This window comes from Burkholderia sp. BE17 (genome assembly GCF_009362305.1).
Lineage (GTDB): Bacteria > Pseudomonadota > Gammaproteobacteria > Burkholderiales > Burkholderiaceae > Burkholderia > Burkholderia pyrrocinia_C.
Map to the genome: position 1 here is coordinate 1 of NZ_WHNU01000025.1, position 57,671 is coordinate 57,671.

The following is a 57,671-nucleotide window of genomic DNA, read 5'->3' on the forward strand; positions in this document are numbered from 1 at the left end:
CCCCTGGACCATGCGCCCCCGCCCCCACCCTCCGGCCCGGTTCCCTACCCTGCCGATTTCGCGCTCGCGCTGTTGCGCGACATGCTGCGCGTGCGCCGCCTCGAAGAGAAATGTGCCGAGTTGTACGGCGTGGGAAAAATACGGGGCTTCCTTCACTTGTATATCGGCGAGGAAGCCACCGGCATCGGCGCACTGCATGCGCTGACGCCCGACGACAACATCGTCGCGACCTATCGGGAACACGCGCATGCACTCGTGCGCGGCATGGAGATGGGTGTGCTGATGAGCGAAATGTATGGCAAGCGCGACGGCTGCGCGCGCGGTCGAGGCGGCTCGATGCACCTGTTCGACCGGAACACGCGGCTGTTCGGCGGGAACGCGATTGTAGGCGGCGGCTTGCCGCTGGCAGTCGGGCTCGCGCTTGCCGAGAAGATGCAGGCCAGCCGGCGCGTCACGGCCTGTTTCTTCGGCGACGGAGCCGTTGCCGAAGGCGCATTTCACGAATCGATGAATCTCGCGGCCCTCTGGAAGCTGCCGGTGCTGTTCTGCTGCGAGAACAATCTGTACGCGATGGGCACGGCCATCGAGCGCAGCGAATCGCAGACCGACCTGTGCAGGAAGGCCGCCGCGTACGACATGCGGGCGAGTTCGGCGGACGGCATGGACGTCGTGGCCGTGTACGAGGCAGCGAAGGCCGCGGTCGAATACGTGAGGCGCGGCGCGGGGCCGATGCTCCTGGAACTTCGCACCTATCGTTTTCGCGCACATTCGATGTATGACGCCGAACTCTACCGGGACAAGGCCGAAGTCGACGCATGGAAAACGCGCGGTCCGATCCACACGTTCACCGCGCGCCTCAAGGCCGAAGGCAAGCTGACGGAAGACGCATTCATCGCGCTCGATGCCGGCGTAAGCGCCGAAGTCGACCGTGCGGTCGCGTTCGCCGAAGCCGGCGCCTGGGAACCGGCCGCCGACCTCCTGAACGACGTCTATACGACGACGGGGGGCTCGCGATGAGTCGGCGGCTCACTTATCGCGACGCGCTGCGCGAGGCCCTGCACGACGCGCTGTTGAACGATTCCCGCGTCTTTCTGATGGGTGAGGACGTCGGGCGCTACGGCGGCAGCTATGCGGTGTCGGCCGGATTGCTCGACGCATTCGGGGCCGAGCGCATCCGCGACACGCCGCTGTCGGAGCTCGCATTCACCGGCGCGGGTATCGGCGCCGCGCTGGGCGGCATGCGGCCGATCGTCGAGATCATGACGGTGAACTTCAGCCTGCTTGCCCTCGACCAGATCGTCAATACCGCCGCGCTCTACCACCATATGTCCGGCGGGCAATTCTCGGTGCCGCTGGTCGTCCGCATGGCCACGGGCGCCGGCCGCCAGGTCGCCGCGCAGCATTCGCACAGTTTCGAGGGCTGGTACGCAGGCATTCCCGGCATCAAGGTGCTCGCCCCGGCCACCATCGAAGACGCCCGCCACATGCTGGCGCCGGCCCTGGCCGACCCGGACCCCGTGCTGATTTTCGAGCATGCCGGGCTCTACAACATGGAAGGCGAGCTGACGGACATCGACGGCGTCGACATTCGCACTGCGAAGGTCCGCCGCAAGGGCAACGACGTCGCGATATTCGCGTATGGCGGCTCGCTGCCGAAGGCGCTCCAGGCTGCCGATGCGCTCGCCGGCGACGGCATCTCGGCCGAAGTGACCGACCTGCGCGTGCTGAGGCCGCTCGACGACGCGACGATCATCGCATCGGCGACGAAGTGCCGGCGGGTGGTCGTCGTCGACGAATGCTGGCGCAGCGCGAGCGTCGCGGCCGAGATCATGGCGCGCATCGTCGAGCAGGCGTTCTACGAGCTCGACGCGCCGCCGGCACGCGTATGCGCCGAGGATGTCCCGATTCCGTACGCCCGCCATCTGGAAGACGCGGCATTACCCCAAGTCGACAAGATCGTCGCCACGGTGAAACAATTGTTCTCGTGATTGCTGACGCACTCCGGGAGAGAGGGCATGATCGAATTCACACTGCCTTCCATGGGAGCGGACATGGACGAGGGAACGCTCCTGGAATGGCTGGTCAAGCCTGGCGACGTGGTCAGGAAGGGCCAGGTGATCGCGATCGTCGACACGAGCAAGGCAGCCGTGGACGTCGAGAGCTGGCACGAGGGAACGGTCGATGAACTGCTCGTCGAACCGGGCGAAAAAATTCCGGTCGGCGAGCCGATGGCCACGCTGCTCGAACCCGGTGAAACGCCGCCGGCCGTGAGGCATGCGCGCCGGGCGGCGACGCCTGCCGCGGCCGCAGCAGGCGCGTCGCGCCGCAAGATTTCGCCGGCCGCGCGCAAACGGGCGCAGCAGCTCGGGATCGATCCCGGCGGTATCCCGGGTACCGGCCCGGCGGGCTCGGTGACGCTTGCGGATGTCGAGCGGACGATTGCCGCGGCGCCAGGTCCGGTCACGGCCGGCGCCCCCGGCGAACGCGTTGCCGACATGAGACGGGTGATCGCCGCCGCGATGGAGCGATCGAAGCGCGAAATTCCGCACTATTACGTGTCCGAGACGATCCCGTTGGGAAAGGCATTGGCCTGGCTCGCGGACGAGAACGCGAAGCGTTCCATTACAGATAGGCTGCTTCCCGCCGCGCTCCTGCTCAAGGCCGTCGCCGTTACGCTCGCACGGTTTCCCGAGCTCAACGGTTTCTATCGCCGGGGCGTCTTCGAACCTGCCCGCGGCGTGCACCTGGGCGTTGCGATCTCGTTGCGCCAGGGCGGTCTGGTCGCGCCCGCGCTGCTCGATGCCGACACCAAGCCTCTGACCCAACTGATGCGCGAACTGCTTGACCTGACGCAACGATGCCGTGCAGGCTCGTTACGGAGTTCGGAATTGTCGGAATCGACGATTACCGTCACGAATCTCGGCGATCGAGGCGCCACCGAGGTGTTCGGCGTCATCTATCCGCCCCAGGTCGCGCTCGTGGGTTTCGGGCGGATCGCCGAACGGCCGTGGGCCGAAGACGGCGCGCTCGGCATCATGCCGTCGACGACCGTCAGCGTATCGGCGGATCACCGTGTATCCGACGGCCATCGCGGCGCGCTGTTCCTCGTCGAACTGGGCGAGTTGCTGCAGCATCCCGGGGAGTTGAATCGATGAACGAAACGGACATCCTTTCCGTCGTATTGGAGACGCTCACATCCATCGCACCGGAAATCGACGTATCGGCGCTGCGTGCGGATCGCCCGCTGCGCAGCCAGGTCGATCTCGATTCGATGGACTGGCTCAATTTTCTGACGGGGCTCTATACACGACTCAAGGTCGAGATCCCGGAGCGCGACTACGGTCGTCTGGTCACGCTCGACGATGTCGTCCATTATCTGGTCGATGCGGGTACACGTCTGCCGCGGTCCTAGCGACCGTTGCACGGGGCTGCGAATGCCCGCTTCACGCGCGTCGGCATACGCCGTGCGCGGCAGCGCCAGCACGACGACGTCGACGTGTCCCGCATACGCGTGCAACGCTTGCGCGAGCTGGCGCCCCGCGTCAGCGCGATCGGCTCCCGATGCGCGGCGGCGGCATCGTCCGCTTTGATTTGGCTCAACGGCAGCGCTCGTTACTTGGATAACGTGAGAAAAATACCGACCGACACAACGCGGGCAGAAACCGCTGGTCCTTGTCGTGAGGAATCCGATGAAGCCGCTAAGATGCCACGCAGCCGCGCACACCTTCTATCATCTTGACGAACGTGCCATCACCCACCTCGCATGCGCGGGCCTGGCTTGTTTCGCCGCACGCTCCGACCGGCCGGATCGCTGGCAGACAGCCATCACTCAAAAGCCGGTCGTGTATTGCCTGGGCAAGTGCTACGACGGGCCCAGCGACAGCGAGCACGATATTCGACCGCACATCAGCAGTCACGCGCGTCGTACCGTGCTGCTGGACAATGTGCTCGCCGGCGGGGTCCGCGACCTGAGTGAGTATCGTGAGCGTGGCGGTGGCGCGGCGCTCTCCAGGGCCCGAATCACCCCGCCGGAGGAACTGGTGCGTCTTGTACTCGCCTCCGGATTGCGCGGGCGCGGTGGAGCCGGTTTTCCGGCAGGAATCAAATGGCGGGCGGTCTTGAATGAGCAGGCCTCGACCAAGTACGTGGTCGTCAATGCCGACGAAGGCGATCCCGGCGCATTTTCCGATCGTTTCCTGCTTGAAGATGATCCGTTTCGGGTAATCGAAGGGGCTGCAATCGCGGCGCACGCCGTTGGCGCACACCACGGTTACATCTACCTGCGCAAGGAATACCCGTTTGCCGCACACGTCATGTCGCAAGCGCTGGAGCAGGCGCGCGCCGCCGGGTGGTTGCAGCCGGCGTTCGAGCTCGAGCTGGTCGTTGGGCGAGGCGCCTACATCTGCGGCGAGGAGACCTCGCTGCTGAATGCGCTCGAAGGTCGCCGCCCGGAAGTGCGACCACGGCCACCCCAGATTACCCAGGAAGGGCTCTTTGGCGCACCCACGCTGGTACAGAATGTAGAAACACTGTCCGCAGTGCCATGGATCGTCACACAGGGCGCGGCAGCCCATGCGGATCTTGGATTCTCGCGCAGCCGTGGCACCAAACTCCTGTCGCTCAATTCCCTGTTTCGGCGTCCGGGTCTGTATGAGGTGGAATTCGGTATCCCGCTGACGGATATCGTCGACCATCTCGGCCAGGGGTTGCGCCGCGGCAAGCTCAAGGGCCTCATGATCGGCGGACCTCTCGCCGGTATCGTCCCGCCAGAGCGCTTGGCCACCAGGCTCGGCTACGAGGAAATGCAGGCCATCGACTGTGCGGTCGGGCACGGCGGCGTCATTGCATTTGCTGACGACACGCCGATCATGAAGATCATCGCAGAGGTGTTCCGGTTCGGCGCACGCGAGTCATGTGGAAAATGCACGCCCTGTCATCTCGGCGCACCGGTGTTGGCAGCCATGGCCGATGCCGCGGCGGCGGGCGCTACGATCGACGCTGCCTATTGTCAGCAACTGATCGAGGCACTCGCAGCGACAAGCTTGTGCGGCCATGGACGCGGGCTGGCGGAGTTCGCCCTTTCCGTGCAGCGACATTACCAGGCGGAGTTGCACGAATGGTCAATCTGATCATCGACGGCATTCCTCACGAAGCGACGGAAGGCACGCTGCTGATCGACGCACTGGCCGCAGCCGGCGCGTCCGTTCCGAGCTTGTGCCACGACAAGCGCCTGAAGCCTTCCGGCGCCTGCCGTCTGTGCATAGTGGAACTCGAAGGCCACACTCGGCCGGCTGCAAGCTGTTCGCTCGAGGTGAGCGATGGAATGATCGTGCGCACCCACAGCAAGGCCATCCTGGCATTACGCCGCACGAACCTCGAGCTGATCGCCGCGCACTACCCGTTGTCCGCATCCACCGCCGAGCCAAACCATCCCTTCCATCGCCTGCTTGCAGAGTATGGGGTGCTGCCGGGGGGCGTGCGGGAGGACGGGTTGTTTCAGGACGACACTCACCCCTATCTCGGCGTGTCGATGGATCGCTGCATTTATTGCGAGCGCTGCATCCGGATATGCGAGGAAGTTCAAGGTCAGTTCGTTTGGGAGGCTCGGGGTCGCGGCGAGGCTACGCGCATCGTAACGGGCAAAGGGCCGACGCTGCTCTCCGGTGGATGTGTAAGTTGCGGGGCTTGCGTGGACAGTTGTCCCAGCGGCGCCTTGTTCGACAAGCGGGTTCGTGTCGAGCCGACCGCGTGGACGCGCACCACTTGCGTGTATTGCGGCGTGGGCTGCCAGATGAACACGGGGACTGCTGAGGGTCGGGTGGTGGCAGTGCGTCCTGCCGACAGTCCGGTCAACCGGGGTCATTTGTGCGTGAAGGGACGCTACGCGTTCGAGTTCAACCACGCTACCGACCGCATTACGCGGCCGATGATTCGCCGCGGCGGCACGTGGCACACCGTGAGCTGGGACGAGGCGCTCGACTTTACCGCCGCCCGGTTGCGGGAGATTGTCGTGCGTGACGGACCCGATGCGGTCGGCGTGCTCGGCTCGGCACGTGCGACCAATGAAGAAAACTACCTCGTCCAGAAGTTCGCCCGCGTGGTGCTCGGCACCCACAACGTCGACTGCTGTGCACGCGTGTGCCACACACCCAGCGCCAAGGCACTGAAGACGATGCTTGGCATCGGTGCGGCCACCAACAGTTTCGATGACATCGATCAGGCGCATGGATTTCTGGTCTGCGGGGCGAACCCGACCGAGAATCATCCGATCGTTGGTGCGCGCATCAAGCAGGCCGTGCTCGACGGTGCATCCCTCATCGTCATCGATCCGCGCCGCACCGAGCTGGCGGCACTCGCCGACGTGCACCTGGCCGTGCGCCCGGGCCACAATGTGCCGGTGCTCAACGCAATGGCCGCGACGCTGATCGAAGAAGGGCTCATCGACCAACCATTCCTGGCCGAGCGCGTGACCGGCTTCGATGCCTTTTCCATGCACACCCTCCGCTATTTGCCGGAGACGGTGGCCGCAACCAGTGGCGTCCCCGCCATGGCAATCCGCGAGGCCGCACGGCTCTACGCTCGCGGCAGACCATCGATGTGCCTTCACGGCCTTGGCGTGACAGAGCATCTGCAGGGCACCGAGGGCGTGATGGCACTCGTCAATCTGGCGCTGCTGACCGGCAACCTCGGCCGCCCCGGCGCCGGGATCAATCCGCTGCGCGGCCAGAACAACGTACAGGGCGCGGCCCAGATGGGATGCGACCCGAGGTCGCTGACGGGCGCACAGGCAATCGACAGGGCTGGCGCGCACTTCGAGCAGGTGTGGGGCGCCAGTTTGCCGCCCGGCCGTGGCCTCGACCTGCTCGAGATGATCGACGCGGCGCGGACCGGCCGGCTCCAGGCCATTTGGGCGGTAGGCTACGACATCTATCTTTCGCTGGCCAATGCAAACGACACGGCCGCGGCACTTGCCGCACTTGATCTGGTGATCGTGCAGGACCTGTTCCTGAACCAGACGGCCGAGACATTCGGCACGGTGTTCCTGCCGGCCGCCTCGTTCTTCGAGAAGGATGGCACCTTCATGAATGCCGACCGGCGCGTACAGCGAATCCGTGCTGCCGTGCCGGCCCCCGGCGACGCGCGGCCGGACTGGTGGATCGTTCAGGCGCTGGCGGCCCGCCTGGGCAACGGGCACGGATTCGAATTCGCGGGACCGCAAGCCATCTGGGATGAAGTGCGTGCGCTATGGCCGGATGCCGCAGGGCTCACGTATCCGCGGCTGGAGCGCGAAGACCTGCATTGGCCTTGCCCCGATGAAAACCATCCGGGTACGCCGGTGCTGCACCGTGAGCACTTCGCTTGCGGGAAGACCGCGACGCTGGTCCCGATTGAATACATCCCGACGACCGAGCAGCCTGATGACACGTATCCCTTGTTGCTGACCACCGGCCGCACGCTTCACCATTTCAATGCCGGCACGATGAGCTACCGAACCATCAATGCCACGCTACGGCCCTCGGACACGCTGGACATGGCGCCCGCCGATGCGGCGCGATACGACGTGGCCGAAGGCGAGACGGTGCGGATATCGAGCCGCTACGGCACAACCATTCTGCCGGTCCACATCACCCCTGCCTTACAGGCGGGGCAGTTGTTCAGCACCTTCCATCGGCCCGATCTGTTCGTCAACCGGCTGACTTCGCCGGTGCGCGACCGTCTGGTGCACGCGCCGGAGTACAAGGTGGCCGCAGTCAGGGTGGATAAGCTGAACGGTGAAGCGCACGTGCAAACGCATTCCGTACTGCGTCCTGGTGGAGCTGAAGGATCTCCGTATCCGAAGTGACGAACCCGCTCCACCAGCACGGCAGCGCTTGCCACGCCGAGAACTTCGCAGATCCCGATTCAGGTCGAAACCGACTGCGACGCCGCGGCCTCACGGAGCGACGCATTCCGGGCGCCAACTGCTGGCGACGATCCGCGGCGGAGCGGCCGCCTACCCGCCTCTGCCGCTAGCCGACACGGCCAACGGCCGACAGCCAACCCCTGCCGATGGCGCTTTCCAGGCGCCGCTACGCGCGGAAGCGCTGCTCCTCGATCTGCTGCAGCTTGCTGACTTCTGCGACACCCCCAAGCAGTCTTGCAAGATGCTCGACGATATCGTCGAGCGTGACGATACCGGTGAGTCGACCCGCATCGTCGACGACCGGCATCCGCCGGACACCGGAACGGCGCATCTCTTCGAGCGCGACGCCGACTTCGTCGTTCTCGGATACCACGATCAGGCCGCGCGACATGATCTGGCCGGCAGTCACGTCGCCCGGATCGTCGCCGCGGGCCATCACCTCGATTACCAAATCGCGGTCCGTGACCACGCCGATCGGAATGGCCTCGCCATTGCGATACTCGATCACGACGATATCGCCGACATGCGCATGCCGCATGCGATCGGCCAGTTCAAGCGCACTGCATTCCGCCGTGCACGATTCGACCGGTTGGGTACTGATTCGTCCGATATGCATGATGAGGCTCCCGTTACACGCTCCGTGGAATGCACGCACCTGCCGTCCTGCATCGCGTGCCTACTGCGATCAGGGTAGATGCGGCGCCGCGCGCGGAATTGACGCACGTCAACGCACCGGCCGCTCCGCACGGTTGGTACATGACGAACGACAGCTTCCCGGCATCGCGATCATGCAGGCATCGCCACCCACCGGCATGCCGGCCGTGGGCGCATCGGCCGGCGTGTTCGGCACACTCATCGCCTACACGGTGCTGTTTCCGCAGCGACGCGTCGTGCTGCTGTTTCCGCCGGTGCCGATGCCGGCGTGGCTCTTCGCGGCCGGCCATGCGTTGACCGAACTGCTGTCCGGCACCGGCGGCGCTACGAGCGGCGTCGCGCATTTTGCCCATCTGGGCGGAATGCTCGGTGCACTCGTCTGCCTCGCCTGCTGGACGAAACGAGCACGCGTATCCGGCTAGATGCTGAGATAGCCCTGGAAAAGCCAAGTCGCGCCCGTGCGCCTGCCCGACGTGCCGTCGCCGGCGCCGGTCGCGCACATGCCCGAAAATCCGGGCGAGCCGTCCGGACGGAAGACCGGCGCGAAGGCATACTCGCCGTTGATCGTCACGAAGAAATCCGGATTGAACTGCGACGGCGCGAAAATCGACACCGTGCGGAAGAACGGTTCGGCATCGCCATGCCCCGCAACGCGAGCGGCAAGAGGTGCCGTGGCTTCATAGCGTGCCGGCAACGTATAGATTCGCCCGTCCCGTTCCACCTGTTCCGCCGGCGAAAAAACGAGCTCGACGCCCGGGTATGGCAGGCTGTGAGGCGGCCGGCATACCGGACCATCGGGTCCGAGCACGAGCGGCGGGTGGGCCCAGAGCGACAGCGACAGCGGGCTGGTGCGCTGCGCGAAGTATTCGGAAAGCCAGTTCATGGCCAGTTCTCCTGGAAACGATCCCTTGGCATGGAGATGCGGAGCATGTCTGCCGAATCGTCGCGGTCGCGCCGATGGCCCATCAAGCGTCGCATGCTCCGCCGTGCGGCGCTTGATAACGATCAAGCGTGCGTCTAGCGTGCCGCGCCCGGACGCGGCCCCGGGCAGCTCGCACACAGCCGCATCGCGCCGGATCGATCGGGATCTCGCCAGTAAAAGCGCACGTCGACGGCACCGCGAGCCGGGACGACCACATGCCGGACCTCCTGCACTCCGCGGTCGTGCGCCGATATCGCATATCGTCCGGGCGGCACGCGCGCAAACAGGAACGGTCCCGCCGTGTGCGCATCGAGAATCGACACCTTGCCCGACGAGATCGTGATGTCGACATCGGACAGGTATTCACCGGCCTTCGATGCCAGGGTAATCCGCAAGTTGTATCGTGGCGCGACCGCACGGAACGCTGCAATTTCATCTGCACCGACCCCGCCAGTCACGTACGCAATGCCGTTCTGCTGGATTTCAGCAGGCACGGACTGGGCAAACGCAACGTTCGGCGCGGCCGAAGACAGGATGCACGCAAGCAGCACGCAGGGAAATCGTATCGACATTGGCTTCTCCGGATGACGGGACCATCGCGGTCGTGCAGTGCGGCTCACAAGCAACGGGGGCCGCCGCGGCCGCACATCGTCAAACCGCCGTGATCTCGTAGGCCTGGTCGGTTTCGGAAACGTCGACGGCGGGCGCCGCGTCCCAGCTCCTGTCGCGGTGCCGGAACGGTTCGCGATCGAACAGCGAGCGTCGCATCGCCGACAGGCGCGCACCGGGGGCGAAATCGTCGAACAGCCGGTCGATCTCGCGCCGCAACGTTTCGATCGGATGCCGGAACGGCGCCGCCAGCGAACGCCCCGCGTGTTCCGGCGCCTGCTCCGCGGGCGGCTGCTTGTTGGCGGAATCGTTCATGTGCGTTTCCTTTGCATCAGCGGAGATTTCATTTTCGATCGCGCATTACCGACAGCGTTGATGAAGGTCAACGACGCAGCAGCATGCCGATGCGCTTCACCATGCTGGAGCCTTGATGTCCGTCAACGCGTCGCCACGCCCGCGGGCCACCATGCAAACGAAGGTGCGGCCATTTGGTTGCCGGTTAGTCCGTATCGCGTTAACGCGTGGTCGCCGGGTAGCCACCGCCTCACGTGACTGGGTACGCCTTGGCGAGCGCATCGACGAACGCGTCGAGCCGATCGGGTGCGAGCCGGTTGATGCCGGCGGCCCCTTCCCGGCCGCCGCCGTCCGGGAATGCGCGGCAGAGGCGGTCGGCGCCGCGCGGCGCGGCGATCGGCGCGCGAACGCTGACGGTATACCCGCCGCCCGATGCACACGTCAGCACCGCGTGGGCTCGCATCGGCGCGCCGCGTGCGAGGCCGTTGGCGAAGACGCCGCGCACCCGGCGTGCCCAACGGGCATCGGGAAGGATATAAACGTCGGCGCCTGGCAGCACGATGGCGGCGCGCTGCCGTTCCGCACGCGCGATATCGCGCTGCCGATTGGCGTCGAGGCGGCGCGCCAGCGGCGACATCGCGAAATCGAGCGGGTCCGCATACGGCCGAAGGGTCAGGTAGACGGCGAGAGGTGCCATGAACAGGTCGTCGGGAAAATCGCCGTAGCCGTTGTAGTTGACGGCTTCGCCGAGCGCCTGCAACCGCTGCGTGTCGGCGTCCGTGAGGCCGCAATCGGCGGCGAGCCGGCCGGCGACGTGGACGAGGTTGTCGCCGTACGCCCCGACCACCGCCCAGAGGCGTTGCCGGCCCGCCAGGTATCGGTCGACAATCACGCTCGTGCAGATGTCCGGCGCCGTATCGATGTGCGCGCGAAGGAGTGGATGATCCGGCACGTCGCCGGGCAGGTGGTGATCGAAATAATCGACCTCGACCCCGCGCGCGAGCAGCATGCCGAGCGCCTCGCGGTTCACGTCGAGCGACACGTCGAGAACGGTGACCGCATCGCCTCGCGTGGCCGGCACGCGCGCCAGCAATGCAATGTCGCGCTTCGGGCCCGTCACGAGCACCGACTCGGCCGGCATCGCGAGCCGAAGCTGTTGAAGCGCGCAGATGCCGTCCGCGTCGCCGTTGAATGCGTCAAAGCGGGTCATAGGACGTGACTCCGGATGGCCGCATGAATCGAGGAGCTTGCACCATGGAACATAGCCCGTTCAGTCTGTTTGCCTTCGCCTCCAGCCGCGCCTTCGGCGAGCGAATCGCGGCCCATCTCGGCGTGACGCTTGCCGCGCACGAGGAGCGTCCGTTCGAGGACGGCGAACACAAGACGCGTCCGCTCGCCAGCGTGCGCGGGCACGACGTCTACGTCGTTCAGTCGCTGCACGGCGAGCCGGGCAGTTCCGTCAACGACAAGCTTTGCCGGCTGCTGCTGTTCGTCGCCGCGCTGAAGGACGCGTCTGCCGCACGCGTGTGCGCGGTGACGCCCTACCTGTGCTATTCGCGCAAGGACCGCCGCTCGCAGCCGCGCGATCCGGTGTCCACGCGCTACGTCGCGACGTTGCTCGAGGCGGTGGGCGTCGATCGCATCGTCGCGATCGACGTGCATAACCTCGCGGCGTTCCAGAATGCGTTTCGCTGCCCTACCGAGCATCTCGAAGCGAACGGCATGCTGGTCGAATGGTTCGCCGGGCAAGCAGGCGACCGGCCGGTCGTGGTCGTATCGCCCGACGCTGGCGGCGTGCGGCGGGCGGAGGATTTCCGGGCGCGACTGGAAACCCGCCTCGGGCGCCCGGTCGACGCCGCATTCGCCGGCAAGCTGCGCAGCGGCGGCATCGTGACGGCCAAGCCGATCGTCGGTGAAGTCTCGGGCCGCTGCGCGGTCATCGTCGACGACCTGATCGGCGCCGGCACGACGCTCGCCCATACGGCCGAGGATTGCCGGGCGCTTGGCGCGCAAGCCGTCTACGCGGTCGCGACGCACGGCATGTTTTTCGACGGCGCTGCCGAGCGGCTCGGTAGCGGCCCACTCACCGCCATCGCGGTCACCGATACGGTGCCGCCCTGGCGTGTGCCGCCCGGTCCGCTCAGGGACAAGCTCGCGATACTCGACAGCGCGCCACTCTTCGCCGAGGCCATTTCGCGTATCCATCGCGGCGGCTCGCTCACGGACCTGCTGCGGCGCTGACGTGGCTCGCTACCCACGCGCGTTCGCAGTCGTCGAGATGCCGCCATGCCAGCGCAACATAGGCGCGTGCGCGATCGCGCCACGCCGACGTCGCCCGGAATGCAGGCTCGCGCAAGTGCCAGGCGGCGAGACGCGCGCGCGTCATCGCGCGACAGCTCTGGTAGAAGTGCACGCAGCCGCCGTCGACATCGTCGCCGCTTGCCGCGCGATAGGCATTCAGCAGCGTGTCCGCAAACCAGGAAACGCCGAGTCGCTCGCATTCGAGCGCGAGGAAGCCGATTTCGTCGGCGGAATCCTGTACTCTCAGCCTCCGGCAGAATTCAAGGCAATCGATGATCGCGACCGGATCGTCGACGCAGATATGCTCGGGCCTCAGGTCGCCGTGCCCTTCGACGATGCGTCCGTGTCGCACGCGCCGGTCGAAGCGCGCGGCGTCGCCCGCCAGCAGCGCGTGCTGCCGCGCGCAGATCGCACGCACGGCATCGACTGATTGGCCCGCGATCGGCTTGCGCAGCGCGCGTTCGTTGCTGTCGATCGTGCAGCTCAGCGCGTCGAGATACCCCGCTTCGTCGATGCGCGCGGGCGCCAGCGAGCGGTAGAACGTGCCCAGGCGGGCGGCGATGCGGCGCGCATCGTCCGGCGTGGCCATTCCGCTCGACAGCACACGATCGAGCATGCGCCCGGCCGGCAGGCGCCGCATCTTGACCAGCCAGTCGACGGTTTCGCCAAGTCCGCCCGCGTGCAGGCCGCCTCGGGCATCCATGACCAGCGGCACCGCGTCGAGGTAGACGTCGGCCGCAAGCCGGCGGTTCAGGCGCACTTCCTCGTGGCAAAAGCGCCGACGCGCGGCAAGCGAGCGGAAATCGAGCTGCGGCGCACGCGCCGGTTTCTTGAGCTTCCACGCGTGCCGATCGGTCAGGAATACCCACGACATATGCGTTTCCACCGCGGTGACTGTCGTCGTGCCGTCCGGCCACGCGCCAGGCGTGCGCAACGCGGCCACCTTTTCGTTCAGCGCGATCGTGCGATGACTCAGGGCGTGGGCGTCGCTCATGCGGCTTGCTGTCCGGCGTGCTCGTCCGGTGCCGTGCCCAGCCGGATGACGAGGGCCGCCAGCGCCGGAGAAATCGACGGCTGCGGCGTCATGACAGGCTCCAGCGCGCGCACGGGCTCCGGCAACGTCGACAACTCCCGCAGCGCATGCACACGGCTCGCGTCGAGCCCGGGTGCCGCGAGCCGCATTCCGTCGATCATGACCGGCCGCAGCAGCGGCGTTCCTTCGATGCGCTCGCCATCGAGACCGAGGCAGTCGCCGGCCATCCGGCCATCCGGGCCGTACCGCCGGAACACCTGCTTGCGGCCGGGCCGGGTCGCCTTGCCTTCGGCGCGCTTGCAGCGCGGCGCACCTGCATACTCGACGAGCTTGTACGCGCAGTCGAGATACGGTGCGTCCGCCGACGTGCTCATCCGCGTGCCGATCCCGAAGCCGTCGATCGGTGCATGCTGGCGAACGAGATCCTGCAGCCGGTATTCGTCGAGATCGCCGCTCGCGAAGATGGTCGCGTCGGTCAGCCCGCCCTGGTCGAGAATCGTCCGAACGCTGCGCGCATGGGCAGCCAGGTCGCCGCTGTCGATCCGCACGCCCTTGATGCGCAGGCGCTCGGGCGCCAGCCGGCGCGCAAGTTCGACCACCTTGTGCGCGGCGTGTGCGGTATCGTACGTGTCGATCAGCAGCAGCGCGTTGTCGGGCTGGGATCTCGCAAAGTGCTCGAATGCCAGCGATTCGTCGTCATGCGCCTGGACGAACGAATGCGCCATCGTGCCGTAAGTGGGAATGCCGTAGCGCAAGCCGGCGAGTAGCGTCGCCGTCCCGGAGAATCCCGCCAGATAGCTGGATCGCGCGGACAGCATGGCCGCTTCCGCGCCATGCGCGCGCCGCAGGCCGAAGTCGACGAGCAATCTGCCATGCGCGACGAGTGTGGCGCGCGCAGCCTTGCTGGCGACCAGCGTCGCGTAGTGGAGCAGGTTCATTACGCGGCTTTCGACGAACTGCGCCTCGCGAAACGGCGCCGTGATGCGCAGGATCGGCTCGTCGGCGAAGAACACCGTGCCTTCCGGCATCGCATCGACCATGCCGGTGAAGCGAAAGTCGGCGAGCGATGCAAGGAAGTTCGCGCGGAAGCGCCCTGTTGCGGCCAGCCGTTCGATGCCGGGCATGCCGAAGCGCACACCCTCCAGATAGTCGAGCACGGGTTCCAGCCCCGCCGCCATCAGGAAACCGCGCGACCGCGGCAGCGCACGCACGAAAAATTCGAAGCTGGCCACGTCGTTCATTCCCGCATCGAAGCCGGCCTGCATCATCGTCAGTTCGTACAAATCCGCGAGCAACTCGACGTCGTCGCCCGTGTCGGGCAAGGATCCGGCCATCATGCATCCTTTCATGTCGCCCGTGCGCGATCGTTCAGCCGTCGTTCAGCCGCCCCCGCGCGGGATGCCGGCACGCCGCCCCATTGCGAGCGACCATGCCTGCACAATCCAGCATAGATCGCCGTCCGGTGCAGGAATTGCGCGAGATCAAGGGGGCCCGGCGGCACGTACGCTGAGCCTCTCTTGACCGGGGTCGATCCGCGAAGCGATGGAAATCCCGGCCGTTCGTGCTCGCCGGTGCACTCGTGTTGCTGGTAGCCGTGAGCGCGCGGCTCTATCCGCCTATCGCGCGGTGACGGGCGACCGCCGCAGAGCGGCCGTCAGACCGTGAACGTCTGAGATTTCCTCATTTCAGCCGACGAACGATCAGCACCGAGACCGCGACGACGGCCGAGATTGCTGCAGATAGCAGCAACACGTATCCGATCAGTCGCCAGAATTCGGCGACGCGCTGCTCCAGTATCCATGCGCGATAAGACGTCACGTTGCTCGCTGCGTCGGCATACGACGCGCGATAAACGAAAAGCGGCATGCACACGTCGTGCTCGGGTATCGGTGCAGTCAGCAACGACCCTGCCCGCAGCTGCCCCACGCGCGCGCATTCCGCCGTATTCATTCCGTCAACGATTGCCGTGCTGATCGGGTGGTCGTAAATCGCGCCGATCCACGTAGCGGCACTCGACAGCAGTACGCAAAGACCGACGCCGGCAAGCCAGCGGCGCGGCATCGGAAAGCGGAATGCGCGCCGGGGCTCGCTACCCACGCTGCTTCTCCTCGAAATACGGCTGACGTGCCGCGACGAGACGCAACTCGTCGAGCAACGCCGCGGCAGCACGCAACAGATCGTCGAGCGTGACGATGCCGACCAGTTGGCCGTCGTCGCCGACGACCGGAAGCCGGCGTATGCCATGCTGCCGCATGCGCTTTGCGAGCAGCCAGACATCTTCGTCGCCGCTTGCGATCGCGACGGGTTCCGACATGATGTCCCCGACGAACAGCGCACCCGCCTCCGCGCCCGGGCTCACCACGGCGAGCACGATGTCGCGGTCGGTCACCATGCCGACCGGCAGAAGGTGCCCTTCCCGTTCACGCACCACGACCAGATCGCCAGCGTGCGCATCGCGCATCCGTTCAGCTGCCTCGACGACCGTGATCGTTGCGAAACACGTGGCGACATCGCGAGTGCAGAGCATCGCAGCATTCATGTCATCTCCTGGTTGTCCCGGGCGACGCGAATCGTCACCACGGTTCGGACATCCTTGACCGTCGATCAACGTCTGTCCCGCTCCTGACCGATCAAGCGATCGACAGTCGATCGGCGACTTCGCGCACACCTGGCGCCAGTCGGGCGGCATCGAACGCAAGCCGCCGTTCGCCCAGCGAATCCACTCGCCCGGTCAACGTCACGCAGCCCCCTGAATGGCGATGCCGACGTGTCCCGCTTGTTGCGCCGCGTGGCGAATCGGCGCCGCGTCGATCCTGACTGCGATGTCGGACTGCGTCGATCGATGGATCCCACTCGAGCTCCCGCTCGACGTCCTTCTCCGGCCCCCTGTCCGCCTTCATGATCGTTGGCGCCGGTTCGCTTCCGGTTAAGACAACGGTAGCGCAGGACCGCACGCAAGAATTGACGCAGGTCAGTGCGAAAGCCCGTGCGGGCGCACGATAGATGTCGTGACCGGCATCGTCCGACGCACGGCCGTTACGGCCCCGACGCGGCTTTGATCCGTCCGGCCCGGTTCGATGAGGCGCAGGACGATCCGGCGTCCGTGTGTCGACAGGCAGACATGCGCTTCCGCGAGCTGGCCCATATCGAAGAATCCATTCGTCTGCTTGAACAGACCGGGGCCTGCTTCCACAAAGCGACGCGCGCGATCCGCACCGGCAGGCTGCTCACCCCGCGCTCGCGTGCGGCTCGCGCACAGTGAGCCCGCCGGCAATCGACCGTGCAAAGCCCGACAGTTTCCCGGAAGCGCTGCCGTCGCGGATATCGTGCCTCGAGATCGCGCAGGTCGCGACAGGCCGGTGCAATAACTGCGCCGCCATCTGGCCGAATGCGGTCTGATCGCCTCGACCGCCCATCGTGCAGAAGAAGGCAGTCGATCGCAGTGCATGCCCGTGACGCGCGAGCCAGGTCGATACAGGTGTCGAAGCACGTCCCGCCCACACCGGCGTGCCGATCACGACGACGTCGTAAGCCGACGGTTCGCACGTGGTCGGCTGAAGGTCAGCAACGCGGTGATGCATCACGTCCGCCAGCGAACACAGGTAGCCGATCACGCCCGAGCGCCGCCGATTGTCGGTTTCCTGCAACCGTTCGCAATCTGCATCGAGTTCGGCGGCCAGTTGCCGCGCGAACGCGGCTGTCGTTTCGCTGCGCGAGTAGAAGACGACAAGGATGCGTCGAGGTACGTTCATGATTCACTCCGTGCGCCGGTCGAAAGCCCGGAAACCAGCTTAGGTGCCGGATATCGGAACGGCGCTGACGCAGGTCAACATGCCCTCGGCCGGCCGGTCGACAGTATCCCTGTGCGAGTACCATCGATATCCCGGACATTTGCCATGTGGTATGACCTGATCGAACTGCAACGGCAATGGCTGCGTGCATGGCATGCAGGAGCATGGCATGCAGGAGCATGGCATGCGTATGGCCTGTGGCCTGACGCGGCGTCGGGGTGTTATGCCGATCTGATGGAACCCTTGCTCGACCCGGATGCCGCCGCACCGCCATTCGCGATCGGTACGATCGAGCTGGCTGGCCGGCGCATCGACGTCGACGACACGGTTGTTGCGCATACCCCGTTCTGCTCGCTGCGTCGCTTCTCCCGCCCGAGTGCCCAGCGGGCGATCCTGCTCTGCGCGCCGCTTGCCGGACACGCGGCCGTGATGATGCGCGAGACGGTCGAAACGCTGCTGGCCGACGGCGACGTGTTCATCACCGACTGGATCAATGCGCGCGATGTCCCGCTCGCCGCGGGTCGATTCGGCCTCGACGAATACGTGTCGATGCTCGACGGCTTCATCGATGCGCTTTCGGCTGACGCCCGGCAGGCACATGTCGTCGCCGTCTGCCAGGCGACCTTTCCTTCGCTCGGCGCAATCGCGTTGCGCGGGCAACGCGGGGCTGTATTACCGGCGAGCGTGACGCTGATCGGCGGCCCGCTCGATGCACGAATCAATCCAAGTGCGCTCGGGATCGCGGCCTGCTCGCATTCGCTCGCCTGGTGTCGCGACACGCTGATCGACGTGGTGCCTTCCGGGTTCGCGGGGCGTGGACGCCATGTGTTCCCGGCCTATTTGCAGCGTGCGGAAATCGCGATCGCGTATCCGCAACGGTATCTCGCGCTGCTCGAACGTTATCGGCAAGCCGCATCGAGCGGCGATGCGGACTCGCTCGCAACCGTGCGCCGTGCGTTGCATGAATATCTTGCGCTCGTCGACATGCCGGCCGAGTATTTCCTCGATACCGTCGACATCGTCTTCCAGCGCGCCTGCCTGGCGAGCCGGACATGGGACGTCCGGGGCGTGCGGGTCGAACCCGCTGCGCTTCACGACGTCGTCCTGACGACTGTCGAGGGGATGCGCGATGCCGTCACCGGCGCCGGGCAAACCCACGCCGCACTGGATATGTGCAGCGGCCTCGCACCGGGCGCGCGGCAACGCATCGACGTCGAGGACTGCGACCACTACGGACTGTTTACCGGTGAACACTGGAGCGCCGACGTGCATCCGGCATTGCAGGCGGCATTCGCCCGCGCCGAACACGGCCGACGACGCTCGCGCGCGGCTTGAGACGGCGGTGTCCCCGGGGTTCAGCATGTCCGTACTGCGCGGCGCGAACCGTGCCTCCGGCAAGTCAGGCCGGAACAATCGCGCTCATTGCGGTTGCGGACGCTCGGTGCGCGCGGCCTGTTCCGCAGCCGCCACGCGGCGCTTGACCGCGAGGAAGCTGTCAGGGCTGACCGAAATCGAATCGATTCCGCACGCGACGAGAAAATCGGCGAATTCCGGGTGGTCGCTCGGCGCCTGTCCGCACAGACCGACCTTGGTGCCCGACTTGTGCGCGGCCTCGATCACGCTCGCGATCATCCACTTCACGGCTTCGTTCTGCTCGTCGAACAGGCCGGCCAGCTCCGCCGAATCCCGGTCGACTCCCAACGTCAGCTGGGTCAGGTCGTTGCTGCCAATCGAAAATCCGTCGAAACGTTGCGCGAAATCGCTCGCCAGAATCACGTTCGACGGTATCTCGCACATCACGTAGACCTGCAAGCCGTCTTCGCCGCGTCTGAGTCCGTTCTCGGCCAGCACGTCGAGTACCTGGTCGGCTTCTTCGGGTGTACGGCAGAACGGGATCATCACGATCACGTTCCTGAAGCCCATGTCGTTGCGCAGCCGCGCGATCGCCCGACATTCGAGCGCGAAGCCGGCGCGGTAGCGCGGCGAATAGTAGCGCGACGCGCCACGGAACCCGAGCATCGGATTCTCTTCGTGCGGCTCGAATTGCGCGCCGCCGATCAGATGCGCGTATTCGTTCGTCTTGAAGTCGCTCATGCGGACGATGACCGGCGCAGGATGACAGACCGCCGCGATGCGCGCGAGACCGCGCGCCAGTCGATCGACGAAATAGTCGGACGGTTCGTCGTAGCCCGCGGTCAGGGTCGCGATAGTCCGCTGCACTCGCTCGTCCTTCAGTGCATCGTAGTGCGCCAGCGCCATCGGATGGACCCTGATATGGTTGCCGATCACGAATTCCATGCGCGCGAGCCCGATCCCGTCGACAGGCATGCGCCACCAGCGGAAAGCCGCGGCCGGGTTCGCCAGGTTCAGCATGACCCGGGTGCGGGTTGCGGGAATATTCGTCAGATCGATCGCTTCCACGTCGTATTGCGCGATGCCCTCGTAAACGAAGCCCGCCTCGCCCTCCGCACACGACACCGTCACCTCCTGCTGATCGTGCAGCAGATGGGTCGCATTGCCGGTGCCGACGATGGCCGGCAACCCCAGTTCACGGCTCACGATGGCGGCATGCGAGGTACGGCCGCCATGATCGGTGATGATTGCCGCGGCGCGACGCATCACCGGAACCCAGTCCGGATCCGTCGTGCGCGTCACGAGCACCGAGCCGTCGACGAAGCGCGCGATGTCGCGCGGACTGTCGATCACGCAGACGCTGCCGACCGCGATGGCCTCGCCGACGCTCACGCCGGCGAGGAGCTTCCGGCCGGTCTGGCCGAGACGGTAGGTCTTCACGGCGCTGGCTTCGCGGCGGGACTGCACCGTTTCGGGACGGGCCTGGACGACGAACAGTTCCCCGCTCATGCCGTCCTTTGCCCATTCGATGTCCATCGGCTGACCATAGTGCGTCTCGATCGCGCAGGCCCAGCGCGCGAGCGTCAGGATGTCGGAGTCCGGGAGGACAAAGGTCGCGCGCTCGGCCTTCGAGGTCGGCACGTTGCGGGTCGGCGCGTCCTTGTCGCGCGTATAAACCAGCTTGCGCGCCTTTTCGCCGAGCGTCTTGCCGATGACGGGGCTGCACGCCGGATCGGCGAGCAGCGGCTTGAACACTTCATATTCGTCCGGGTTGACCGTGCCCTGCACCACGTTCTCGCCGAGCCCCCACGCTGCGCTGATCAGCACCACCTTGTCGAAACCGGTCTCCGTATCGAGCGAGAACATGACGCCGGCCGCGCCGACATCCGAACGCACCATGCGCTGCACGCCGATCGACAGCGCGACGCGCAGATGATCGAAGCCCTTCTCTTCGCGGTATGCGATCGCGCGGTCGGTAAACAGCGATGCGTAGCAACGGCGGCACGCGGCAAGCAGCGCGCGCTCGCCGCGCACGTTCAGGTAGGTTTCCTGCTGGCCGGCAAAGCTCGCGTCCGCGAGATCCTCGGCGGTGGCGCTCGAGCGCACGGCCACATCGACGTCGTCCTGCGCTGCCTCGCGGCACATCCGACGGTAAGCCTCCCTGATCGCGTCGGCGATCTCGGCGGGCCATTCGGCGTGGAGAATCGCCTGCCGGATCGACGCGCCGGCTTCGGCAAGCGCTGTCTTGCGCGCGTCGAACGCTTCGAGCGTGGTGCCGATGCTCTGCCGCAATCCGTTGGCATCGATGAACCGCCAGTACGCATCCGCGGTCGTCGCGAACCCAGGCGGCACGGCCACGCCCTGCGCGGACAGGTTGGCGATCAGTTCGCCCAGCGACGCATTCTTTCCGCCGACGCGCGCGACGTCGCCGCGACGCAGATCGTCGAACCAGACGATGTGTTCATTCCCTTGATTCATGACGGATCTCCGGTCGTCGCGGCGAGGTTGCCAGCGACTGGCGCGCGTTGGTCGATGGCCATCCGGTTTCGCCCCTGCGGCCAGCCGGACACGACGAATGCACGTTCATGCTGGCTCCGCGTCGCGGCCTTGCGGCTGACCTGAATCAAGAACGGTTGCCGCTCGCCGCAGTCGGTTCCGCTTGACGTCAGTCAACGGCTGCGCCCGGTCGTTTCGTACGCTCCGGATCAGGTGTGCGTCGATCGCGCCCGGCCATCGAAAGGAGTCCGACCATGGCGACCGTGCTTACGCTCAGATCAATCCGTGTCGCAGCCGTCGCCGTATCGGCCGGATTCGTCGTATCGGTTCATGCGCAGGATCCGGGAGCGGCACCATCCGGCGCGCAGTCGCCGGACGTCGAGGCGACATCCGAACGCGCGTCGCCGGCTTCCGCCCCGACGTCGGGAAACAGCGATGACGGAAAAACGCGCGCCCAGGTCAAACGCGAACTGGAGCAGGCCCGAAGGGTTGGCGAAATGGGACGCATCACCCGGTTTTTCGGCGGTGGCAGCTGATTTCCATTGCGTCGCGCCGTGCAGCACGTCGCGCGTTCCGGAGGGCAAGGACGCTTACGATGCCCCGTTCGTCCCACGTCGGCGCGTATCGAACGGCGCGGCCGCGCGCCGCGTCGGCACCGCGGATTCAGTACAGCAGAAACGCCGCGCGCGCTTGCGCGAACGCCGCCGCCTGCGTATCGACGACCCGTTCGATGTCGTCGAGCGGCCGCCCCGCTTCCAGCATGTCGGCCACCTCGCGCGAACCGACCGATGCGCGAATCGCGTCGATCCGGAACAGTTCGGGATACCGACGGTGCAAAACGAGCGCGAGTGCGAGCCCGATTTCGCCGGGTTTTGCCGCGCCGCGCAGTCGCGCAATGCGCACACCTTCGCACGGTACGCCGCGATAGGGCCCTTCCGCCGGCACGAAGCGAACCGGCGCAAAGGTTGCGCCGAGCCGCATCGCACGAAGATCGTCGGCGAGTGCACGGCCGTCGATCCACGGCGCGCCGACCACGCCGAACGGCGTCGCGGTGCCGCGCCCGACACTGAGCGCCGCACCTTCGACGAGCCCCGTCTCGGGATACAGCGACAGCGCGCCGGCATCGCGCAGGTTCGGCGACGGCGGCACCCAGCCCAGCCCGGTGGCGTCGAAACGCATCGCGCGCGCGTAGTGCGCCATCGGCACCACGGTAAGCGCGGCGCCGATTTGCAGCCGGTCATTGAACAGACGCGCGAGTTCGCCGATCGTCATCCCGTGCTGAAGCGGCAGCGGGTAATAGCCGGTGAACGTGCGCGGCCCCGGGTCCGCCACCGGGCCGCCGACGACATCCGCGCCCAGCGGATTCGGACGGTCCAGCACGAGCACCGGACGATGCGCGGCAGCCGCCGCCTCGAGCGCGTAACCAAGCGTGGCCAGGTAAGTGAAGAAGCGTACGCCGGCATCCTGCAGGTCGATCACCAGCACATCGGCGTCGGCGAGCAACTCGGGGGCGATCCGGCGGCCGCTGCCGTAGAGGCTGTGAACCGTCACGCCGGTCGCGGCATCGATCGTGTCGCCGAACGTTTCGTCGACGTCGGTGCCGAGCCCGTGCTCGGGCGCGAACAGTGCAACGAGCCGTGCGCCCGGCGCGTGCGCGAGCAGGTCGGCGGTGCGCGTGCCGAACCGGTCGAAGCCGCTGCGATTCGTGATCAGCGCAATGCGCTTGCCGGCCACGGCCGCGAATCCGTTCGCCGCGAGCACGTCGATGCCGGCCAGCACCGGTCCGTGCGATGCCGGCAGCCGGCCGCTACGGGCGACGGCCTCGGCCATCGCGGGTGCGCGCGTGGCGATCTGCGGCAACGTCGAGGGCCCCGCCCCGCTCGATACGATGCCGAGCACCTGCTCGCGCAGCGGTGCGGCGGTGCCGGTTTCATCGGGATACAGCCGGCTCGTCAGCACGACCGCGAAGCGGCGCGTCACCGGATCGATCCACAGGGCGGTGCCGGTGTAGCCGAGATGCTGCAGCGCGCCGACCGCGGGCAGCCGGTAGCGGTTCGCGACGAGCGGCGCCGCGACCGCCCAGCCGGCCGTGCGCAGGTCGCCGTCGGCATCGAGCGTGGCCGGCGTCTCGAGCGTCGCGATGCTGGCGCGGCTCAGCACGCGTGCCGAGCCGAGTGTGCCGCCGTTCAGCAGCATGCGTGCGAAGCGCGCGAGATCGTCCGCGCTCGCGAACAGGCCCGCGTTGCCCGCCACGCCGCCCATCGCGGCGGCGATCGGGTCGTGCACCCGGCCCCTGAGCAGGCGGCCATCCCGGACGACCGTGGGCGCGACACGCGCCAGCAACGACGCAGGCGGCCGAAACGCGGTGCTCGCCATGCCGAGCGGCGCGAATATGTGCATCGCGCACCACGCGTCGAGCGGCCGTCGCGACACGCGCTCGACGATCTCGCCGAGCGCCACGTAGTTGACGTCGCTGTACCGTACGCGCGTGCCGGGCCGCGCATCGGGCGCCATCGCGACGATGTCGGCCAGCACCGCCGCGCGGCTGCGCAGCGCGCGAGACGACGACACGCCGGGCGGCAGCCCGGACATATGCGCGAGCAACTGTCGAACCGTGATGTCGGCCTTGCCGCGCGCGGCGAACGCGGGCCAGTAGCGTGCGGCCGGCGTGTCGAGATCGAGCTGCCCGCGCTCCGCGAGCTGCATGACGGCGACGGCCGTCGCCACGGGCTTCGTCAGCGACGCGAGATCGAAGACGGTATCGGCCGTCATCGCCTCGGCGGCCGTGCCCGTCACGCGCAGGCCGCGGGCCACGCTGACGCGCACGCCGTCCGCATCGCCCGTCACGACGACCGCGCCGGCAAGATGGCGATCGGCGATCTCGGCGGCAATGGCTGCGTCGATCGCGGCGGCCGGCGGTAGCGCGGCGGCCCGGTCAGCTTCCGCCCGCGCGCAGACGGGTGCCAGCGCGAGCAGCAGCGCGCCGGTCAGCGCGGCAGCGCAGCGGGATCGTAGCGATTGCGCGGATTCCACAGCATCCATCCGTCCGTGCCGGCCGTATCCGCGGCGTCGACCTGCGCGCGAATCTCATCCGCATCGAATTCCCGGTGGTCGAACGCGTAGTCGCGAAACGCCTGCAGCCAGGGCCGAAAGCGCACGCCGGCGAGCCCCGTGCGGTGCATCGCTTCGGTCAGCGAACGTTCGACGATCTCGCCCGGATGATCGGTGGGTTTGCGGCAACCGGGCAAGCCCCACGTAAAGCCCGACGGGTACAGCATCGGCGAAATGTAGTCGACCACCCCGCCCAATGCGCCGAGCCGTTGCCCGATGTGCGTGTCGTCCTCGTTCCAGCACACGTAGCCGAAGATGTCGGCCGACACATAAACGTTGTACGGCCGCAGCCGCTCGCGCGCCCCCGCCAGGAATCCCGTGATCGCGGCCACGCGGTTCGCTTCCGTATTGGGCTCGCTGAAGCGCAGGTCGTTCGCATCGGGAAAGCGCAGGTAGTCGAACTGGATCTCGTCGAAACCCAGCTTCGCCGCCTCTTCCGCGACGTCGAAGTTGTGTGCCCATGCCGCCTGCACGGTCGGATCGATCCATCGCAAGTGCTCGCGATCGCGCCAGATCCCGCCGGCCGTATCGCGCACCGCCCAGTCCGGGCGGGCGGCCGCGAGCGGATTGTCCTTGAACACGACGATGCGGGCGATCAGGTACAACCCGCGCGCATGAAACGTGCGGATCAGGCCCGCCAGGTCGGGGACGCGCGGTGCCGGATCGCTTGCCGCGCCGATCGCTTCGCGTGCCGCGCTGCGATAAGGGGTCATTCCGCGATCGCCCTTCACGTCGATCACGAACGCGTTGACGGCCGTGCGGCCCTGCAGCGCGAGCGCCGCGTCGCGCAGCGTACGGTCCGCGATGCCGTAGGCGGACAGGTAGACCGCTTTCGGACGCACGGGTGTCATGCGAATCGTATGCGTGACCCCGGCCGCCGTCAGTTCGACTTCGGTTCGTGCGTAGCCTGGCGCACGCACGCTCAAGCGTGTACCGGTCGTCTCGACCTCCAGCGAAAACGCTCCGTCGCCATCCGCGGTTCGGCTCACGCCGGACGCGTAGCCAATCGCACCGGCCAGCGGGCGCCCGTTCGTGGCATCGACGACCGTGATCGTCACCGGTGCAGCCTGCGCGGCGAAACCGGCGAGCGACAGCAGGAGGCACGCAATCAGGCGGTCAATCATGGCTTCCCCCGGCGGTTTGCAGCAATCCGTTCATGCATCGTGCGTCGCATGTATCCGTCATCAAATAGCGCGGCAGTGCCATTGCCGGGTCCGTGAGCCGAACGGGACGCGCATCGAGCGTGAAGGCGGCGACATAACCTTCGCGAGCGGCCAGTTGCTCGGTTTCTTCATCGTGGACGCCGAACGGCCAGGCCAGCAGCCGGATCGGCTTGCCGGTTTCGGACTCGAGCCGCTCGCGGGAACGGCTCAACTGGACGGACACGAAGCGCCGGTAGTCCTCCGCGGTGCGCCGGGCGCGCTCGGTGTGAAAATTCGGATGCCAGTACGTATGGGACTCGATGTCGACTCCGCCGGATCCGCCGGATCCGCCAAGCGCGCGCAGCTGCTCCCACGTCATCGCGTAGCTGGCGTTCGAGATTGCCGACGGATAGATGAACAGCGTGACCGGTACCGGGTGCCGGGCCAGCAACGGGCGCAGTATCTCGTAGACGGAACGGTGACCGTCGTCGACCGTGATCGCGACCGCCCGCGCCGGCACCGCATCCGCCTGGCCGCCATGCCAGCGCACCACGTCGGCGAGCGGCACGATGCGATAGCCGCTTGCCTCGATTGCATGCAACTGGTTGCGGAATGTCTCGGTACGCACCGTCATCGAATCCAGGCGCTCCGCTGCAAACCGGTGATAGACGAGAATCAGCACGCGTTGCGGCGCCGGCACGACGGCGTCGGCCGATGCGGCCGGCAGCACGCACGACAGGACGAACAGACAGACGATCAAGCGTAAGACCATGGCGCACCTCGGGTAATCGCTACCCTATTCTTCCCGATCGCGCCGCGCGCTCGCTGAGCCAGGTCAACAACCGTTCGCACGGCGATGGCATCGCGCACGTGTCCGGCGGCATCCGCGTCAGGTTGCTTCGTCAACCAGTTCGGCATGAATCCGCTCGACATCGTCGCGTGTGCAAAGCGCCGTGCCGGGATGCTCGACCGAAGCAGCCGATGCCGCCAGCGCATAGCGGCACGCATCGTCGAAAGGCACGCCGCGCGCCATCGCCCACACCATGCCGCCGACGAAACTGTCACCGGCCCCCACCGTGCTGCATACCGTTGCCGGCCTGCCATGCAGGCGCAGGGTTCGATCTCGCGTGACGACCCATGCTCCGCGAGCACCGAGCGTCAACGCGACGATTTCGGCTTGCCCTTGCGCCACGAGTTCGCTCGCTTTCCGGCATGCCGACGCTTCGTCGAGCGGCTCGCCGGCCAGCGCGCTCAGTTCGCCGAGACTGGGCTTCACGAGATGGATGCCGGCCTCGAGCGCTGCCCGCAGCGCCGGGCCTGCCGCATCGACGACCACCCGGCTGCCGTTTGCTTTCGCGGTCCGCGCGAGCCTTGCATACAGGTCGTCCGGCGCGCCGGGCGGCAAGCTGCCGCTCAACACGAGATAGCGCGGCGCGGGTTGCATGGCCTCGATGCGGGCCGCGCAGCCCCGCCACTCGGCTTCCGTGATCGACGGTCCCGGCGTCAGGAAACGGTATTCGCGTCCTGTCGAGGTCTCGGTCACGCAAAAGTTTTCGCGTGTCTCGCCGGCGATCCGCAATCGCGCGGTCGGCAGACGTTCGGCTTCGAGCAGCAGCGTCAATACGTCACCGGTCGGCCCGCCTGCCAGGTACAGCGCGACGCAGTCGCCGCCGAGCCGGTGAATGGTTCGTGCGACGTTGATCCCGCCACCGCCCGGGTCGCGCCTCGGCCGCGCGCAGCGCAGCTTGTGCGTATCGACGATGTGCTCGACCGACGTCGCGACATCGACGGCAGGGTTCAATGTGACGGTAACGATATCGGTCATGGGGCTTGGTCGATAAAAGGCTCGATCCGCCGGCTTGCGCGACCGGCGCCGGCGTGACGATTGCCGGCAACCGACGCATGCCGGCCCTTGCGCCACCTTACGTTCCACCGCGGGTGCGGCGTTGACGGCGGTCAAGTAACGCCGCAAAGGCGCCGGATTGCGCTCGATCAACGACGCGTGCCGGCAGGCCCTTACAGTGAATCATTCGCCGTCGCGGAGCCTCGCCATGGACGAGCAGTCGCTTTGCACCACCGTGTTCGCCGAACGCTATGCGCAGCCCAGCGAAACGTCGCACGCGGCCGTATTCCGGCGCGTCGCCCATGCGCTGTCGCTCGCCGAGCCGGCGGAGCTTCGCATGCAGGCCGAGCGCGCGTTCTTTCTGAATCTGATGCGCGGGGCGATCGGCGCGGGCCGCATCCTGGCGAACGCTGGCGCGGCGACGGGCGGAACGATGGTCAACTGCTTCGTCCATCCACTCGAGGTTCCGGTCGATATGCCCGTGCAGGCCGTCGACGCAGCGCTCGAGCGCGCGCTCGACGAAGCACGGCGCACGCTGCTGATGGGGGGCGGAATCGGCTACGACTTCTCGCCGGTGCCTCCCGCGGACGCGTACCAGCAACGTCTCGCATCCGAACACGGCGCCTGCGCGGCGATCGACCGCTTCGATGCGATGTGCCGTGCGCTGCCGTTCACCGGCCCGCGCCGGGGCGCACAAATGGGTGTGCTGCGATGCGATCATCCGGACCTGGTCGCGTTCGTCATGGCCAAGCGCGGACGATCGCGCTGGCCGACGTTCAATCTGTCGGTCGGCATCACGGACGCGTTCATGGAGGCGGTCGCGTACGACCGGCCGTGGGCGCTCGTCCATCATGCGCCGCGCTATTGCGCGTCCGGCGCACCGTCCCGGCAGCCGGACGGGCGTTACCTTTACGCGACGGTTCCGGCCCGTACGCTGTGGCATGAGATCGTCAACGCCGCGCGCGACAGCGCCGAGCCCGGGCTGCTGTTCCTCGATACGATCCGCGATGCGAACCCGCTGCGCGAACACGAGCGAATCGACGCGACCAACCCGTGCGGCGAGCAGCCGCTGCCGTCCTATGGCAGCTGTGTGCTGGGGCCGATCGACCTGTCGCGCTTCGTTCACCACCCGTTCGGTGTCGACGGCAAGCCGCGCTTCGACTTCGCGACGCTCGCCGATGCGGTGCGTATCCAGGTACGCATGCTCGACAACGTGCTCGACCTCACCGCGTGGCCGCTCGCCGCGCATGAGCATGAGGCGCACCGGAAGCGGCGCATCGGTGTCGGCGTAACGGGGCTTGGCGATGCGCTGACGATGCTGCGGCTGCGCTATGACAGCGCCGAAGCGCGCGCGTTTGCGCGCGGCATCGTGCTGACGATGCGCGAGCATGCGTTTGCCGCATCGGCCGCGCTTGCCGCCGAGCGCGGTGCGTTTCCGGCCTACGATCCGGCCGCCTATCTGGCCGGCCCCGCGAACCGCATGCTCCTGCCGCTGAAGGTGCATCACGCGATCGCACGGCACGGGCTGCGCAACAGCCATTTGCTGTCGTTCGCGCCGGCCGGCAGCGTGAGTCTCGCGTTTTGCGACAACTGTTCGAACGGGATCGAACCGGCCACCGGCTGGATGCAGCGTCGCATGGTGCGCACCGCGGACGGACGCGTCCGTCCGTTTCGTGTCGAGAATCACGCTCACCGGCTGTTTCGCGAACTGCACGGCGACAATGCCCGGCTGCCTGACTATTTCGTCACCGCGGCCGATATCGCGCCGGCCGATCATGTCGCGATGCTCGCCGCGCTGCAGCCCTGCGTCGATGCCGGCATCTCGAAGACGGTGACGATGCGTGGCCAGTGTTCGCTTTCCCAGGTTGACGAACTGTTCTTTCTGGCGTGGCGCGAGCGGCTCAAGGGGATCACGGTGTTCCGGCCCGATCCGCAGCTCGCGTCGGTCGTCACCGACGACGCCGCGAAACAGCGCGATGGCGCTGTCTGTATCAACTGCTGAACGACACGATTGCCGGCCGGAAGCGTTCGGCAGTTCGGCACGAAGCGGGCAACCGCTCAGACGGAAGCGCCCGTTGCCGTCTCCGATTCTGCTTCCGCGGGTCGGCCCGGCTCGTCGGCATCGCCCAGCCCCGCAATGAGCGCCACCAGCATGTCGTGATCGATCGACTCGTGCAGCAACAGGCACTGGGCAATCCGTTCGAGCGCGTCGCGGTGCTCACCGAGCGTTGCCGCGACCCGCACGTGCGCATCCTCGAGCAGCGCGCGCACCTCTTCGTCGATCAGCTGCGCCGTGTGTTCGCTGCAACGGCCGTCGCCCGGCGTCCATGCGCCGGGCACCCGGCCCTGCGATGCAGCGTCGTCGAACGTCGACAGGCCGATCTTGTCGCTCATCCCGTACTGCATGACCATGTGCCGGGCGAGCGCGGTCGCCCGTTCGAGATCGTTCTGCGCGCCGGTCGACACATCGCCGAACGCGATTTCCTCGGCTACGCGACCGCCGAGCAATACGTCGAGCCGGTCGAGCAATTCGCTCTTGCGCAGCACGTAGCGATCCTCGGTCGGCACCTGCTGCGTATAGCCGAGTGCCGCGATGCCGCGCGGGATGATCGACACCTTCTTCACCGGATCGCAGTGCGCACGGCTTTGCGCGACGAGTGCATGACCCGACTCGTGGTACGCGATGGTGCGCTTCTCCTGCTCGTTCATCACGCGGCTCTTGCGCTCCATGCCCGTCATCGCGCGATCGATCGCCTCGTCGAAGTCGGCCATCCCGATCGCGGGTTTGCCGAGTTCGGCCGCATGCAGCGCGGCCTCGTTGACCACGTTCGCGAGATCGGCGCCGACAAATCCCGGCGTGCGCGATGCCAGCTCGGCCAGATCGACTTCGGGGGCAAGCTTCACGCGCTTCGTGTGCACGGCCAGAATCTGCTTGCGCCCGTTCAGGTCCGGCCGGTCGATGGCGATGTGCCGGTCGAAACGACCGGGGCGCAGCAGCGCGGGATCCAGGATCTCCGGCCGGTTGGTCGCGGCCATGATGATCACGCCGGAATTCGCCTGAAAGCCGTCCATCTCGACGAGCAACTGGTTCAGCGTCTGCTCGCGTTCGTCGTTGCCGGACATCAGGCCGACGCCGCGCGCCTTGCCGAGCGCATCGAGTTCGTCGATGAACACGATGCACGGCGCCTTTTGCTGCGCCTGTTGGAACAGATCGCGCACGCGCGCCGCGCCGACGCCGACGAACATCTCGACGAATGCCGAGCCGCTGATCGAGAAGAACGGCACCGCCGCCTCGCCGGCGACCGCGCGCGCGAGCAGCGTCTTGCCGGTGCCGGGCGCGCCGACGATCAGCACGCCCTTCGGAATCTTGCCGCCGAGCCGCTGATAGCGTTCGGGCTCGCGCAGGAACGCGACGATCTGCTGCAACTCGGCCTTCGCCTCGTCGATGCCCGCAATGTCGCTGAACGTGATGCCGGTTTCCTGCTGCACATAGACGCGGGCCTGGCTTTTTCCCATGCCGCTCAGGTCCCTTATCCCGCCCGGCCTGCGCATCATGACGTTCCACACCAGTACGAAGGCGATCACCGGAAACGCCCACATTGCAAGCGTTTCGATCCAGCTCGAATCCGGCATCCCGCGATAGCGGATGCCGGCGGCCGTCAGCGTGGCGACCAGGCGGTCGTCGGCTACCCGGTTCGTCGTGAAGCGCCACGGCGGTCCGGCTTTTTTCACGGCAATCGCGTCGGAGGCCGGCAGCATCGGAACGGCTTCGGGCACGCGCAGTGCGCCCGAGATCGACGACTGACCGATCTCCAGATCGTCGACGAGCCGCGCGTCGACCAGGCGGTGAAAGTCGCTGTACGAAATCGACGTCGTCGCCGGCTGACGCATCAGCAATTGAACCGCAATCAGTACGCCGAAGGCGATCGGGATCAGCAGCGCGGAATAGTCGAATGTTTTCTTCATGGCGTCGAGCCTGTACGACCGACCAGGGTCCGTTCATGCATCGTCGCGCGTCCATTTCGCTCGCAGCACGTCTTCGCTGTCGCGATAGTTGAGCGCGAGATCGCCGTGATGCGCGTGCAGCAACGCTTCGCCCAGACGCCGCACCATGTGCACGCCCGTTGTCCGAATGATGACCGCGTCTCCGGATTTCTCGATTTCCATGATGCGTTCGAGCGCATGTTCGCTCGTCTCCAGATCGGCCTGATGCTCGAGCAGTTCGAGGATCGCCGACCGGTGCGCGCGCAGGTAATCGCCGTGCAACACCAGTTCGCCCGCCGGTGCGTTTTCCCGCATGCGCTTGCAGGCCGGGCATTCGAGCTGCCGCCGGTCGAGCGGGGTCGCGTACCAGGTCCAGCGGCCCTCGTCGCAAACGGCGCCGCAGCCTTCGCAGATCCTGTCGCCCTTCGGGCGCTTCGGATCGCGATAACTGTCCTTCGTATGCGGCGGCATGCGCTGGTCGCGGCGCAGGTGGTTTCGACCGGGGCCGGAATTTGAACGGTTCATCGCTGTTTCTCCCTGAAGTAGGCAGTACAAGCAAGCCGGTCAGGCAACGGTGAGCCGGTCGACGACTTCGCGAACACCCCTGACCGCCCCTGCCGCGCCGCATGCGGCACGCCTTTCCGCCAGCGACGCGACCGTGCCCGTCAACGTGACGATGCCGTCGGCGGCGTCGATCGAAATCCCCGCGGATTCGCGCTGTGCGCGTCGCGCGAGCGCTTCGGCGATCCGCGCGCCGACGTCCGGCACCGTATGGTCGGCACGCACCCGGATGCGGTTCGCCACGCCGACGACGCCGATCATCCGGCTCACCATCGCTTCCGCCGCACGGCTCTGGAACGCGTGATCCACTTCGCCGTCGAGCGTCACGCAGCCGTGATCGACCTCGACGCGAATCTTGTGATCGCGCAACGCGTCCTGCCAGCCGAGCGCGAACGTGATCGCGATCGCCAGCTCCTGATCAGCGCAGGCGTTCTCCGGCGGCGCAACGTTCAGTTCGAGCACCAGCGCGCGCGCGTCCGCGACATGCAGCGCCGTTTTCTGCGCCTCGAGTTTCTGGGCCCAGCTGTCGACCGTGCCGCGCAATGTGACGATCCGGTCGCGGACGTCGACGTCGATCTGGCGCGCATCGATCGCCGGATTCCAGAAAAGCGCCTGCTCGACATCCTGCTTGAGTGCTGCATCGGACTTCATCGCGGTCTCCCGTCGGCCCGTGTCGATCGCGAGTCTTGCAATCGGATCCGTGCCGCACTGCATCCAGCATCGCGCATGGCAACGCCGGCAGCTTGACGAGGATCAATCAACGGCGGGCGGCGGGCGGGCGACGGCTGAATTTGTCCGTTGATATGGATCGGTGCGCCACCCGATCACGACACCGGATTCCACGAAAGCCGCGGCAACCGGAACGCTTCGCAAATTCCTCTGACGGAATCGGCGTTATCCGAGATGGCGCCCGGCACCGCCGCAGGCATTGAGCCAGGTCAACGGATTCACCGCCGTGCCGCTGTAGGAAACGTCCTACAGCGCTTCCGCGTCACCTACCTCATCTTCAATGCCGGCTGATTTCCTTGGCGCTGCGCGGCATCCATACTTCCCATCAAGAAAAACAAGCACGCGTGCCTCCCGGCGCAATGGCTGGATTACCGTCGAGACCGGCGCATCGGCCTCCCGGCCCGTCCGGTGGGGTTCTTCCTTCAGGAAGGCGGCAGACACCAAGGCCGCCGGTAATACAGCCAGCGCGATCCTGCCCGACAGCAATTCGCCGCTGCCCTACGAATTGGAGCCGATCATGGAGAGCAATGCCAATGTCTCGACGACCATGCCGTTACGCCCGTTCATCCCGCTGCGTCCGGTCGAGCCGGCGGACCAGCCGAAGCGCGCCACGTCCCGCTGTTCGTCATGCGCGTTGCGTACCGTCTGCATGCCGCCCGATCTTTCGCCTGACGACTTCGCGCGTCTCGACGCAATGATCTGCACGACGCGTCACGTCAGGCGCGGCGAAACGCTGTTTCGCGCGGGCGACGCGTTCAACAGCATCTATGCGGTGAGAACCGGTTCGTTCAAGACCATCGTGATGCATCGCGACGGCGACGAGCAGATCACCGGCTTCCAGATCGTCGGCGAATCGCTCGGGCTCGACGGCGTACACACGGGGCACCACAACGGCGACGCGATCGCGCTCGAGGACAGCACGGTCTGCATCATTCCGTTCGGCCAGCTCGAGCAGATGTGTCGCGAAGTACGGGCGATGCAGCATCACGTGTACCAGATGATGAGCGGCGAAATCGTCCGCGAATCCGCGCTGATGCTGCTGCTCGGCACGATGACCGCCGAGCAGCGCGTGGCCGCATTCCTGCTGAACCTTTCCACGCGCTTCAAGGCACGCGGCTACTCGGCCGCGGAATTCGTGCTGCGGATGACGCGCGACGAGATCGGAGAATATCTCGGGATGAAGCTCGAAACGGTCAGCCGCATGCTGTCGAAGTTCCAGCACAAGGGGCTCGTCGCGGCGCAAGGCAAGCAGATTCGCATCGTCGATTCGGACGGCCTCGGGCAAATCTGACCTTGCTGCGGGTGCGTCGCACGCAGGCTCCCGGGGCTCGCCGACCGCCGCACACTGGACATCCGACAGGCTCGCGCATGAGCGTTCCGGTTCGACCGACGGGCAAGGCTTTGTCGGACCTTGCCCGGATCGCGGGCCATGTAAAGCGCTATCGAGTCAGGTCGATCGGCTGCGTCGTGCCTGTGCCACCGACGGTCGCGCAACGGCACTCGAAGCATGCCGCTACCCGTCGAATGCGACACATCTTGCGAGACGACGCAGCCGCCGGAGACTCATTGGCCGTGCCCGCCCAGTTTCCGGATCACCGCCTCATACCCGATTTCCCCCGATTCGGTGTTGCATCCGTACGCATGGGCCAAGGCGCCGACCATGAGCGTTCCATTGACATGCGTAGCCTGATCGGAATTTTCGAAACTATCTTCCGAATCGAACGCGCGTAGCCGCAGCTGTTCATACTCATCTCGATTGCCGCAACCGAACGTCACGCGTCGGCACTGGCCACCGTCGTTCCAGCCCATGTAATACATCGCATCGCGCCGCTTGATACGATCACCGGGTTTCAGGGTGCGCTCGTAGACGCGCGCGATGGAATCGCTCGCTTCCTCCTCGCGGCACGTCATGTCGAGCCGATCGTAGAAGTCGTGCGCCTTCACGTGCGAGGTCAACTGCATGCGAACCTTCTTGTCGTGGCTGACGCCCTCGGTCATGCGCTGCACGGCCTCGTTCAGGATCTCTATTCCCAGCCCCTTTTTTCGCGCGTCCGGCGCCACGCACAGCACATGCAGCTCGACTTGGCTGGCGATGTCGGTCGCGTTCTTCCGTGATTCGTCCGTCCGGAAGGTCTCGTAAGCGAATACGCCGACCGGCTTCGCCTTGTCATACGGCGTCGCGCCGTTCGCGCCGGTATCCTTGCATAGGTATCTGGCCAGATCGGGTTGAGCCGGCCTCGATTTGACAAAGAGGTCGGCGCCAGCGCGTTGCTGCGTCTGCGGGTTGCGGTGGAGCGGGTAATAGTTGCCATACAGCCAGTAATCGTCTGCGTTGGCCCAGTACGGCTGGCACATCCTGTTGACGATCGCGTCGACGCCGCCCGTGCTTTCCTGACGATGCAGCTCCTTTCCCCACGTGGTGTTCAACTGTTTGCCCGTTTTCACGGCGACAGGCTGGCATTCGATTTCCGCCGATGCTTGCCGAGGCATGGCCGCGCTCGCCACCGTCACCGCCACCGCAATCAGCACGCCCTGCATCGATACGCGCATACCCCAGATTCGCGTCTTCATGATGTTGCCCTCCGTTGGTTGGTCTTTGCTCCATGCCGCACGCTCACAGGCACATCGCCTTCTTGGCGATCGCCCACCGGTGCATCCGATCTTCGAGTCCATTGACACCGCCGTTGATGCGTCTCGTCAGCAACACGAAATCGCCCGAGTCGGCGATCAGGTTGCAGCCGTGCCGTTCCCACCACCAGGCTGCCGAACGCGCGGCCAGCGGCTCCCGTTCGAGGAGTTCGGGCTGGCGCTCGAGATCGGCACCGAGTGCGTTGCCGCATTCGCGGTAATTCGCGCGCCCGGTGATCTGGATGAGCCCGCGTCCGAGGAAGCGCCTGCCATCGCCCGCGTGGACGTTGCCGAGTTCGGCGGCCTTGCGCGACGGCGGCTCATAGGCGCGCTGTGCAGTTGTCGGCCCCCACAGCTCGCGCGTGAGCGTGAAGCCGAGCGTCTCGTGGCCGGTCTGCGCGACGAAGGCCGCGACACGCCCGGGGGTCGAGATGCCGAACTCGACCATCGCGGCGGCAAGTGCCGGATACCAGCGTTGCGCGAGCACGGCGGATACGGCGGCGGCGGACTGGAATTCATCGGGTGTCATCGCGTTCTCCTTGCAAGGCATGGGCGAGCGAGGCCGCGCCGGACGCGCTCGACGGTGAGGAAACGGTCGAAGCAGTCAACGCGGCAGCGTCGTCCACCTGCGAGCGGGTCGGGCTGCGCGGCGAAGGCGGAACGTTGCGATGCGCGGCCGGCCCGGTTCGCTGCGCTTGCGCGTCGATCGCGGCGACGATCGCGCGCAGCGGCTCCGGCTTGACGCTGACTTCGCCTGCGAACGGACGGTCGACGGCAAGCACGAAAAAGAACGCGAGTCCGAGCGTGAGCGCCCAGCTCGCGACGAGCGCGATGTTGAAGCGCGTGCCCGGAAGGATGTAGAGGAGCAGAAACGACACGACACTCGCGAGCAGCACCACGCCCCACAGCGTGGCCGGCATCGCGACGTCGAGCGTCAGCAGGCGCTGTTCGCGATGCTTTGCCATCTCGTTGACGCGTGCGAGCACCTCGCCGAGCAGCACGCGCTGCCGCTCGCTGCGCGGCTCGATCCGGTTGGCCATGTCGAACAGGCGATCGAAGCGGGCCGCCGCCTGCGCATCCGCACTCGCGTGCTGCTGCATCGTCGGCCACTCGTAACGCACGACACCGTCGAGATAGGCGCGCAGCGCGCCCGAGGCGGCGTCGGCGACCGGATCGCCGAACGCGGCGAGATCGCGCGACAGCTCGCCGGCCGCGGTCGCTTCCGCGTCGACGGTGCGCTCCGCGCTGTTGTACGCGTCCCACACGCTGATCGCCGAAAACGCGACGAGCAACGAGTTGATCGTCGTGATGACCGACACCATCGTGATCGCCATCGCTCGCTGCTCGGGATGCAGGTCGACCGGCGCGATGCGGCGGAACAGCGCGTAGCCGGCCAGTGCGGCCGCGACGGTCGCGGTCACGATGAAGAGCCCCATCAGCCATGACGGCCAGTTGTAAAGAAAGAGCATGGTCATTCCCCGATTGCGTTTGCGCCGTCCTGACGGCCCGTGCGCGGCGCGTCTGCCGACAGCATCGCGCGTGTGAATTCGGCGAGCCGCTGCTTGACCGCATCGGCCGGCATCCCTGTTTCGAGCGATTGCTGAAGCCGCAGCAGATCCGCCGCGAGTTCGCTTTGCCATTGCACGCGCTCGGTCGCCGCATGGGCGCGATGCGCTTCGAAGGTCGCTTGCGCGGCGGCCGCGGTGTCGCCGCGCACGAGCGTCTCGAGCGTCTCGACGAGCCGGTGCAGCAGCCGATGCACGGCGGTCGCCGAGAAACCGCCGAGCATCGCAAGCGCCGGCTTGCCGAAGCTGCGCGTGCTTGCGCCGTCGTACAGGTGCGGCGGCAGCAGCTCGACGAGAATCAGGCCCGCGATCACGCCGAGAATCAGCCGCGCGCCGTACGACGCGTCGTACTTCGGGTCGTATGTCGAATTCGCGACGTAGCGATGAGCCTGGAACAGCGTGGCGAACGACGCGCCGAGCCCGGCGCAGAACATCAGGAACAGCGCATTCCACAGCAGCCGGGTGCCGTGCGAATCGAGAAACCCCTGATCGATGTTCGCGACCGACACTTCCGGCGACAGCGACGTCGCAATCACCGCGACCAGAAATGTCGCGGCGGAGAGCGTCAGCGCGCGGATCAGCGGTACCGGGCCGAGCCACGCGAAGCGCGAGCGGACGCGCAGTTCGCCGTCGAGCAGCGTGACCGCCTGCGGCGTCGCCGGCGCGATCGCGACCGCGAGCCGGCGATGAATCGCGGCAAGCGCATACGATGCGCCGTGCACGGACGACGCATCGTCCGCCGCGGATTCAGCCGCGGCGCGCGACGCCGCGACCATCAGCATCGACAACTGCGCGATCAGATCGGGCGCCACCGCGATGCCGTGCTGCAATGCGTAGCGCGCCATCGCATTGCATTCGATTTGCAACTGCCCGATCAGATCGCGCCTCGATGCGGCCGTGTTCGCACCGTCCGCTTCGGGCGGTGGGTCCGCCGTTGTCCGGGACCATGAACGTTGCGTGCGCATGACGGTTCTCCACGAGGTCGGCGGGCAATGCGCGCTACAGCCGCACTTCGTCGCCGCAATTGCCGCCCGGCGACACGACCAGCATCCCGCCCTTGTCGCGATACACGAATACGTCGGACCAGTCGCGCAGCCGGTAGCGCACTTCCGCGAGCCGTCCGTCGGGCGTGCACAGGAACTGGACCGCCTTGTCCGCGCCGAGGAAGAAATCGTGCAGTTGCGCGTTCTTCAGCTCGTCGAGCCGCACCACCTTGTTGTCGTGCTCGTTCAGGTAGCGGCCGAGATTCGTGAGACCGACCGCACGCGCCATCGCGGCAAGCTCGGCGGCGTAGCCGGCGGGCGCGTAGCCCGTGCAGCTCCCGTAACTGTTCCAGTGCTGCTGGAATGCATCGGCGCTCGCGGGCGCGATATACGGCGCGGCATCGTCGGGCAGCGTGTCGGCCGGAACCGCCGCCGTGTCGCAATCGCGCCGAGGCGTATACAGGCCGATCGCCGTGATCCGGATCGGTGTGCCGTCGGCGGCCTGGCGCGCGGACGGCGGCTGGCCGGACGTGCATGTCTGCGCGCCGTCGCGGCCGACGCACGAGCCGAGCTTCCAGGACAGCGACAGCGTCCAGTCCTGCGCGTGTGCGCCGGCGCAGGTCAGAATCAGGCTGGCGGCGCAGGCCGCCCGGGTGATGCGCAACAGGGTCGACATGTCGAATTTCTCCTTGTGTGTGGCGACGTGCGCCGGCCGACGGAATCGGCCGACGGAATCGGCCGGCGGTCGGCGGTCGGCCGGCGCGGTTCGCGCGCGGTCAGCGGGCCGCCTGCTGCAACAACTGGCGAAGGTTCTGGATGCGCGGCAGGCCGGCGCCGAAGCGATTCGCGACGTCGTACTGCACGATCGGCGTGCAGATCATCCGGATCAGCTGAAACAGCGCGGCGACGCGCTCCGGCCGGCGCGGCCCGAGATGGCTGGCGATCTGCGGATCGCTCAACAGCAGCGCCGCGAGCCCCGTGATGTGCGGCGCCGCCATCGACGTGCCGGATTCGGCATTGAACGCCGACCCGGGCACGGTCGATACGACGCCGACGCCCGGCCCGCACACGCCGATTTGCGGACCGTGGCACGAGAACGTCGGCGCGAAGAGGCCGTCGGGCGTCGCGGCCTGCGCGATGATCTGCGTTTGCTCCCACGTGTTGCCGGGCAGCTCGCGCTGCAGCCCCAGCGCCGACACCGCGAGCACGTAGGGCGACGAGGCCGGGTACTGGACCGGGCCGCCCGAATTGCCGGCCGCGACGATGCATGCGACGCCGGATTGCACGGCTTCCATCAGCTTCTGCTCGACGGCGAGCGACGCCTGCGGCGCGCCAAGGCTCAGGTTCACGACGTCGATGTCGTGATCGATGCAATAGTCGAGCGCCTGGATCAGCGTACTGAACTGGCCGCCGGGAAAGATCTTCAGCACATGGATCTCTGCGTCGGGCACGAAACCGCGCATCGCCATCTGCGCGTCGGCGGCCTGCGGACTGATTCGCGCTGCGATCACGCCCGCGCAATGCGATCCGTGGCCGATCACGTCGTCCTTCCAGGTATCGGGGTTCTGGTCGTTGGTCAGATCGGCGCCGCGCAGGATATGGTTCAACAGCGGATGCGACGCGTCCGCCCCCGAATCCACGATCGCGACGCGAACGCCGCGCCCCGTCGCCGTGGCGGGAAGCTCGTCGAGGCCCATCAGGCGCTGCCCCCACCCGAGCGGCGCACGCGGCGGCACGTTCGGGTTCGGCTGGGACAACGGCGTGAGCCGCACCACGTTCGCCTGATCGCTCGACAGCAGCGGCGCCGGCAAATAGACATTCCAGTACGTGTGGGGCGGTCGCACCGCCAGCGACTGGAGCGGACCGGGCGCCATCTGCGCGACGGTCAGCGTCGTTTCGCCTCGCGCGTCGGTGGTGCCGCTCACCGGGAAGCCGTCGCCCGCGAGCGTCACCGGAACGCCGGGCTCCGGCTGGTCGTTCGCTCCCAGCACGCGGATCGTCACCGGGCGCAAGATCACCGACGCGATGGCCGCCTGCGGACGAAGCTCGGCGCCGGACTCCTGTTGCGGCTTTTTCCCATAGCCGAGCGGATGATCCTCCTCGACGATCATTTCCGGCGGCGCCGTCGCCTGCAGCACTTGCGCGTTCGCGGGATCCATCTTGACGACATACGTGTCGGTCGCTTCGTCCGGCCTCGCCGACATCATCTGCGCGTTCTTGTGGCTGTTGATCACGCGCACGACCTCGACGCCGGGGAGCCGGCCGACCGCATTGTCGAGGTCGTGAGCCGACATCGGCGTCACGGCCGCCTGACGTGCGAGCACGCCGCGCCGAGGCGCGATCAGGTACTGGCGCTTGCCGCTCGTCACGTGGACCGCTTCGTCGGCCGAATCGGGCGGCGTGACGTCCGGTGCGGCAGCCGCGCTGTCCGTCGGCATGGCTGCCGCCTTCGCGGCGGCGGGCTTCTTGTCCTTGTCCATCGCAATCTCCTTCGCGGCGCGGCAATCGCGACGCGTCGCGGGCTTAGTCGGTCGAAAGTAACGGGCGCGCATGCCGACGCGATCGGATCGTTGCGCGACGGGCGTCCGTCGGGTGCGCCACCGCGCGGTCACGCACGGTGGCGCAGGTCTTCAGGTGCAGCGGTCAGTGGAATGCCGGCTGGACAGGCATGACGGAGAACGGCAGAAAGCCGCCGAGTTGTCCGGCGACGGTGCCGACGGTCGGTGCGACCGACTTCAGGATGTCGCCGAACACGCCTTGCGGGGCGAACGCTGCTTGGGGCTGGGCCGAGAACGGCAGCAGGCCGCCCAACTGTCCGGCGAACGAACCGACGGTGGGTGCGACCGACTTCAGGATGTCGCCGAACACGCCTTGCGGGGCGAACGCTGCCTGCGGTTGCGCGGCAAACGGCAGCAGGCTGCCAAGTTGGCCGAGCAACTCGCCGATCATCGGCGCGGCAGTGCCGACGATGGCGCCACCCACGCCCTGCGGCGCGAACGCTGCCTGCGGCTGGGCCGAGAACGGCAGCAGGCCGCCGAGCTGTCCGGCGACGGTGCCGACGGTCGGCGCGACCGATTTCAGGATGTCGCCGAACACGCCCTGCGGCGCGAACGCTGCCTGCGGCTGAGCCGAAAACGGCAGCAGGCCGCCGAGCCGGCCGAGCAGTTCGCCAATCACCGGCGCGGCAGTGCCGACGATGGCGCCACCCACGCCCTGCGGCGCGAACGCTGCCTGCGGCTGGGCCGAAAACGGCAGCAGGCCGCCGAGTTGTCCGGCGACAGTGCCGACGGTCGGCGCGACCGATTTCAGGATGTCGCCGAACACCCCTTGCGGTGCGAATGCTGCTTGGGGCTGCGCAGCAAACGGCAGCAGGCCGCCGAGTCGGCCGAGCAGCTCACCGATCACCGGTGCGGCGGTGCCGACGATGGCCCCGCCCACGCCTTGCGGCGCGAACGCTGCCTGCGGTTGCACCGCGAACGGCAGCAGGCCGCCGAACTGTCCGGCGACGGTGCCGACGGTCGGCGCGACCGATTTCAGGATGTCGCCGAACACCCCTTGCGGGGCGAACGCAGCCTGCGGTTGAGCGGCAAACGGCAGCAGGCCGCCGAGTCGGCCGAGCAGCTCGCCGATCATCGGCGCCGCGGTGCCGACGATGGCCCCGCCCACGCCCTGCGGCGCGAACGCACCTTGCGCCACGGTCGACGCGTAAGCCGGAATGTGTCCCGTGACCGTGTGCGGTACCCCCGGCAATGCATGGTGTACATGAGTCATTTTCAAGTCCTGGATCAAGAGGAAAGAGTCGGCGCACAAGCCGCAAGTGGTGCGTCGTGCGCGCCGTTCACATGCCGGCCGGCGATGCTTCCATCGACTCAGGACGCGTGCGTCGAAGCAAACATCGGAGGAATCGGCAGGTCAATTCTGCGAGGCGGGTCCTGCCGGCTCCATTCGGCAAATGCGGTATGCGTCGTTGTCATTGCGAGCCGGACGGCGGAACGAAAAATGGCTCGGTGAGCCAGCCGGAAAGCACGGCCGTATGGAGCAGCGCGCAGATATTGGTAGAAGCCGTCTTCCCGAGAAGATGCGAGCGATGCTTGCGGGCGGTCTGGTCACTGATGCCCAGCGCACGGGCGACCTGCTTGTCGCTCATGCCCTCTGCGAGCAGTTTCAGTACCTCGCGTTCGCGCGGCGAGAACGGGTCGGCACGACGCGGGGCGTCGTTTTTTTGAGTGCGTCAGGAAAAAGAATGAAATAGCGAATGGTCAGCTGCGCGGATTTCCGGAAGCCGAATTTGTTGAGCAGATTTTCGCGATGCTTGCGTGCGGTTGATACGGAAAAGACCAGTTCGGCCGCGATTTCACGGTCGGTCAGGCCTTTCGCAACCAGACCCAACACGACCATCTCGCGTGTGGTGAGTTTCAAGATGGATTCCCCGTTGACCCTTGAAAGGGCATCCCCTTTTTGTCACGGGAGCGGCGGTCTCCTTTGAATTTTCATGACAACCTCACCGGCGACCGGACTTCTCCCCTTACACACGCGACATGCAAAGGTGGATGCGCTTGAGACTGCAGTGATATTTCCGGTCGACCATTTATGAAACGAATTTGCCGCGAGTATTCATGTCGCCGCGGCGGTCGCAGCAACACTGCTCGCATTATTTGAATTCGGGCGATCGGAACGATGCATCATACGCCCGCCATTCGGCTTCGCATGATGATTGATATTACTGATTGAATTGACTCAGCCGGCGTGCATTAAACATTCTGAATTCACGGATGAATTTTTATTTTTGTTTACAATTTGCGGAATTCAACAAGAACGAGAAATTCTCTGCTCTTCAATTACAAGACGTCGAAATCGAATTCGACGATTGAAAGCAACCTGGTTGAGGATTTGCGCTGGGCGTCTTCGTCTTTCCGAGCCGGTCGTTTTTCGTTCGCAGGCGCCCGCGCCCGCCATGGGGGCGCCTGGACGGCCGTGTCCCGGCTTCGTCGAGTAACGCGGAGAACGGGAGAAACGGGAGAAATTGAGTCGGTGCCTGCGAGCCACCCGGAAGCCGACGCATCCACGATCAACTTCCCGGCAGAGGTGAAATCGGGCGGTCGGCTCGCGATTGCATGCAACGTCGACGCTGCATGGAGCGCCTCCTGGCAAACCGAGCTGTTACGCGCCTCGCTTGAGACGATCGCAACAGATTGAGGTGAACTGACGTGCAACTGACGACCGCCCGAGAAACTCGCTATTCCGCGGGCAACTGGATTTGATTGTCGTCGCCAGGTTCGGATGTCCGCTTTTCTACCCATCGCAAACCGCCGGCAATCCAGCGCCGGAGGCTGCGATGGCTGCGACGGAACGGATCACCATGACAATTCGACAGGCACCCTGGAAACACAGTTTTGTCTCGCAGATTTCCCCACGGAAATCTCAATCGCCACAGCCGACACGCAGTTGCCGGCTACGTCACCACACCCACCTGCCAAGGCACGAACTCGTTCTGCCCATAACCGTGCAACTCGCTTTTCGAATGCCCGCCCGATGCGCAATCGAGCATGCTCCTGAAAATGTCGTCGCCCAGCCGGGCGACCGTCGTCGTGCCGTCGATCACACCGCCGCAATTGATGTCGATGTCCTCTTCCTGACGCTCCCACAACGCCGTGTTCGTCGCAAGCTTCAGCGACGGCGCCGGCGCGCAGCCGTAGGCGGATCCGCGCCCGGTCGTGAAGCAGATCAGGTTCGCGCCCGACGCGACCTGCCCCGTCGCGGACATCGGATCGTAGCCGGGTGAATCCATGAAGACCAGGCCATGCGTATCGATTCGCTGCGCGTACTCGAACACGTCGACGAGGTTCGTGGTGCCCGCTTTCGCGATCGCGCCCAGCGATTTCTCGAGGATCGTCGTGAGTCCGCCCGCCTTGTTGCCGGCCGACGGATTATTGTCCAGCGCGGCGCCGTTGCGCGCGCAATAGCCTTCCCACCACGCGATTCGCGCGAGCAGCTTCTCGCCGACCTCGCGACTGACGGCGCGCCGGGTAAGCAGATGCTCGGCGCCGTAGACTTCCGGCGTCTCGGAGAGTATCGCGGTGCCGCCCTGGCGTACCAGGCGGTCGACCGCCGCACCCAGCGCGGGATTCGCGGAGATGCCCGAGTATCCGTCGGAGCCGCCGCACTGCAGCCCCACCACGAGATGCGATGCCGGCACCGCGACACGCGCCGTGCGGTTCGCTTCCGCGAGCATGTCCGTGACCATCGCGATGCCGCGCTCGATCGTCTTGCGCGTGCCGCCGCTTTCCTGAATCGTGAAATGCTGCAAGCATGCGGCATCCGCGTGCCCGCCTTCGCGAAGCACATCGCCGATCTGGTTGGTCTCGCACCCCAGGCCGATGAACAGCACCGAATGGAAGTTCGGATGCGCGGCGTAGCCGGCCAGCGTTCGGCGAAGAATCGCGATCCCGTCGCCGCGCGAGTCGATTCCGCAGCCGAGCCCGTGCGTGAGCGCGATCACCCCGTCGATGTTCGGATAATCGGCCAGTGCCTGCGGGCGCACATCGCGCCGGAAATGGTCGGCGATCGCGCGGGCTACCGTCGCGGAACAATTCACACTCGTCAGTATGCCGATGTAATTGCGCGTCGCGATCCGTCCGTCGGCTCGGCGAATGCCCATGAAAGTCGCCGGCGTATCGTCGAACAGCGTCGGACTCGCAGCCACGCCGAATTCATGCTCGCGCGCGAACTCGGCCATGCCGAGATTGTGCACGTGTACGTGCTGGCCGCGCGCGATCGCTTCGCGCGCGACGCCGATGATCTGGTTGTAGCGCCTGATCGGCTCGCCTTTCGCGATGTCGCGCGTCGCGATCTTGTGACCGGGCGGAATCAGGCCGGCGACGACGAGCGCCTCGGATGCGATCCGGGCGCCGGATACGAACTGGCGCGTCGCGATCACGACATCGTCGTTCGGATGCAGTCGGATCGCGACCTGTTCGGTGGCGGAGGTAGTCATGATGATGATCCTGGATGGGTCGTGGGGTGGCGCTGGACGTGGCTATCGATGCGTGCCGACCTGCGCGCCGCCATGCGTGCCTTCGGCCGCCGCGTGCCCCATGCCGCGCAGCGAACTCAGCAGCAGCACGCTGACGAAGCACAACGCGGCGACGACCACGAAGCCGGCGCGCGAATCGTGAGACGCCGCGTCCGCGAACGCCTTGATCTGGGGCGACACGAAGCCGCCGAGATTGCCGATCGACACGATGAATGCGATGCCGCTCGCCGCGCCCGTCCCGCCGAGATAACGTGTCGGCAGGCACCAGAACACCGGCTGGCACGCGACAAGGCCCGGAATCGCGATGCAGAATGCGAGCAAGGTCAGCACCGGCGTATTGATCACGGACAGCGAAGCGAACGCGAGGATCCCGACCGTCAGCATGCCGGCCGCGACCTGCAGATGATTGTCGCGACGATCCGCGAAGCGGGTCGCGACGATCATCGCGGCGATCGTGCACAACCAGGGAATCATCAGCAGCAGGCCGATCTTTCCATCGATCTGGGAGCCCATCGTCGCGGCGAATTTCGACGGCAGGTAGAACGCGAGCGGCGCATTGCCGATCTGGATGCAGAAGTACGCGGCAATGAACGTCAGCACGCGGCGGTCCTTCAGCACGCCGAACACGGCCGTCGACAGATGCCGGGGCTTCGCGCGCTCCTCGGCGGCGAGCGTATCGCTCAGCGCCCGCTTCTCGTCGTCGGTCAGCCAGCGCGCGTCTTTCGGCCGGCTCGTCAGGTAGAAGAACGCGATCACGCCGACCACGGTCGCCATCAGGCCCTCGACCAGGTACATCCATTGCCAGTTCCGCAAGCCGAACATGTCATGCATCTGCAACAGGAAGCCCGACAGCGGATTGCCGATCAGCATCGCGATCGGTACGCCGAAGTAGAAGAGCCCGAGCGCGCGGGCGCGCCCCTTCGCCGGAAACCAGTAGGTCAGGTACAAGATGATCCCGGGAAAGAATCCGGCCTCCGCCGCACCGAGCAGGAAACGGATCCAGTAGAACTGCGTCGGCATGTGGGCAAACATCATCGATGCCGACACGAAGCCCCACGTCACCATGATTCGGCTCATCCATACGCGGGCGCCGATGCGGTTCATGATGAGGTTGCTCGGCACCTCGAACAACGCGTAGCCGATGAAGAAGATACCGGCGCCGAATGCGAACGCCGCGTCGCTCAGGCCCGTATCGGCCTGATAGGCGATCTTTGCGAAACCGACGTTCGCGCGGTCGATAAACGCCAGCGCGTACATCAGCGTCAGGAACGGCAGGAGCCGGATCGCGGCCTTCCGGACCGCGCCGGCGAGGTGCTGCGATTGTTGCGGGTCATGGTTCATCGTTGTCTCCGGGATTGTTCTCGTCGTGGGGCCGCTCGCTCACGCCCGCCATTCGGGCCCGTTCGGGTAGGCAAATGCGTCGAGCGACGCCTCCTTCATCGTGACGCCGTAACCGGGTGCCTCCTGCGGCATGTAGCGCCCGCGGCGAATCACGATCGGCGCCTCGAAATGCTCGTGCAGGTGATCGACGTATTCGAGCACGCGCCGATCCAGCGAGCCCGACACCGCGACGTAGTCGAACAGCACGACGTTCTGCGAGTACTGGCACAGGCCGACGCCCCCGCCGTGCGGGCACACCGGCACACCGAACTTCGCAGCCATCAGGACGACGGCAAGCACTTCGTTCAACCCGCCGAGCCGCGCGGGATCGAGTTGGCAGAAGTCGAGCGCGCCCGCCTGGAAGAACTGCTTGAACATCACGCGGTTGTGCGCGTGCTCGCCGGTCGCGACGCCGATCGGCCCGATTCGCTGCCGGATCGCCGCGTGACCGAGAATGTCGTCGGGGCTGGTCGGTTCCTCGATCCACCACGGGTCGAACTGCGCGAGCACGCGCATGTTCGCGACGGCCTCGTCGACGCCCCAGTTCTGGTTCGCATCCATCATCAGCTTGCGCTCCCAGCCGAGTTCCTCGCGCAGGATCCGCGCGCGCCGCACGTCCTGCTCGAGATCCGCGCCGACCTTCTGCTTCAGGTGCGTCCACCCGTCCGCGACCGCCTCGCGCGCGAGCATGCGCATCTTGTCCTCCGGGTAGCCGAGCCAGCCGGCCGCGGTCGTGTAGCCGGGGTAGCCGTGCCCGCGCATCTCCCGTTCGCGCAGCGCCTTGCCCGGCGCCGCCCGCCGCAGCATCGCGACGGCTTCCTCGCGGGTCAGCACGTCGTCGATGTACGTGAAGTCGACGCAACTCACGAGTTGTTCGGGCGTCATATCGACGAGGAACTTCCAGACCGGTTTGCCAGCCGTTTTCGCCCACAGGTCCCAGATCGCATTGATCAGCGCGGCCGTCGCGAGATGCACCACGCCCTTCTCGGGACCGACCCAGCGAAGCTGGCAATCGCCCGCGACCATCTCGTGCCAGTACGCGCCGAAGTCCGCCGTGATCTCCTCGAGCGAGCGGCCGATCACGAACAGCTTCGCAAGCGACTTCACCGCATCGACGCACAGTTCGTTGCCGCGGCCGATCGTGAAGGTCAGGCCGTGCCCGTCGATGCCGTTGCGCGCATCTGTGACGAGCGTCACATAGGTTGCCGAGTAGTCCGAATTTCCGTTCATCGCGTCGGAGCCGTCCATGCTCTTCGACGTCGGGAAGCGGATGTCACGTACCTGCACATCGATAATGCGTGTCGTCATCGCTGCTTGTCTCCTTGTCGTTTCATCTCGTCTGGTCTTGTCGCCGCGCCCGGACGCCCCTGCAACGAGCCGGTGCCGCTGCGGCCGTTCATCCAAGCGCCGCGGTCAGGCGCGGCTGCCCGATCGGCAACTTCAGCGCGCGCGCCATTTCGAGCACCGGGCGCAGGCGTCGCAGCTTCTTCATGTCGTGATTGCCGGCAATGTCGGCCAGCCGGTGTGCGAGGAATGGATTCGCGAACCGGTCGCGTACCTCGTCCAGATACGACAGCGCCGCGTCGCGCTCGCCGAGCGCGACGAACACCGGCATCACCTCGTCGTTCCACACCGCTTCGAGCGGTTCGCGGTATGCGGGATCGTCCATCGCCGCACCGACCGTCATGTCCGCCGCACCGCCGAGCGTGAGCCATTGCTGCGCGAGCATCGTGTGTCCTAGATTGAGCAGCAGCAGTTTCAGGCGCTCGTAGCGCTCGAGATCGTCGGTCACGACGATGTCGGGGTGTTCGCACGGCAGCGTCATCCCGGCCGTGCGCCGAACACCCCACAGCGCATACGGCTCGGCAATCGCGCCGACCGGATGGATCGGCTCCGACACGATGCGATCGACGACGGAATTGACCCACACGCAACCGCCGATCAGGTAATCGACGAATGCCGCGTCCGCGCGCCAGCCCCGCGCGACACCAACCACCAGGTCGCGCAGCGTGTCGCCGTTGCGCGCGACGAGTTCGCACGGCAGCAGCGTGACGGGCTCGCCGCCTGCCCTGAAGCGCTCGTGCAGCAGCACCGCAAGCTTCGCCGCGAACCCGCGCGGCGTGCGCCGCCCGTCGAGCAGGTCCGCGCCGTCGTCGTCGAACAGCGCATAACCGCTGTCGCCGGTGTTCGATACGATCACCCGGACGTCGTGCGTCACGCGCTCTCGCAACAGCGCCCAGTCCTCGCTCGCATGCAGCGCTTCCGTGATCGCCACGCAGTCGACCTGCCGGTCGATCGTCTCGCCGTGCCGCCTGCCGCGGATTTTCACCGGATAACGCCCGGCCGCGCGCAGCGCATCGATGCGCGCGCGACTCTCGGCGCTCGACGTCGTCTGCACGACCGTCACCGCACCGAGCGCGCGGCCGACAGCCAGCGCTTCGGACGTGAACAGGTCGACATGCGCCTGCAGGAAGCGGCTGGTACCGAATTGCAGGATCGGATTGGCCATCGGTTTGCCGTCCGCGCTCAGCATTCGACGAGCGCCTTGATCACGCCGGCGTCCGGTTCCAGCAGCTCCGCGAAGCGGTCCGGCAGATCGGCCAGGCTCAGCGCGTGCGTCTTCAGCGCATCGGTCGGAACCTGGCCGGCACGCATCGCGGCGAGCACCGTTTCGAAATCCACCGGCGTCGCGTTGCGGCTCGCGAGCAGCGTCGTTTCGCGTTTATGGAATTCCGGGTCCGAGAACGAGATGCGCCCTTTCACGAGCGAGATCAGCACGTACTTGCCGCCGTGCGCGACGAAGTCGAGGCCGCGCTCCATCGCCGCGAGATTGCCGGTGGCATCGAACACGACGTCGAAGAATTCATCGTCGGTGAGCGCCGCGAGACGCCGCGCGTCCGCGCCCTCCCCCGTCGTATCGAGCCGCACGGTGGCATGCGCACCCAGCGCCGTCTCGCAAACCGCGAGCCGGTCTGCGCGACCGTCGAGCACGCTGACCCGCGCGCCGCGCAGCGTCGCGAAAATCAGCGCAGCCATGCCGATCGGACCCGCGCCGACGACCAGCACGCGCTGCCCGGAGCGGACGTCGGCACGCGCCACGGCGTGTGCGCCGATCGCGAGGAATTCGATCATCGCGGCCTGGTCGAGCGTGACGCCGTTCGCGTCGAACACGAATGCCTGCGGGACGGCGAGGTATTCGGCCATGCCGCCGTCCGCGTGCACGCCCAGCACCTGGATTCGCGTGCAGCAGTTCGTCTTGCCGGCCCGGCACGCGATACACGTGCCGCATGACAGATACGGCATCACGTAGACCTGGTCGCCGGCCTTGACGCGTGCGCCCGCCGGGGCGCTCTCGACGATGCCGGCCAGTTCGTGCCCCATCACGCGCGGATAGGCGAGATACGGCTGGTTGCCGGTGAAAATGTGCATGTCGGTACCGCATACGCCGACCCGCTTCACGCGAATCAGCACATCGTCGGGCCCCGCGGCCGGCATCGGACGCTCGGCAACAACGAGGCGGCCGGGTTCTTCGCAAATGACTGTTCTCATCGGGATCTCGATAACGTATGAAAAGAGGACGGTGTTGATGCAAATTGGCCTGACCAGACGAAGGCTATTGGCCTGACCATTTGTGGTCAAGCCAATTAAGCCAAATCCATGGAAAACACCTAGATTGTAATGCTACCGAGAAATCTCCTGACAAGCCTCACCCGCCACACAAGGCGCTCCCCCGGCACACACCAAGCAGCAGACGATGCCAACTCACGACACTCCGGTAAGGCCAATTCAAAGCCGAGTGCAAACTACTCTGACACTGGCCTCCAGAGGGCTTGACAAATTGGTCAGGCCACCCAAGGTGCAGTAGACTCATCGCTCCGGAACACACATGCGCGATACGCCGCGAGGGGGGAGCATTGCTGGGCCAGTTCGATCAGGTGGATACCCGCCGTCTCTATCAGCGCATCGCCGACCAGATTCGCTCTCTGATCGAGGAGGGGCGCTTTGCCGACGGAGAACGCCTGCCGCCCGAGCGGGATCTCGCGCAACAGCTGGGGGTTTCGCGGCCGTCCGTTCGGGAGGCGCTCATTGCGCTGGAGATCGAGGGCATCGTCGAAGTGCGGATGGGGGCCGGCGTGTTCGTGTGTGCCGTCACGAAGGCCGCGGCCGCGCCGGCGGCATCGCTTGGCGAAAACCCGATCGAGCTGACAAATGCCCGTGCGGCGCTGGAAGGCTGCGTGATCGAGTTGGCCTGCGCCCGCGCGACGCCCGAACTGCTGGCGCCTGTACGTCGCGCCGTGGAAGCGATGCGATCCGCGATTGCGGAAGGCCGCTCGCCGCTCCAGCACGATCGCGAACTTCACGTGGCGATTGCAGCGATGACGGGCAATTCCGTTCTGGTCCGACTGGTGGGCGAGCTTTTCGATGGACGCCACAGCCCGATCTCGTCACGCGTCAGTGCACGGGCCGAGAGCAGGCAAACGTGGGCCAAGGCATTCGAGGAGCATGAATCGATCCTTCATGCGCTCGAGAATGGCGAAGTGCTGATGGCACAGGCAGCCATGCGGACACATCTTTACGCGTCGCAACGACGCTGGCTGGAGCAGGAGCGCAACTGACCCACCCGGCGCCAGTGAACGATTCGCACTGTCGGGCGATGCTCCGAGGCATATCACCAGAACGCCATGGCCTGATTCAGGATCGGCCGCCGCCATACGTCCGCAAGCACCACCCGGACGCGCCGACAGCCGTCACCCGACAATCACCTGCTGCCCGGGAGCGATCTCATCCGGATTGCCCGCCGGACAGACGATCACGCGCCGACGGCTTGAACCGCCAGATGTCGCGCTGAAACCGAAACGCGTCGCCGACGCTAACGCCACGACGCGCACCCTCCTGCGCCACACGCGCCCCGCTTCCGACTGAATCCCCAACGCAAACGTCGACACCGACACGCCTCGATTCTGCGCGATTTCGCAGAGGACCTTTCCTGTGCAACGCCTTAATCGACCGTCGCACGATCTCCAATAATGGCCGCTCGATCCGTCGGCCAGCACGCCGGCGCGACCCGCCGGCGACCGCGCCGGACCAACGATAAAAACTCCTATGCATTCCTACCAGATGAACAAGCATACCGGCGCGCGCGTCGCGGGGACCGTCATTGCCGCATGCCTGACCGGCTTCGCGCCGGGCATCGCGCACGCACAGAGCAGCGTGACGCTGTACGGCCTGATCGACACGTCGATCACCTACTCGACCAACCAGCGCACGCAGGGCGCCGGCTCGCCCGGCAGCGGCAGCGTCGCGATGACGAGCGGCGCGCTGAACGCGTCGCGCTGGGGGCTGCGCGGCCGCGAGGATCTCGGCGGCGGCATGGCCGCGGTCTTCACGCTCGAAAACGGCTTCTCGGGCACCACCGGCAAGCTGTCGCAGAAAGGCGTCGACATGTTCGGCCGCCAGGCCTGGATCGGCGTGAGCTCGAAGACCGCCGGTACGCTGACGTTCGGCCGCCAGTACGACCTGATCCTCGACTTCGTGACGCCGCTCGGCGCGTCCGGCCCCGGCTGGGGCGGCAACCTCGCGGTCCATCCGTACGACAACGACGATTCGAACCGCAACCTTCGCATCAACAACGCGGTGAAATACACGAGCCCGACGTACCACGGGCTGACGTTCGGCGCGATGTTCGGCTTCTCGAACACGGCCGGCCAGTTCTCCAACAACGCGGCATGGAGCGCGGGGCTGTCGTATGCGAACGGGCCGCTGAAGCTCGGCGCCGGCTACCTGAAGATCAGCCGCGACCGCAATGCGCCGAACCCGGACGGCGCGCTGAGCACCGTCGACGGCTCGGCGACGATCACCGGCGGCAACCAGCAGATCTGGGCCGCGGCCGGCCGTTATGCGTTCGGGCCGCATTCGATCGGCGCCGCGTGGTCGCACTCGACCACCGACGGCGTGACGGGCGTGCTCCAGGGCAGCAATATCGCGCCGCTGAAAGGCGAATCGCTCGTGTTCGACAACTTCACGGTCGACGGGCGCTACTTCGTCACGCGTGCGTTGAGCGTCGCCGCCGCTTACACGTACACGATGGGCCGCTTCGACACGCGCACGGGCCAGACGCGCCCGAAGTGGAACCAGGTCGTCGCGCAGGCCGACTATGCGCTGTCCAAGCGCACGGACGCGTATCTCGAAGGCGTCTACCAGAGCGTGAGCGGCGGCAACGGCAATCCCGCGTTCAACGCGACCGTCTGGACGCTGACGCCTTCGGCGAACAGCAACCAGGTCGTCGTCGCACTGGGGCTGCGGCACAAGTTCTGACGACGCGGCGCGGCGCCGCTGCACTGCCCGGTCGATTGCGTTAGGCACGCGTTTCGAGCCCCGCTCGATCGAGGCGACCTGTGCAGAAATGGCCGCGCCCGTGCGCTGCCATTTCGCTGTGGCATTGCGTACCGCGCGCCGCCGGCGGGAGCAAGAATGCGTCCCGGACTGTCGCGTCCGCGCAAAAAATGCGGAGAAACTGGTCGCGCTGTGACATTTTTCCTAATCTGTTTGCAGCGACGCCGTGATTCGGCGTTCCGGGCGCAACAAACTTTCATATGGCGCACCGCCGGCTTACGAACCAGCATCACGCCGACGAAGCCGGACCTTTCGCGCCGTTGTAGCCGGATACGTACGTGCAGATGGCACGCACCACGCTTCCATCGCAGTCAACCGCTGGAGACGAACGATGAGCAAAACGAACCGATTTGCGGTCCTGGCAGCCGTCGCACTGCTGGCCGGTTGCCACCACGCGGCGAAAACACCCGAGAATGCCGGCATGGCGCCGACACCCTCGAGCGAAGCCGTCGCAACGGTGACGGCCGACGATCTCGACAATCCGAACAGCCCGCTCGCGAAGCGCAGCATCTATTTCGATTTCGACGCGTACTCCGTGAAGCCGGAATTCCAGTCGCTGCTGCAGGCGCACGCCGACTACCTGCGCGGCCATCCGTCGCGGCGCGTGCTGATCCAGGGCAACACCGACGAACGCGGGACGTCCGAATACAACCTCGCGCTCGGCCAACGCCGTTCGCAAGCCGTGTTGAGCGCACTGGAAACGCTCGGCGTGCCGGCCACGCAACTCGAGGCTGTCAGCCTCGGCAAGGAAAAGCCGGTCGCGCTCGGCCACGACGAGGATTCGTGGGCGCAGAACCGCCGCGCCGATCTCGTCTATCGTTGACCGGACGCCGCCACGGCGGCGCATCCGATCCGGCACCATCGCCCGCGACGATACGCAAAAAGCATGGAATAAAAGGCCCGCCCGAGACGTTTCTTCATCGCGCAGACGCGCGGTTCACGCGAACCGGCCTGTCCTGCGGACTGCGCGCTGCAAGGAGATTGCAATGAAATCGACAACGTTGGCCGCGGCGCTGATCGCGGCGCTAATGCTTGTGCTGTCGGCGGGATGTACGCAGCCGAGCGGCGGCGGTTCGCAAGGACCGGGCATGAGCCGGTACGGCGGCGGCGGTTCGGGAGGCAGCGGAGGCGGTGGCGGAGGTGGCTACTGAAGAGCCGCCTCGAAAAGTCGGGCGACGCATCGCGCGCGATCACCGGAAACCGGCTGCATCGCGCGCGACGCCCCGCCCTGCGGCACGACTTGGACTTAGCGCATCGCCTTCACGTCGGCCGGCGTGACGCTCGCGGGTTGGCCGCCCCACGTCGCGCGCAGGTAGTTCGCGAGCTGGGCGAGTTCGTCGTCGCTCAGCGTGTGCGCGAAACCCGGCATCGGCTGCAGGTTTTCGAAGCCGGCAAACTTCTGCTCGTCGATACCGTCGAGCATCGCGACCAGCAGGTTGCGCGGATCGCCCTGGCGCACCGTCGAGTTGCCGTTCATCGGCACCGCAACGTGCGGCTTGCCTTCGCCGTCGAAGCCGTGACAGCCCGCGCACACCGCGAGATACACCGAGCGGCCGGCCGCGAGCTGCGCGGCGTCGGCGGCAACCGGCTTCACCGGTTGCGGCGCGGGCGGCGTGTCGCCGAGCAGGTACACGGACAGCGCGCGCAGGTCGTCCTTCGTCAGGGTCTGCGTGCTCAGGTGCACGACCGGATACATCTCGCCGAACGCCGAGCCTTGCGGCGCGATGCCGACGCCGAAGAACGTCTGCAGGTCGGTGCCCGTCCAGCCGCGCGCGGCGAGGCCGGCCGGCGTGATGTCGGGCGCGGCCACGCGGCCGAGCGCGGTGCCCGCGAGCGGCTTTGCGCCGTCGAGCTGGCCCGTGAACGTGCGCGGCGTGTGGCATTCCGCGCAGTGGCCGAGCGCGTTCGCCAGATAACGGCCGCGCTGCCAGTCGGCGGATTGCCCGGCCGACGCGTCCGGCAGGCTGTCCTTCAGGAACAACAGATCCCACACGGCCATGCCGAAGCGCAGGTTGTACGGGAACTTCAGCTCGTGCGCACGGTTTTCCTGCGCGACCGGCCTGACCGTCATCAGGTACGCGTACATCGCGTCGGTATCGGCACGCGTGAGCTGCCGGTACGACGTGTACGGCATCGACGGATACAGCCGCTTGCCCGGCGCCTTGCCGTCGTGCAGCGCGGCATGGAAGTCGTCCGCGCTCCAGCTGCCGATTCCGTGATCCTTGTCGGGCGTGATGTTCGAACCGTAGAACGTGCCGTACGGAGAATCGAGCTTCGCGCCGCCGGCGAACGGCGCGCCGTCCTTCGCGGTGTGGCACGCCGCGCAGTCGGCGGCCTTGACGAGATAACGACCGCGCGCGACCGGGTCGGCACCGGGCGCGCCGGAAGCCGCGCTCGAGGCCGGCGCGTCATGGCCGCCGCAGGCGGCGAGCAGCAGCGCGCAGGCCGCCGCGAGCGCGGGCACGCCCGCGGCCCGCGCGACACGATGGGCGAATGTGCGTTTCATGCGGCGTCCTTCACGAGTCCCGGCGTCGTCAGCACCACGTCCTTCACGGCTTCGTAGTAGCGGACGTAGCCCGTGCAGCGGCAGATGTGCGCGTCGAGCGCGTCGGTGATCGCGCGTTCGACGTCGGCCTTCGCGACCGGCTCGCGCTTCAGGCGCTCGATCAGCACGGTCGCCGCGTTGACGAAGCCCGGCGTGCAGTAGCCGCACTGGAAGCTGAAGTGCTCGAGGAACTTCTGCTGGATCGGCGACAGCTCGACCACTTCACCCGCGTCGTTGCGCTTCGCGTGGCCTTCGATCGTGCGGATCGAGCGGCCGTGGAAGAAGTGCGCGCCGGTGATGCAGGTGCGCATTTCCTCGCTCGTGCCGTCCGGCTTGTCGACGATCACGACGCATGCATGGCAGATGCCCTGCCCGCAACCGAGCCGCGAACCGGTGAGGCCCGCGTACTCGTGCAGGAACTCGATCATCATCAGCCCTTCGGGCACCTGCATCGGGCCGACGGACTTGCCGTTGATGTTGACCGACAGCGGTTTCTGCTGAAACCGGACGAGCGGACGCTCGATGGCTGCCGGAGCTGCGGCCGGCGCGGATGCCGGGGCTGACGCCGGTGCGGCCGAAGCCGCGGTCGGCTCGGAAGCGCCGGTCGCAGCCGCGCTGGCGCTCGCGGCCGAAGCCGCGGATTGGGCGGTCGTCATGCGAGCACCTCCTGAATCTTTTGCGGGGTCACCGGGAGGTCGGTGAAACGATGGCCGATCGCGTGCGCGATGCCGTTCACGATCGCGCCGACGACGGGGATCATCACCACTTCGGCGACGCCCTTCGGCGGATCGGTCTCGGACAGCGGCGGCAGGATGTCGCCCGTCTGCGACCACACGGCGACGTCGGATGCGCGCGGCAACGGGTAGCGGTTGAAGTTCCACGTGCCGTTGCCGGGGCCGTCCTCGTAAAGCGGCAGGTATTCATGCAGCGCATGGCCGATGCCCATCGCGAGGCCGCCCTGCAACTGGCCCGACACGAGCTGCGGCGAAATCTGGTTGCCGCATTCCATGATCGAGTGGTGCGTGAGCAGTTCGACCTTGCCGGTCGCCTCGTGCACGGCCAGCTCGACGAGCGTGCCGACGGCCGTGTAGTACGTGACGGCCGCGTTGTTGCGGCTCGTCGGCGGAATGAACACGCGCTTGCGGTCGAGCACGCGGTAGCCGTTCGCGGTCGGCGGCAGCGCGCCGCGCATCGCGGTCGCGCCGGCCGGCGCGGCGGTGCCCGGCACCGGGCCGCTGCCGTCGCCTGTCTTGTCGCCTGTCTTGTCGCCCGTCTTGTCGCCCGTCTTCGGCGCGCCGACGCGCAGCGACAGCCCGTCGATCGGCAGACGCTCGACCGTGCCGCCCACCTCGAACTCGGCGTCGGTCCATTGCCAGCGGTTGAACACGTGCACGACGGCGCCGGTCGGCAGGCCGAGCGCGTGCGCCTGCTTCGCGAGCTGCTCGAACGTCAGCGGCTCGAGGCCGTCGGCGGTCAGCTTGCCGTCGACCCAGCGCGCGTCCTCGATGCGGATCGTGTACGGCGCGGCCTGGCCGCCGCCGAGGCCGCGCGTCCAGATCGACATCGCCGCCGGCCACAGCCCGTAGCGGAACACCGCGCGCGCGGCTTCGCGCGTGCTGTGCGTGAAGTAGTACGCCGAATTCGTCGCGCTCGACGGCGACGCATAGTTCGGCGACCAGCGCGGGTTCGCGCTGAGCCGATCCTGGTCGGCCTGCGACATGATGTACGGATCGCCGCTCGTCTCGACCGGCAGGTCCGGCCATTCGGTCACGGCCACCCGTACTTCGGTCGCCGGACGGCCGAGCCATTTCGCGACCGCGACGGCCTGCGACGTCGACATGCCCGTGCCGATCTCGGCAGCCGTGTGCTGCAGCGACACCTTGCCGTGCTCGTCGAACTCGACCTTCGCGAACGACGCTTCCGCGCCCGTGCCGAAATCCTTCTGCACGCACGCGAAGCCGACGCCGTAGCGCTTGCCCGGGTTCGCGGCCTCGAATTCGGCTTTGCGCGCGACGCGGCGCGTCCACAGCGGATGCTGCTTCGCGCGCTCCAGCACTTCGTCGACGCGCAGCGCGCCGGCGGGAATCGCGCCCTGCGTGTTCTTCATTCCCGAACGCAGCGCGTTGCGCAGCCGGAAATCGATCGGGTCGAGGTTCAGTTGCGCGGCGATCTCGTCGACCGCCATCTCGGTCGCGGCCATGCTCTGCAGCGTGCCGTAGCCGCGTGCGGAACCGGCGTCGATCGCGCGCGACGCGATCGCCACCGCCGCGAGGTCGCTCTTCGGGAAGTAGTAGATCGATTGCGCGGCCGTCGCGCCGACCATCGCCACCGACGGCGAGAAGTTCGAGCGCCCGCCGCCGTTCGCCTCGAAGTCGCCCTTGAACGACTGCAGCAAGCCCGTGTTGCGGTCGACCGCGA

At 66.7% G+C, this 57,671-nt stretch carries 51 protein-coding genes (1 of these 51 running past the window's edge); 16 read left to right on the forward strand and 35 right to left on the reverse strand.

The window, feature by feature from the left end; all coding sequences use genetic code 11:
* Positions 1-3: 3 nt before the first annotated feature.
* The 6 genes from pdhA to fdhF all read left to right on the forward strand — a co-directional run bounded on the left by pdhA (position 4) and on the right by fdhF (position 7,843).
* Positions 4-1,017 carry a pyruvate dehydrogenase (acetyl-transferring) E1 component subunit alpha gene (pdhA, locus tag GD429_RS21500; RefSeq protein WP_152859900.1) on the forward strand — a complete coding sequence of 338 codons (1,014 nt, stop codon included), beginning with the start codon at positions 4-6 and terminating at the stop codon, positions 1,015-1,017.
* Positions 1,014-1,988 (forward strand): alpha-ketoacid dehydrogenase subunit beta, encoded by a 975-nt coding sequence (locus GD429_RS21505; protein ID WP_152859693.1) that lies wholly within the window; start codon positions 1,014-1,016, stop codon positions 1,986-1,988. The genes pdhA and GD429_RS21505 overlap by 4 nt, the downstream gene beginning before the upstream one ends.
* Positions 1,989-3,155, forward strand: coding sequence for a dihydrolipoamide acetyltransferase family protein (locus tag GD429_RS21510; RefSeq protein ID WP_227791705.1), 1,167 nt, complete (start codon positions 1,989-1,991; stop codon positions 3,153-3,155).
* Entirely contained in the window at positions 3,152-3,412 is a 261-nt protein-coding gene (locus GD429_RS21515; RefSeq protein ID WP_152859695.1) for an acyl carrier protein, read from the forward strand. Before GD429_RS21510 ends, GD429_RS21515 begins: the two co-directional genes overlap by 4 nt.
* 277 nt (positions 3,413-3,689) lie before the next feature.
* Positions 3,690-5,129 carry an NADH-ubiquinone oxidoreductase-F iron-sulfur binding region domain-containing protein gene (locus tag GD429_RS21525; protein WP_152859697.1) on the forward strand — a complete coding sequence of 480 codons (1,440 nt, stop codon included), beginning with the start codon at positions 3,690-3,692 and terminating at the stop codon, positions 5,127-5,129.
* Entirely contained in the window at positions 5,117-7,843 is a 2,727-nt protein-coding gene (fdhF, locus tag GD429_RS21530) for a formate dehydrogenase subunit alpha (RefSeq protein WP_152859699.1), read from the forward strand. Before GD429_RS21525 ends, fdhF begins: the two co-directional genes overlap by 13 nt.
* Before the next feature lie 226 nt (positions 7,844-8,069).
* Here the strand turns inward: fdhF and GD429_RS21535 are convergent, their stop codons facing one another.
* Entirely contained in the window at positions 8,070-8,519 is a 450-nt protein-coding gene (locus tag GD429_RS21535) for a CBS domain-containing protein (protein ID WP_152859701.1), read from the reverse strand.
* A gap of 172 nt (positions 8,520-8,691) precedes the next feature.
* Here GD429_RS21535 and GD429_RS41190 point away from each other — a divergent pair, with 172 nt between their 5' ends.
* Positions 8,692-8,979 (forward strand): rhomboid family intramembrane serine protease, encoded by a 288-nt coding sequence (locus GD429_RS41190; protein ID WP_415748949.1) that lies wholly within the window; start codon positions 8,692-8,694, stop codon positions 8,977-8,979.
* Here GD429_RS41190 and GD429_RS21545 read toward each other — a convergent pair.
* The 4 genes from GD429_RS21545 to GD429_RS21560 form a co-directional block, all read right to left on the reverse strand.
* The gene (locus GD429_RS21545; RefSeq protein ID WP_152859705.1) at positions 8,976-9,440 is read right to left on the reverse strand and encodes a hypothetical protein; all 465 of its coding nucleotides are present in this window, start codon (positions 9,438-9,440) and stop codon (positions 8,976-8,978) included. The genes GD429_RS41190 and GD429_RS21545 overlap by 4 nt on opposite strands.
* A gap of 134 nt (positions 9,441-9,574) precedes the next feature.
* Positions 9,575-10,051, reverse strand: a complete 477-nt coding sequence (locus tag GD429_RS21550) for a carboxypeptidase regulatory-like domain-containing protein (RefSeq protein WP_152859707.1) — start codon at positions 10,049-10,051, stop codon at positions 9,575-9,577.
* 79 nt (positions 10,052-10,130) lie between these two features.
* The gene (locus GD429_RS21555; protein ID WP_227791706.1) at positions 10,131-10,403 is read right to left on the reverse strand and encodes a hypothetical protein; all 273 of its coding nucleotides are present in this window, start codon (positions 10,401-10,403) and stop codon (positions 10,131-10,133) included.
* A gap of 229 nt (positions 10,404-10,632) precedes the next feature.
* Complete coding sequence (locus GD429_RS21560) at positions 10,633-11,592, reverse strand: acetyltransferase (protein ID WP_152859709.1); 960 nt, start codon at positions 11,590-11,592, stop codon at positions 10,633-10,635.
* A gap of 44 nt (positions 11,593-11,636) precedes the next feature.
* On the opposite strand from GD429_RS21560, the gene GD429_RS21565 reads away from it, so the two are divergent.
* Positions 11,637-12,623, forward strand: coding sequence for a ribose-phosphate diphosphokinase (locus tag GD429_RS21565; RefSeq protein ID WP_193727159.1), 987 nt, complete (start codon positions 11,637-11,639; stop codon positions 12,621-12,623).
* Here the strand turns inward: GD429_RS21565 and GD429_RS21570 are convergent.
* The 5 genes from GD429_RS21570 to GD429_RS42100 all read right to left on the reverse strand — a co-directional run bounded on the left by GD429_RS21570 (position 12,601) and on the right by GD429_RS42100 (position 16,616).
* Positions 12,601-13,677 carry a hypothetical protein gene (locus GD429_RS21570; protein ID WP_152859713.1) on the reverse strand — a complete coding sequence of 359 codons (1,077 nt, stop codon included), beginning with the start codon at positions 13,675-13,677 and terminating at the stop codon, positions 12,601-12,603. The genes GD429_RS21565 and GD429_RS21570 overlap by 23 nt on opposite strands.
* On the reverse strand, positions 13,674-15,053 hold the full coding sequence (locus GD429_RS21575) for a nicotinate phosphoribosyltransferase (protein WP_152859715.1): 1,380 nt from the start codon (positions 15,051-15,053) through the stop codon (positions 13,674-13,676). Before GD429_RS21575 ends, GD429_RS21570 begins: the two co-directional genes overlap by 4 nt.
* A gap of 343 nt (positions 15,054-15,396) precedes the next feature.
* Positions 15,397-15,777: a hypothetical protein gene (locus GD429_RS21580; protein WP_152859717.1), complete on the reverse strand. Its 381-nt coding sequence runs from the start codon at positions 15,775-15,777 to the stop codon at positions 15,397-15,399.
* Between the two features lie 28 nt (positions 15,778-15,805).
* Positions 15,806-16,255: a CBS domain-containing protein gene (locus tag GD429_RS21585; protein WP_152859904.1), complete on the reverse strand. Its 450-nt coding sequence runs from the start codon at positions 16,253-16,255 to the stop codon at positions 15,806-15,808.
* Between the two features lie 91 nt (positions 16,256-16,346).
* On the reverse strand, positions 16,347-16,616 hold the full coding sequence (locus GD429_RS42100; RefSeq protein ID WP_152859719.1) for a BON domain-containing protein: 270 nt from the start codon (positions 16,614-16,616) through the stop codon (positions 16,347-16,349).
* 221 nt (positions 16,617-16,837) lie between these two features.
* Between GD429_RS42100 and GD429_RS40555 the strand changes: the two genes are divergently transcribed.
* Entirely contained in the window at positions 16,838-16,978 is a 141-nt protein-coding gene (locus GD429_RS40555) for a hypothetical protein (RefSeq protein WP_193727164.1), read from the forward strand.
* A gap of 634 nt (positions 16,979-17,612) precedes the next feature.
* Positions 17,613-18,842: a polyhydroxyalkanoate depolymerase gene (gene phaZ, locus GD429_RS21600; RefSeq protein WP_152859906.1), complete on the forward strand. Its 1,230-nt coding sequence runs from the start codon at positions 17,613-17,615 to the stop codon at positions 18,840-18,842.
* Positions 18,843-18,926: 84 nt separating this feature from the next.
* Here the strand turns inward: phaZ and ppsA are convergent, their stop codons facing one another.
* Positions 18,927-21,338: a phosphoenolpyruvate synthase gene (ppsA, locus tag GD429_RS21605; RefSeq protein ID WP_152859723.1), complete on the reverse strand. Its 2,412-nt coding sequence runs from the start codon at positions 21,336-21,338 to the stop codon at positions 18,927-18,929.
* A gap of 272 nt (positions 21,339-21,610) precedes the next feature.
* Between ppsA and GD429_RS21610 the strand changes: the two genes are divergently transcribed.
* Entirely contained in the window at positions 21,611-21,892 is a 282-nt protein-coding gene (locus tag GD429_RS21610) for a DUF4148 domain-containing protein (RefSeq protein WP_152859725.1), read from the forward strand.
* A 127-nt stretch (positions 21,893-22,019) separates the two neighbouring features.
* Here the strand turns inward: GD429_RS21610 and GD429_RS21615 are convergent, their stop codons facing one another.
* From GD429_RS21615 to GD429_RS21630, 4 genes are all read right to left on the reverse strand, one after another.
* Positions 22,020-24,398 (reverse strand): exo-beta-N-acetylmuramidase NamZ domain-containing protein, encoded by a 2,379-nt coding sequence (locus tag GD429_RS21615; RefSeq protein ID WP_152859727.1) that lies wholly within the window; start codon positions 24,396-24,398, stop codon positions 22,020-22,022.
* On the reverse strand, positions 24,344-25,591 hold the full coding sequence (locus tag GD429_RS21620; protein WP_152859729.1) for a putative glycoside hydrolase: 1,248 nt from the start codon (positions 25,589-25,591) through the stop codon (positions 24,344-24,346). The genes GD429_RS21615 and GD429_RS21620 overlap by 55 nt, the downstream gene beginning before the upstream one ends.
* Positions 25,584-26,381, reverse strand: coding sequence for a polysaccharide deacetylase family protein (locus tag GD429_RS21625; RefSeq protein ID WP_152859731.1), 798 nt, complete (start codon positions 26,379-26,381; stop codon positions 25,584-25,586). Before GD429_RS21625 ends, GD429_RS21620 begins: the two co-directional genes overlap by 8 nt.
* 117 nt (positions 26,382-26,498) lie before the next feature.
* A complete protein-coding gene (locus GD429_RS21630; RefSeq protein ID WP_152859733.1) occupies positions 26,499-27,434 on the reverse strand; it encodes a 1-phosphofructokinase family hexose kinase in 936 nt (311 codons plus the stop codon).
* A 226-nt stretch (positions 27,435-27,660) separates the two neighbouring features.
* Between GD429_RS21630 and GD429_RS21635 the strand changes: the two genes are divergently transcribed.
* Complete coding sequence (locus tag GD429_RS21635) at positions 27,661-29,454, forward strand: adenosylcobalamin-dependent ribonucleoside-diphosphate reductase (RefSeq protein WP_152859735.1); 1,794 nt, start codon at positions 27,661-27,663, stop codon at positions 29,452-29,454.
* A 56-nt stretch (positions 29,455-29,510) separates the two neighbouring features.
* Here the strand turns inward: GD429_RS21635 and ftsH are convergent, their stop codons facing one another.
* The 3 genes from ftsH to GD429_RS21650 are packed head-to-tail and all read right to left on the reverse strand — an operon-like array spanning position 29,511 to position 32,648.
* On the reverse strand, positions 29,511-31,418 hold the full coding sequence (gene ftsH, locus GD429_RS21640) for an ATP-dependent zinc metalloprotease FtsH (RefSeq protein ID WP_152859737.1): 1,908 nt from the start codon (positions 31,416-31,418) through the stop codon (positions 29,511-29,513).
* 33 nt (positions 31,419-31,451) lie between these two features.
* The gene (locus tag GD429_RS21645) at positions 31,452-31,961 is read right to left on the reverse strand and encodes a BCAM0308 family protein (RefSeq protein WP_152859739.1); all 510 of its coding nucleotides are present in this window, start codon (positions 31,959-31,961) and stop codon (positions 31,452-31,454) included.
* A 39-nt stretch (positions 31,962-32,000) separates the two neighbouring features.
* Positions 32,001-32,648 carry a BON domain-containing protein gene (locus GD429_RS21650; protein ID WP_152859741.1) on the reverse strand — a complete coding sequence of 216 codons (648 nt, stop codon included), beginning with the start codon at positions 32,646-32,648 and terminating at the stop codon, positions 32,001-32,003.
* A 595-nt stretch (positions 32,649-33,243) separates the two neighbouring features.
* Between GD429_RS21650 and fnr the strand changes: the two genes are divergently transcribed.
* Positions 33,244-34,017, forward strand: coding sequence for a fumarate/nitrate reduction transcriptional regulator Fnr (gene fnr, locus GD429_RS21655; protein ID WP_152859743.1), 774 nt, complete (start codon positions 33,244-33,246; stop codon positions 34,015-34,017).
* Between the two features lie 272 nt (positions 34,018-34,289).
* On the opposite strand, the gene GD429_RS21660 is transcribed toward fnr, so the two are convergent.
* The 14 genes from GD429_RS21660 to GD429_RS21725 form a co-directional block, all read right to left on the reverse strand.
* A complete protein-coding gene (locus GD429_RS21660; RefSeq protein ID WP_193727160.1) occupies positions 34,290-35,297 on the reverse strand; it encodes a GNAT family N-acetyltransferase in 1,008 nt (335 codons plus the stop codon).
* Between the two features lie 43 nt (positions 35,298-35,340).
* Entirely contained in the window at positions 35,341-35,883 is a 543-nt protein-coding gene (locus GD429_RS21665) for a glycoside hydrolase family 19 protein (protein WP_152859747.1), read from the reverse strand.
* Positions 35,870-36,829, reverse strand: coding sequence for a DUF4239 domain-containing protein (locus GD429_RS21670; RefSeq protein WP_227791707.1), 960 nt, complete (start codon positions 36,827-36,829; stop codon positions 35,870-35,872). The genes GD429_RS21665 and GD429_RS21670 overlap by 14 nt, the downstream gene beginning before the upstream one ends.
* Complete coding sequence (locus GD429_RS21675) at positions 36,826-37,884, reverse strand: hypothetical protein (protein ID WP_227791708.1); 1,059 nt, start codon at positions 37,882-37,884, stop codon at positions 36,826-36,828. The genes GD429_RS21670 and GD429_RS21675 overlap by 4 nt, the downstream gene beginning before the upstream one ends.
* 34 nt (positions 37,885-37,918) lie before the next feature.
* Positions 37,919-38,578, reverse strand: a complete 660-nt coding sequence (locus GD429_RS21680; RefSeq protein ID WP_152859749.1) for a hypothetical protein — start codon at positions 38,576-38,578, stop codon at positions 37,919-37,921.
* 100 nt (positions 38,579-38,678) lie between these two features.
* Positions 38,679-40,382 carry a S8 family serine peptidase gene (locus GD429_RS21685; protein WP_152859751.1) on the reverse strand — a complete coding sequence of 568 codons (1,704 nt, stop codon included), beginning with the start codon at positions 40,380-40,382 and terminating at the stop codon, positions 38,679-38,681.
* A 163-nt stretch (positions 40,383-40,545) separates the two neighbouring features.
* A complete protein-coding gene (locus GD429_RS40560; protein ID WP_193727161.1) occupies positions 40,546-41,673 on the reverse strand; it encodes a hypothetical protein in 1,128 nt (375 codons plus the stop codon).
* A gap of 199 nt (positions 41,674-41,872) precedes the next feature.
* Positions 41,873-42,049 (reverse strand): hypothetical protein, encoded by a 177-nt coding sequence (locus GD429_RS21695; protein WP_175918017.1) that lies wholly within the window; start codon positions 42,047-42,049, stop codon positions 41,873-41,875.
* A 17-nt stretch (positions 42,050-42,066) separates the two neighbouring features.
* Positions 42,067-42,321: a response regulator transcription factor gene (locus tag GD429_RS21700; RefSeq protein ID WP_227791709.1), complete on the reverse strand. Its 255-nt coding sequence runs from the start codon at positions 42,319-42,321 to the stop codon at positions 42,067-42,069.
* A gap of 1,033 nt (positions 42,322-43,354) precedes the next feature.
* Positions 43,355-44,896, reverse strand: coding sequence for a UxaA family hydrolase (locus tag GD429_RS21705; protein ID WP_152859755.1), 1,542 nt, complete (start codon positions 44,894-44,896; stop codon positions 43,355-43,357).
* Between the two features lie 42 nt (positions 44,897-44,938).
* Complete coding sequence (locus GD429_RS21710; RefSeq protein ID WP_152859757.1) at positions 44,939-46,276, reverse strand: MFS transporter; 1,338 nt, start codon at positions 46,274-46,276, stop codon at positions 44,939-44,941.
* A gap of 39 nt (positions 46,277-46,315) precedes the next feature.
* On the reverse strand, positions 46,316-47,623 hold the full coding sequence (locus tag GD429_RS21715) for an enolase C-terminal domain-like protein (RefSeq protein ID WP_152859759.1): 1,308 nt from the start codon (positions 47,621-47,623) through the stop codon (positions 46,316-46,318).
* An 88-nt stretch (positions 47,624-47,711) separates the two neighbouring features.
* Complete coding sequence (locus GD429_RS21720) at positions 47,712-48,824, reverse strand: mannitol dehydrogenase family protein (RefSeq protein ID WP_152859761.1); 1,113 nt, start codon at positions 48,822-48,824, stop codon at positions 47,712-47,714.
* 17 nt (positions 48,825-48,841) lie between these two features.
* The gene (locus GD429_RS21725) at positions 48,842-49,864 is read right to left on the reverse strand and encodes a zinc-binding alcohol dehydrogenase family protein (RefSeq protein WP_152859763.1); all 1,023 of its coding nucleotides are present in this window, start codon (positions 49,862-49,864) and stop codon (positions 48,842-48,844) included.
* 365 nt (positions 49,865-50,229) lie between these two features.
* On the opposite strand from GD429_RS21725, the gene GD429_RS21730 reads away from it, so the two are divergent.
* The 3 genes from GD429_RS21730 (at position 50,230) to pal (ending at position 53,531) form a co-directional block, all read left to right on the forward strand.
* A complete protein-coding gene (locus tag GD429_RS21730) occupies positions 50,230-50,931 on the forward strand; it encodes a FadR/GntR family transcriptional regulator (protein WP_152859765.1) in 702 nt (233 codons plus the stop codon).
* Positions 50,932-51,433: 502 nt separating this feature from the next.
* Positions 51,434-52,630, forward strand: coding sequence for a porin (locus tag GD429_RS21735; protein WP_152859767.1), 1,197 nt, complete (start codon positions 51,434-51,436; stop codon positions 52,628-52,630).
* A 409-nt stretch (positions 52,631-53,039) separates the two neighbouring features.
* Positions 53,040-53,531 carry a peptidoglycan-associated lipoprotein Pal gene (gene pal / locus GD429_RS21745; RefSeq protein ID WP_152859769.1) on the forward strand — a complete coding sequence of 164 codons (492 nt, stop codon included), beginning with the start codon at positions 53,040-53,042 and terminating at the stop codon, positions 53,529-53,531.
* Positions 53,532-53,954: 423 nt separating this feature from the next.
* On the opposite strand, the gene GD429_RS21750 is transcribed toward pal, so the two are convergent.
* The 3 genes in view from GD429_RS21750 to GD429_RS21760 are tightly spaced (each overlapping or abutting the next) and all read right to left on the reverse strand, a layout consistent with a single transcriptional unit that may run on beyond the window.
* Positions 53,955-55,214, reverse strand: a complete 1,260-nt coding sequence (locus GD429_RS21750; RefSeq protein WP_152859771.1) for a cytochrome c — start codon at positions 55,212-55,214, stop codon at positions 53,955-53,957.
* The gene (locus GD429_RS21755) at positions 55,211-55,909 is read right to left on the reverse strand and encodes a (2Fe-2S)-binding protein (RefSeq protein WP_152859773.1); all 699 of its coding nucleotides are present in this window, start codon (positions 55,907-55,909) and stop codon (positions 55,211-55,213) included. The genes GD429_RS21750 and GD429_RS21755 overlap by 4 nt, the downstream gene beginning before the upstream one ends.
* On the reverse strand, positions 55,906-57,671 hold the 3' portion of the coding sequence (locus GD429_RS21760) for a xanthine dehydrogenase family protein molybdopterin-binding subunit (protein ID WP_152859775.1). It continues 1,150 nt past the right edge of the window; only the last 1,766 of its 2,916 coding nucleotides appear in the window; its start codon lies off the right edge, out of view; its stop codon occupies positions 55,906-55,908. Before GD429_RS21760 ends, GD429_RS21755 begins: the two co-directional genes overlap by 4 nt.

Coding starts and splice junctions, on each gene's coding strand:
- GD429_RS21505 (WP_152859693.1), top strand. CDS start 1,014: ATGAGTCGGCGGCTCACTTATCGCGACGCGCTGCGCGAGGCCCTGCAC.
- GD429_RS21515 (WP_152859695.1), top strand. CDS start 3,152: ATGAACGAAACGGACATCCTTTCCGTCGTATTGGAGACGCTCACATCC.
- GD429_RS21525 (WP_152859697.1), top strand. CDS start 3,690: ATGAAGCCGCTAAGATGCCACGCAGCCGCGCACACCTTCTATCATCTT.
- fdhF (WP_152859699.1), top strand. CDS start 5,117: ATGGTCAATCTGATCATCGACGGCATTCCTCACGAAGCGACGGAAGGC.
- GD429_RS21535 (WP_152859701.1), bottom strand. CDS start 8,519: ATGCATATCGGACGAATCAGTACCCAACCGGTCGAATCGTGCACGGCG.
- GD429_RS41190 (WP_415748949.1), top strand. CDS start 8,692: ATGCAGGCATCGCCACCCACCGGCATGCCGGCCGTGGGCGCATCGGCC.
- GD429_RS21545 (WP_152859705.1), bottom strand. CDS start 9,440: ATGAACTGGCTTTCCGAATACTTCGCGCAGCGCACCAGCCCGCTGTCG.
- GD429_RS21550 (WP_152859707.1), bottom strand. CDS start 10,051: ATGTCGATACGATTTCCCTGCGTGCTGCTTGCGTGCATCCTGTCTTCG.
- GD429_RS21555 (WP_227791706.1), bottom strand. CDS start 10,403: ATGAACGATTCCGCCAACAAGCAGCCGCCCGCGGAGCAGGCGCCGGAA.
- GD429_RS21560 (WP_152859709.1), bottom strand. CDS start 11,592: ATGACCCGCTTTGACGCATTCAACGGCGACGCGGACGGCATCTGCGCG.
- GD429_RS21565 (WP_193727159.1), top strand. CDS start 11,637: ATGGAACATAGCCCGTTCAGTCTGTTTGCCTTCGCCTCCAGCCGCGCC.
- GD429_RS21570 (WP_152859713.1), bottom strand. CDS start 13,677: ATGAGCGACGCCCACGCCCTGAGTCATCGCACGATCGCGCTGAACGAA.
- GD429_RS21575 (WP_152859715.1), bottom strand. CDS start 15,053: ATGATGGCCGGATCCTTGCCCGACACGGGCGACGACGTCGAGTTGCTC.
- GD429_RS21580 (WP_152859717.1), bottom strand. CDS start 15,777: ATGCCGCGCCGCTGGCTTGCCGGCGTCGGTCTTTGCGTACTGCTGTCG.
- GD429_RS21585 (WP_152859904.1), bottom strand. CDS start 16,255: ATGAATGCTGCGATGCTCTGCACTCGCGATGTCGCCACGTGTTTCGCA.
- GD429_RS42100 (WP_152859719.1), bottom strand. CDS start 16,616: ATGAAGGCGGACAGGGGGCCGGAGAAGGACGTCGAGCGGGAGCTCGAG.
- GD429_RS40555 (WP_193727164.1), top strand. CDS start 16,838: ATGCGCTTCCGCGAGCTGGCCCATATCGAAGAATCCATTCGTCTGCTT.
- phaZ (WP_152859906.1), top strand. CDS start 17,613: ATGTGGTATGACCTGATCGAACTGCAACGGCAATGGCTGCGTGCATGG.
- ppsA (WP_152859723.1), bottom strand. CDS start 21,338: ATGAATCAAGGGAATGAACACATCGTCTGGTTCGACGATCTGCGTCGC.
- GD429_RS21610 (WP_152859725.1), top strand. CDS start 21,611: ATGGCGACCGTGCTTACGCTCAGATCAATCCGTGTCGCAGCCGTCGCC.
- GD429_RS21615 (WP_152859727.1), bottom strand. CDS start 24,398: ATGGATGCTGTGGAATCCGCGCAATCGCTACGATCCCGCTGCGCTGCC.
- GD429_RS21620 (WP_152859729.1), bottom strand. CDS start 25,591: ATGATTGACCGCCTGATTGCGTGCCTCCTGCTGTCGCTCGCCGGTTTC.
- GD429_RS21625 (WP_152859731.1), bottom strand. CDS start 26,381: ATGGTCTTACGCTTGATCGTCTGTCTGTTCGTCCTGTCGTGCGTGCTG.
- GD429_RS21630 (WP_152859733.1), bottom strand. CDS start 27,434: ATGACCGATATCGTTACCGTCACATTGAACCCTGCCGTCGATGTCGCG.
- GD429_RS21635 (WP_152859735.1), top strand. CDS start 27,661: ATGGACGAGCAGTCGCTTTGCACCACCGTGTTCGCCGAACGCTATGCG.
- ftsH (WP_152859737.1), bottom strand. CDS start 31,418: ATGAAGAAAACATTCGACTATTCCGCGCTGCTGATCCCGATCGCCTTC.
- GD429_RS21645 (WP_152859739.1), bottom strand. CDS start 31,961: ATGAACCGTTCAAATTCCGGCCCCGGTCGAAACCACCTGCGCCGCGAC.
- GD429_RS21650 (WP_152859741.1), bottom strand. CDS start 32,648: ATGAAGTCCGATGCAGCACTCAAGCAGGATGTCGAGCAGGCGCTTTTC.
- fnr (WP_152859743.1), top strand. CDS start 33,244: ATGGAGAGCAATGCCAATGTCTCGACGACCATGCCGTTACGCCCGTTC.
- GD429_RS21660 (WP_193727160.1), bottom strand. CDS start 35,297: ATGAAGACGCGAATCTGGGGTATGCGCGTATCGATGCAGGGCGTGCTG.
- GD429_RS21665 (WP_152859747.1), bottom strand. CDS start 35,883: ATGACACCCGATGAATTCCAGTCCGCCGCCGCCGTATCCGCCGTGCTC.
- GD429_RS21670 (WP_227791707.1), bottom strand. CDS start 36,829: ATGACCATGCTCTTTCTTTACAACTGGCCGTCATGGCTGATGGGGCTC.
- GD429_RS21675 (WP_227791708.1), bottom strand. CDS start 37,884: ATGCGCACGCAACGTTCATGGTCCCGGACAACGGCGGACCCACCGCCC.
- GD429_RS21680 (WP_152859749.1), bottom strand. CDS start 38,578: ATGTCGACCCTGTTGCGCATCACCCGGGCGGCCTGCGCCGCCAGCCTG.
- GD429_RS21685 (WP_152859751.1), bottom strand. CDS start 40,382: ATGGACAAGGACAAGAAGCCCGCCGCCGCGAAGGCGGCAGCCATGCCG.
- GD429_RS40560 (WP_193727161.1), bottom strand. CDS start 41,673: ATGACTCATGTACACCATGCATTGCCGGGGGTACCGCACACGGTCACG.
- GD429_RS21695 (WP_175918017.1), bottom strand. CDS start 42,049: ATGAGCGACAAGCAGGTCGCCCGTGCGCTGGGCATCAGTGACCAGACC.
- GD429_RS21705 (WP_152859755.1), bottom strand. CDS start 44,896: ATGACTACCTCCGCCACCGAACAGGTCGCGATCCGACTGCATCCGAAC.
- GD429_RS21710 (WP_152859757.1), bottom strand. CDS start 46,276: ATGAACCATGACCCGCAACAATCGCAGCACCTCGCCGGCGCGGTCCGG.
- GD429_RS21715 (WP_152859759.1), bottom strand. CDS start 47,623: ATGACGACACGCATTATCGATGTGCAGGTACGTGACATCCGCTTCCCG.
- GD429_RS21720 (WP_152859761.1), bottom strand. CDS start 48,824: ATGGCCAATCCGATCCTGCAATTCGGTACCAGCCGCTTCCTGCAGGCG.
- GD429_RS21725 (WP_152859763.1), bottom strand. CDS start 49,864: ATGAGAACAGTCATTTGCGAAGAACCCGGCCGCCTCGTTGTTGCCGAG.
- GD429_RS21735 (WP_152859767.1), top strand. CDS start 51,434: ATGAACAAGCATACCGGCGCGCGCGTCGCGGGGACCGTCATTGCCGCA.
- pal (WP_152859769.1), top strand. CDS start 53,040: ATGAGCAAAACGAACCGATTTGCGGTCCTGGCAGCCGTCGCACTGCTG.
- GD429_RS21750 (WP_152859771.1), bottom strand. CDS start 55,214: ATGAAACGCACATTCGCCCATCGTGTCGCGCGGGCCGCGGGCGTGCCC.
- GD429_RS21755 (WP_152859773.1), bottom strand. CDS start 55,909: ATGACGACCGCCCAATCCGCGGCTTCGGCCGCGAGCGCCAGCGCGGCT.